General features: G+C 60.7%; 48 protein-coding genes and 1 rRNA gene (1 of these 49 running past the window's edge). 17 read left to right on the top strand and 32 right to left on the bottom strand.

Annotated elements, in window-relative coordinates; all coding sequences use genetic code 11:
* The first annotated feature begins 136 nt into the window (after positions 1 to 136).
* From rrf to KBY49_RS11565, 3 genes are all read left to right on the top strand, one after another.
* Positions 137 to 253: ribosomal RNA gene (gene rrf, locus KBY49_RS11575) — 5S ribosomal RNA — on the top strand.
* A 183-nt stretch (positions 254 to 436) separates the two neighbouring features.
* Entirely contained in the window at positions 437 to 1,324 is an 888-nt protein-coding gene (locus KBY49_RS11570; protein ID WP_254934987.1) for a YihY/virulence factor BrkB family protein, read from the top strand.
* Positions 1,308 to 1,688: a hypothetical protein gene (locus tag KBY49_RS11565; RefSeq protein WP_254934977.1), complete on the top strand. Its 381-nt coding sequence runs from the start codon at positions 1,308 to 1,310 to the stop codon at positions 1,686 to 1,688. The genes KBY49_RS11570 and KBY49_RS11565 overlap by 17 nt, the downstream gene beginning before the upstream one ends.
* On the opposite strand, the gene KBY49_RS11560 is transcribed toward KBY49_RS11565, so the two are convergent.
* The 12 genes from KBY49_RS11560 to KBY49_RS11500 form a co-directional block, all read right to left on the bottom strand.
* Positions 1,685 to 2,080 (bottom strand): DUF2834 domain-containing protein, encoded by a 396-nt coding sequence (locus tag KBY49_RS11560; protein ID WP_254934976.1) that lies wholly within the window; start codon positions 2,078 to 2,080, stop codon positions 1,685 to 1,687. The two genes, KBY49_RS11565 and KBY49_RS11560, sit on opposite strands and share 4 nt — an antisense overlap.
* Positions 2,081 to 2,164: 84 nt before the next feature.
* Positions 2,165 to 2,398: an exodeoxyribonuclease VII small subunit gene (gene xseB / locus KBY49_RS11555; protein WP_254934975.1), complete on the bottom strand. Its 234-nt coding sequence runs from the start codon at positions 2,396 to 2,398 to the stop codon at positions 2,165 to 2,167.
* A gap of 16 nt (positions 2,399 to 2,414) precedes the next feature.
* Positions 2,415 to 3,563: an exodeoxyribonuclease VII large subunit gene (gene xseA / locus KBY49_RS11550; protein WP_254934974.1), complete on the bottom strand. Its 1,149-nt coding sequence runs from the start codon at positions 3,561 to 3,563 to the stop codon at positions 2,415 to 2,417.
* A complete protein-coding gene (locus tag KBY49_RS11545) occupies positions 3,560 to 3,736 on the bottom strand; it encodes a hypothetical protein (RefSeq protein WP_254934973.1) in 177 nt (58 codons plus the stop codon). The genes xseA and KBY49_RS11545 overlap by 4 nt, the downstream gene beginning before the upstream one ends.
* Positions 3,737 to 3,786: 50 nt before the next feature.
* Positions 3,787 to 6,360, bottom strand: a complete 2,574-nt coding sequence (hrpB, locus tag KBY49_RS11540; protein WP_254934972.1) for an ATP-dependent helicase HrpB — start codon at positions 6,358 to 6,360, stop codon at positions 3,787 to 3,789.
* Positions 6,338 to 6,721 (bottom strand): hypothetical protein, encoded by a 384-nt coding sequence (locus tag KBY49_RS11535; RefSeq protein ID WP_254934971.1) that lies wholly within the window; start codon positions 6,719 to 6,721, stop codon positions 6,338 to 6,340. The genes hrpB and KBY49_RS11535 overlap by 23 nt, the downstream gene beginning before the upstream one ends.
* 87 nt (positions 6,722 to 6,808) lie before the next feature.
* Positions 6,809 to 7,087 carry a DUF2973 domain-containing protein gene (locus tag KBY49_RS11530; protein ID WP_254934970.1) on the bottom strand — a complete coding sequence of 93 codons (279 nt, stop codon included), beginning with the start codon at positions 7,085 to 7,087 and terminating at the stop codon, positions 6,809 to 6,811.
* Between the two features lie 205 nt (positions 7,088 to 7,292).
* Positions 7,293 to 7,499, bottom strand: a complete 207-nt coding sequence (locus KBY49_RS11525) for a hypothetical protein (RefSeq protein WP_254934969.1) — start codon at positions 7,497 to 7,499, stop codon at positions 7,293 to 7,295.
* An 81-nt stretch (positions 7,500 to 7,580) separates the two neighbouring features.
* Positions 7,581 to 7,775, bottom strand: a complete 195-nt coding sequence (locus KBY49_RS11520; RefSeq protein ID WP_254934988.1) for a hypothetical protein — start codon at positions 7,773 to 7,775, stop codon at positions 7,581 to 7,583.
* 133 nt (positions 7,776 to 7,908) lie between these two features.
* Positions 7,909 to 9,660, bottom strand: coding sequence for an ABC-F family ATP-binding cassette domain-containing protein (locus tag KBY49_RS11515; protein ID WP_254934968.1), 1,752 nt, complete (start codon positions 9,658 to 9,660; stop codon positions 7,909 to 7,911).
* Positions 9,661 to 9,907: 247 nt separating this feature from the next.
* Positions 9,908 to 10,165: a hypothetical protein gene (locus KBY49_RS11505; protein WP_254934967.1), complete on the bottom strand. Its 258-nt coding sequence runs from the start codon at positions 10,163 to 10,165 to the stop codon at positions 9,908 to 9,910.
* A gap of 40 nt (positions 10,166 to 10,205) precedes the next feature.
* A complete protein-coding gene (locus KBY49_RS11500; RefSeq protein WP_254934985.1) occupies positions 10,206 to 10,454 on the bottom strand; it encodes a hypothetical protein in 249 nt (82 codons plus the stop codon).
* A 152-nt stretch (positions 10,455 to 10,606) separates the two neighbouring features.
* On the opposite strand from KBY49_RS11500, the gene KBY49_RS11495 reads away from it, so the two are divergent.
* Positions 10,607 to 10,921 carry a ribbon-helix-helix domain-containing protein gene (locus KBY49_RS11495; RefSeq protein ID WP_254934984.1) on the top strand — a complete coding sequence of 105 codons (315 nt, stop codon included), beginning with the start codon at positions 10,607 to 10,609 and terminating at the stop codon, positions 10,919 to 10,921.
* Between the two features lie 30 nt (positions 10,922 to 10,951).
* Here KBY49_RS11495 and KBY49_RS11490 read toward each other — a convergent pair whose 3' ends face one another.
* From KBY49_RS11490 to KBY49_RS11470, 5 genes are read right to left on the bottom strand one after another with little or no spacing between them, the layout of a single operon-like run.
* Complete coding sequence (locus tag KBY49_RS11490) at positions 10,952 to 12,085, bottom strand: anhydro-N-acetylmuramic acid kinase (protein WP_254934966.1); 1,134 nt, start codon at positions 12,083 to 12,085, stop codon at positions 10,952 to 10,954.
* Between the two features lie 11 nt (positions 12,086 to 12,096).
* A complete protein-coding gene (locus tag KBY49_RS11485) occupies positions 12,097 to 12,732 on the bottom strand; it encodes a peroxiredoxin (RefSeq protein WP_254934965.1) in 636 nt (211 codons plus the stop codon).
* A 7-nt stretch (positions 12,733 to 12,739) separates the two neighbouring features.
* Complete coding sequence (hflX, locus tag KBY49_RS11480; protein WP_254934964.1) at positions 12,740 to 14,422, bottom strand: GTPase HflX; 1,683 nt, start codon at positions 14,420 to 14,422, stop codon at positions 12,740 to 12,742.
* A complete protein-coding gene (locus KBY49_RS11475) occupies positions 14,419 to 15,045 on the bottom strand; it encodes an HAD-IA family hydrolase (RefSeq protein WP_254934963.1) in 627 nt (208 codons plus the stop codon). Before KBY49_RS11475 ends, hflX begins: the two co-directional genes overlap by 4 nt.
* The gene (locus tag KBY49_RS11470) at positions 15,045 to 16,262 is read right to left on the bottom strand and encodes an NAD(P)/FAD-dependent oxidoreductase (RefSeq protein ID WP_254934962.1); all 1,218 of its coding nucleotides are present in this window, start codon (positions 16,260 to 16,262) and stop codon (positions 15,045 to 15,047) included. Before KBY49_RS11470 ends, KBY49_RS11475 begins: the two co-directional genes overlap by 1 nt.
* A 68-nt stretch (positions 16,263 to 16,330) precedes the next feature.
* Here KBY49_RS11470 and KBY49_RS11465 point away from each other — a divergent pair, with 68 nt between their 5' ends.
* Both KBY49_RS11465 and KBY49_RS11460 read left to right on the top strand, forming a co-directional pair.
* Positions 16,331 to 17,098, top strand: coding sequence for a phosphoadenylyl-sulfate reductase (locus KBY49_RS11465; RefSeq protein ID WP_254934961.1), 768 nt, complete (start codon positions 16,331 to 16,333; stop codon positions 17,096 to 17,098).
* A 2-nt stretch (positions 17,099 to 17,100) separates the two neighbouring features.
* The gene (locus KBY49_RS11460; RefSeq protein WP_254934960.1) at positions 17,101 to 17,868 is read left to right on the top strand and encodes a type III pantothenate kinase; all 768 of its coding nucleotides are present in this window, start codon (positions 17,101 to 17,103) and stop codon (positions 17,866 to 17,868) included.
* Here KBY49_RS11460 and bcp read toward each other — a convergent pair.
* Positions 17,843 to 18,310 carry a thioredoxin-dependent thiol peroxidase gene (bcp, locus tag KBY49_RS11455; RefSeq protein WP_254934959.1) on the bottom strand — a complete coding sequence of 156 codons (468 nt, stop codon included), beginning with the start codon at positions 18,308 to 18,310 and terminating at the stop codon, positions 17,843 to 17,845. The genes KBY49_RS11460 and bcp overlap by 26 nt on opposite strands.
* A gap of 40 nt (positions 18,311 to 18,350) precedes the next feature.
* Between bcp and KBY49_RS11450 the strand changes: the two genes are divergently transcribed.
* Together KBY49_RS11450 and KBY49_RS11445 are read left to right on the top strand one after the other, a co-directional pair.
* A complete protein-coding gene (locus tag KBY49_RS11450) occupies positions 18,351 to 18,998 on the top strand; it encodes a 4'-phosphopantetheinyl transferase superfamily protein (protein ID WP_254934958.1) in 648 nt (215 codons plus the stop codon).
* Between the two features lie 15 nt (positions 18,999 to 19,013).
* Positions 19,014 to 19,604 carry a hypothetical protein gene (locus tag KBY49_RS11445; protein ID WP_254934957.1) on the top strand — a complete coding sequence of 197 codons (591 nt, stop codon included), beginning with the start codon at positions 19,014 to 19,016 and terminating at the stop codon, positions 19,602 to 19,604.
* On the opposite strand, the gene KBY49_RS11440 is transcribed toward KBY49_RS11445, so the two are convergent.
* Positions 19,601 to 21,865, bottom strand: coding sequence for an AAA family ATPase (locus tag KBY49_RS11440; protein WP_396099929.1), 2,265 nt, complete (start codon positions 21,863 to 21,865; stop codon positions 19,601 to 19,603). The genes KBY49_RS11445 and KBY49_RS11440 overlap by 4 nt on opposite strands.
* A gap of 61 nt (positions 21,866 to 21,926) precedes the next feature.
* On the opposite strand from KBY49_RS11440, the gene KBY49_RS11435 reads away from it, so the two are divergent.
* The 3 genes from KBY49_RS11435 to KBY49_RS11425 are packed head-to-tail and all read left to right on the top strand — an operon-like array spanning position 21,927 to position 27,496.
* Positions 21,927 to 23,048 (top strand): efflux RND transporter periplasmic adaptor subunit, encoded by a 1,122-nt coding sequence (locus tag KBY49_RS11435; RefSeq protein WP_254934955.1) that lies wholly within the window; start codon positions 21,927 to 21,929, stop codon positions 23,046 to 23,048.
* A gap of 36 nt (positions 23,049 to 23,084) precedes the next feature.
* Positions 23,085 to 24,218 (top strand): efflux RND transporter periplasmic adaptor subunit, encoded by a 1,134-nt coding sequence (locus KBY49_RS11430; RefSeq protein WP_254934954.1) that lies wholly within the window; start codon positions 23,085 to 23,087, stop codon positions 24,216 to 24,218.
* Positions 24,219 to 24,226: 8 nt separating this feature from the next.
* Positions 24,227 to 27,496 (top strand): efflux RND transporter permease subunit, encoded by a 3,270-nt coding sequence (locus KBY49_RS11425; protein ID WP_254934953.1) that lies wholly within the window; start codon positions 24,227 to 24,229, stop codon positions 27,494 to 27,496.
* A 20-nt stretch (positions 27,497 to 27,516) separates the two neighbouring features.
* Here KBY49_RS11425 and KBY49_RS11420 read toward each other — a convergent pair whose 3' ends face one another.
* The 4 genes from KBY49_RS11420 to KBY49_RS11405 are packed head-to-tail and all read right to left on the bottom strand — an operon-like array spanning position 27,517 to position 31,172.
* Entirely contained in the window at positions 27,517 to 29,181 is a 1,665-nt protein-coding gene (locus tag KBY49_RS11420) for an alpha-D-glucose phosphate-specific phosphoglucomutase (RefSeq protein ID WP_254934952.1), read from the bottom strand.
* A gap of 42 nt (positions 29,182 to 29,223) precedes the next feature.
* Positions 29,224 to 29,670 (bottom strand): hypothetical protein, encoded by a 447-nt coding sequence (locus KBY49_RS11415; RefSeq protein ID WP_254934951.1) that lies wholly within the window; start codon positions 29,668 to 29,670, stop codon positions 29,224 to 29,226.
* Between the two features lie 14 nt (positions 29,671 to 29,684).
* Complete coding sequence (locus KBY49_RS11410) at positions 29,685 to 30,911, bottom strand: FAD-dependent monooxygenase (RefSeq protein ID WP_254934950.1); 1,227 nt, start codon at positions 30,909 to 30,911, stop codon at positions 29,685 to 29,687.
* 15 nt (positions 30,912 to 30,926) lie between these two features.
* Positions 30,927 to 31,172: a hypothetical protein gene (locus KBY49_RS11405; RefSeq protein WP_254934949.1), complete on the bottom strand. Its 246-nt coding sequence runs from the start codon at positions 31,170 to 31,172 to the stop codon at positions 30,927 to 30,929.
* 388 nt (positions 31,173 to 31,560) lie between these two features.
* Between KBY49_RS11405 and KBY49_RS11400 the strand changes: the two genes are divergently transcribed.
* Positions 31,561 to 31,845, top strand: a complete 285-nt coding sequence (locus KBY49_RS11400) for a hypothetical protein (RefSeq protein WP_254934948.1) — start codon at positions 31,561 to 31,563, stop codon at positions 31,843 to 31,845.
* A gap of 70 nt (positions 31,846 to 31,915) precedes the next feature.
* Here the strand turns inward: KBY49_RS11400 and KBY49_RS11395 are convergent, their stop codons facing one another.
* The 8 genes from KBY49_RS11395 to sufR form a co-directional block, all read right to left on the bottom strand.
* Entirely contained in the window at positions 31,916 to 32,638 is a 723-nt protein-coding gene (locus KBY49_RS11395) for a hypothetical protein (RefSeq protein WP_254934947.1), read from the bottom strand.
* Between the two features lie 139 nt (positions 32,639 to 32,777).
* Positions 32,778 to 33,008 carry a hypothetical protein gene (locus tag KBY49_RS11390; RefSeq protein ID WP_254934946.1) on the bottom strand — a complete coding sequence of 77 codons (231 nt, stop codon included), beginning with the start codon at positions 33,006 to 33,008 and terminating at the stop codon, positions 32,778 to 32,780.
* 166 nt (positions 33,009 to 33,174) lie between these two features.
* Positions 33,175 to 34,566, bottom strand: coding sequence for a phosphatidylserine/phosphatidylglycerophosphate/cardiolipin synthase family protein (locus tag KBY49_RS11385; RefSeq protein WP_396099913.1), 1,392 nt, complete (start codon positions 34,564 to 34,566; stop codon positions 33,175 to 33,177).
* A gap of 96 nt (positions 34,567 to 34,662) precedes the next feature.
* Positions 34,663 to 35,724 (bottom strand): DUF4912 domain-containing protein, encoded by a 1,062-nt coding sequence (locus KBY49_RS11380; protein WP_254934982.1) that lies wholly within the window; start codon positions 35,722 to 35,724, stop codon positions 34,663 to 34,665.
* 212 nt (positions 35,725 to 35,936) lie between these two features.
* Positions 35,937 to 36,698, bottom strand: coding sequence for a phycobilisome rod-core linker polypeptide (locus tag KBY49_RS11375; protein WP_254934945.1), 762 nt, complete (start codon positions 36,696 to 36,698; stop codon positions 35,937 to 35,939).
* A 121-nt stretch (positions 36,699 to 36,819) separates the two neighbouring features.
* On the bottom strand, positions 36,820 to 37,350 hold the full coding sequence (locus tag KBY49_RS11370) for a phycobiliprotein lyase (protein ID WP_254934944.1): 531 nt from the start codon (positions 37,348 to 37,350) through the stop codon (positions 36,820 to 36,822).
* A complete protein-coding gene (locus tag KBY49_RS11365) occupies positions 37,347 to 37,808 on the bottom strand; it encodes a hypothetical protein (protein ID WP_254934943.1) in 462 nt (153 codons plus the stop codon). Before KBY49_RS11365 ends, KBY49_RS11370 begins: the two co-directional genes overlap by 4 nt.
* Positions 37,805 to 38,422 (bottom strand): iron-sulfur cluster biosynthesis transcriptional regulator SufR, encoded by a 618-nt coding sequence (gene sufR / locus KBY49_RS11360; protein WP_254934942.1) that lies wholly within the window; start codon positions 38,420 to 38,422, stop codon positions 37,805 to 37,807. Before sufR ends, KBY49_RS11365 begins: the two co-directional genes overlap by 4 nt.
* A 184-nt stretch (positions 38,423 to 38,606) precedes the next feature.
* Here sufR and KBY49_RS11355 point away from each other — a divergent pair, with 184 nt between their 5' ends.
* The 5 genes from KBY49_RS11355 (at position 38,607) to KBY49_RS11335 (ending at position 43,703) form a co-directional block, all read left to right on the top strand.
* The gene (locus KBY49_RS11355) at positions 38,607 to 39,011 is read left to right on the top strand and encodes a ferredoxin-thioredoxin reductase catalytic domain-containing protein (RefSeq protein WP_254934941.1); all 405 of its coding nucleotides are present in this window, start codon (positions 38,607 to 38,609) and stop codon (positions 39,009 to 39,011) included.
* A 12-nt stretch (positions 39,012 to 39,023) separates the two neighbouring features.
* Complete coding sequence (gene sufB, locus KBY49_RS11350) at positions 39,024 to 40,466, top strand: Fe-S cluster assembly protein SufB (RefSeq protein ID WP_254934940.1); 1,443 nt, start codon at positions 39,024 to 39,026, stop codon at positions 40,464 to 40,466.
* 83 nt (positions 40,467 to 40,549) lie between these two features.
* Positions 40,550 to 41,353, top strand: coding sequence for a Fe-S cluster assembly ATPase SufC (sufC, locus tag KBY49_RS11345; RefSeq protein WP_254934939.1), 804 nt, complete (start codon positions 40,550 to 40,552; stop codon positions 41,351 to 41,353).
* Positions 41,353 to 42,438, top strand: coding sequence for a SufD family Fe-S cluster assembly protein (locus KBY49_RS11340; protein WP_254934938.1), 1,086 nt, complete (start codon positions 41,353 to 41,355; stop codon positions 42,436 to 42,438). Before sufC ends, KBY49_RS11340 begins: the two co-directional genes overlap by 1 nt.
* Complete coding sequence (locus KBY49_RS11335; RefSeq protein WP_254934937.1) at positions 42,435 to 43,703, top strand: SufS family cysteine desulfurase; 1,269 nt, start codon at positions 42,435 to 42,437, stop codon at positions 43,701 to 43,703. Before KBY49_RS11340 ends, KBY49_RS11335 begins: the two co-directional genes overlap by 4 nt.
* Positions 43,704 to 43,739: 36 nt before the next feature.
* Here KBY49_RS11335 and KBY49_RS11330 read toward each other — a convergent pair whose 3' ends face one another.
* Positions 43,740 to 43,954, bottom strand: the 3' portion of a protein-coding gene (locus KBY49_RS11330; protein ID WP_254934936.1) for a trans-aconitate 2-methyltransferase. 505 nt of this gene lie beyond the right edge of the window; only the last 215 of its 720 coding nucleotides appear in the window; its start codon lies beyond the right edge, outside the window; its stop codon occupies positions 43,740 to 43,742.

The following is a 43,954-nucleotide window of genomic DNA, read 5'->3' as shown; positions in this document are numbered from 1 at the left end:
TCAGGCTCTAAGGTGTCAGAGATGACATAGCTTGTTTCCAGATGAAGAGTGTAAGAGCTTTTCTAGTCTATGCAGTTCTCAGGGTTCAAACCTGAGGATGAAGACTAGGTATTATCTTTAAGGAGATAATATCTATCCTGGTGTCCATGGCGCAGTGGAACCACGCCGACCCATCTCGAACTCGGTTGTGAAACGCTGCAGCGGCAACGATATTTGGGGGGTAGCCCCCTGAGAAAATAGCTCGATGCCAGGTAAAACTTCATCCGTAAGGACATAAAAAGGCCGCCCGCTGGGCGGCTTTTTTTGTGCCTTTTTTTAGGTTGGGTTTGGGTCTGGGTCTGGGTCTGGATTGGGCCTGCGTTTAGGGCTTGGACCTAGGCTGGTTAAATCATTTTGAGGTCGGCCCCCATTGTTTGTACGAGCTGGGGCCCGCCTTGTGCCCTTTTGGCGTGCCTATCGTCTTTGGTTGCGTAACGATTGCGTTGATCTCAGTGCCGCATTCGCGTACCACGGGCTGCAATCATTTTTCCCGGTTCTGTTGATTGCCCTCGCTTTGGCTTCCCAGTTGTTGGGAACTAATGTCGGTTTAAATGAGCGCCTAATAGGTTGGGCAGCCGAGGTGCTTCCAGAATCGGCAATAGCTATTTTTTCGGCCACCTTAATTCGTTTCACTAGGCAGGGTTTCGGTGCTGGCCTCTTGGGTGTTTTGGCCCTACTACTCACCTCCAGCAATGCCTATCTCACCCTCCAGCGCGGTGCTGATCGGCTCTGGTGGAACCGTCCCCAGGGGCTGGAATCCCTGACCTGGCAGCAGATTGTGGTGCGATTTGTGCAATTTAGACTCAAGGCAATCGGCCTGATTTGTCTAATCTCTGGCCTTATTACCTTTGACCAATTGTTTGCCAGCAGAAGAATGCTGGGTTCCATTCCACTGCGGGATTGGTTTGTGCAGTTTTTTCAGTTCCCATTTGCATTCCATCGCCCCGTCTCGATGGGCCTTGATTTGTTGATTTCGCTTTCACTCTGTTTTTTCACCTCCTGGCTTTTGCTTTGGGCCTTGCCCTCGCGCCGCATCCCCTGGCGAATCCTGCTGCCTGGTGCGGTTTGGATGGCTCTTTCAGTCACCTTTATCAACGTCTTGCTTGGCCGAGTTTTGTTGGCCCTTGGTCTGCGCTTCCAGGCCTATGGGGTTGTGGGGGGCGTATTAGTACTTACTTTGTGGGTTTGGTTGATTGGCGTGGTTATTTACTACGCCCAATGTTTGTCGTTTGTGTTGCACCAGCGACCTCGGGGGATGAGGATGGTGAATGTCCAGCCATCCTGACGGCATGCAGCGACCCATCCCATGGCTTTGGATCCTCTTGGCTGGGCTGCTGTTGCTCGCCCCTGGCCCTGCGGGTCGCCTACTGCTTGATTTATTGGGCGGCATCACCCTGACAGTGCTGCTCCTGCCAGTACTGCTGGGGGTGGGGGGATTGGTGGCTTGGAAGGTGCTGCAGAGCCGGCTCAAGCCCTGTCCTGCCTGTGGATTTGTGAGTGCTGGATCGGCCCAATGTCCTTCCTGCGGCGCCGTCCTTGGACAGGAACAGGGTCCTGCTTCTTCAAATGAAGACGTTGATGCGAGTAGCGCGACCATTGACGTTTCCTCCGTTGAGGTGGAGGTTATGGACCAATCAGACGGCAATTAGTCGGCCTGGCTGTTTAGCCAGAGTTCACGTAGGCGCCTCTCCCTCAGATATAGAAATAGTGGCGCGCCACAGGCAAAGGCAAGGCTTATGCAGCACAGAAGTACCCAGGGTAGGCCCTTCATTTGTAGCCTACGGCTCTCTTGCACAATCCAAATCACTACGGCCGTAGCACCGATGGCTAAATCTCGCGAGAGTGATTGAGCTGCCGGGTTGGCATTGGCTAGCGCGATGAACTGGGTGATGTCAAAGGTGTTGCCATAGGCCCGAATGAAATCAAGATTTGCCAGCCAGGGAAGTACTGCACCTGCGATCGCCAGGCCCAGATAGAGCCATTGCAGCCAGGGCTGGGGCTTTTGGTTTAGGAGCTCTTTGGCGGTTTGGTTGGACTTCATGCTTTTGGTTTTAGCTTGGTGTTATCAGTTGAATCTTTTGCTATTGGGGCGCTATTGCCCGGGGCCTTATCGACCAGGTCTTGGTTACGCAGGGCTTTCTTGTTTGAAGGTTTCTGGCGGGGAATCGGGTTTGTCCATGTCCCAGAGCTTTACCTCTTGCTCTACTGACTCGAGCAGCGCTTCGCAGCGGTCCGCATAGGACATTGCCTGGCGATATAGACCGGCCATGGCTTCTACGTCTAGGTCGTTGGATTGCAGTTGCGAGAGGGTGAGCTCGAGGGCCGTACGTGATTCTGCATAGCTAAGGCTGGCTGTCACATCCTTTGCTGTGGCTTTACTGGATTTGGCGGACCTCGGCATCCACTCCCCCATCATCTAATTGGATTTGCAGCCTATCTCCCAGTTCCAGTTGGCTGACCGAGCGCACCAGCCTCCCCTGCTGGTCCCTCACTAGGCTGAATCCCCGGGCCAGTAGGTGTTGGGGCGAGAGGGCCCTAAGTAATTGGCGTTGGTGGCTGAGCTTGAGCCGGTGTTGTTTCAACAGGTCCAGCGGATGGAGGTTGCTGAGCCGCTGCTGGAGTTGCTTGAGGCTGCTTATGGCACCATTGAGCTGGAGCGCCAGGATCTGCAGCAGGTATTGGCGCAGCTGCTGGATTCCCGCCAGGGCTGTGGCCCGATCTGGCAGCACGGCCACCAGGGCTGCGGTGGGGGTGGCGGCGCGGTAGTCGGCTACGAGGTCGGCCACGGTGGTGTCGTCTTCGTGGCCCAGACCACACACCACGGGGATGGGGCATGCGAGTAGGCAGCGGGCCAATGCTTCCCCGTCGAATACCGCCAAATCCTCCCTGCTGCCGCCGCCCCGGGCCAGCACCAGGGCTTCGATGCCCAGGGCCCTAGCCCTGCCACCTACCTGCTCAATGGCCCGGCAAATGGTGGCCTCAACCTGACCCTGCACAGGGATTGGCACCACCAGCACGGATGTGGCCGGCCAGCGTTCCTTAGCTGTGCGCAGCATGTCGGCCAGGGCTGAGCTGGGCACACTGGTCAGCAGGGCAATGCGATTCGGAAGGGCAGGTAGGGGCCGTTTTTGGCCTGGATCCAGCATGCCCTCCCCATCCAGCAGCTCCTTCACCCGTTCAAATTGGCGCAACACCCCGCCCAGGCTGGCCCTGATCTCCAGCACCTGGACGCAGAGAGAGGCCCGATTAGCCCAAAAGTTGAGCTTGCCCACCACCACGATGCCGTCGCCGTCGTTGGGCATGAAGCTGAGCTTGCCCAGCTGGGAGGCCCAGACCACCGCGGAGATCGATGCCTGACCGTCGCTCAGGGTTAGCCAAAGGTGTCCCTTTTTGAGCTGGGGCTTGATGGCGGTGGCGTCTAGCAGAAATCGTGGGGCAAAGCCCCTCTCCAGCAGCGTGGCGACCGCGCCGTTTAGTTCGCTGACGCTGTAGTGGGGAATGGCCGAGCTGGCGCCACTCCTCATTGGCTCAGTTGCCGGTAGCCAAGCCACCAGTAAAGGCTCACCAAGCCAGCCACTATTGCCACGAATCTGCCCGCGGGATGGTCAAAGCGGACCAGTCCGATGCAGGTAATCACCAGGGCGCTGCTGAGAAGCCGGGAGCCATCACGGCGGTTGTTGACGTAAAAACGGGCCAAGCTGGGGGAGCTGTTTTCAGCAATTCTGGCCCCCTGCGGGATTGGGCTAGTTAACTGGCTTGCCGGGCCTTTGTGAGGGCGGTCGCAACCGCGGAGCTGGGGTCCTCTGGCCAGGGATGTTTGGGGTATCGCCCCCGCAACTCCTTGCGCACGGCTGGGTAGCTGGTGCTCCAAAAGCCCGCCAGATCCTGGGTGATCGCGGCCGGGCGCCCCGCCGGGGTAAGCAGGTGCACCGTCACAGGCAGTTGGCCCGCCAGCACTGTGGGGCTGCTTTTGGACCCAAATAGCTCCTGCAATTTCACGGCCAGTACGGGCTGTCCGCTGTCGTAGTTGAGCTCGACCCGGCGGCCGGAGGGCACGGTGAGGGCCGTTGGCAGCAGTTGATCCAGCTGGGGCCTCAGCGACCAATCCGAATCCCCCCAAAGGGCCTCGGCCAAATTGAGCTTGGCCAAATCAGTGAGGGCCCGGTAGCCGTCTAGGTGGGGAGCGAGCCAGTGCTCCAGGTTTGCCAGCAGGGCCTCGGGGTTGGCATCGGGCCAGGCATCACCCAGGTGTTGATGGGCCAGGGCCAGGCGCTGTTGGAGTTGGCGGCTGCTGGCACTCCAGGGGAGGCAGCTGAGCCCCTGGCCGCGGATTCCCTCAATCAGGGCTGCAAGCACCAGGGAGCCGGATGCCCCTTTCCAGGGCCGCCGCTCCAGGACCAGGGCCCCCAGCTGCAGGGTCTCCTCACAGCGAACCCGGCCCAGGTCCTCGTCCCAGCTGGCCTGGGCGCCCCAATCCAACCCCTCTGCCTGCACCAGATTGATTATTTCGCTGCGATCCATCGGCAGGGCCAGGTTGATGCGGGCATCGCGCCCTTGGCCATCGGCGCTGGCAATCGCCAGGGCTTCGCAGGAAACCAGCGGATCGTTGGGGTGCAGCAGGGCACCCTTGCCACTGCGCATCAAAAACCGCCCCGGGCTGCCGGGCCTGGCCAAGGCAATCCTCTCGGGATAGGCCCAGCTCACCAGCAGGGCGGCGGTTGCGGCTTCTGCTTCCGGTTCTGGTTGCCCTGATTCTCGACGCTCCCCCTGCCTGCCCAGCCCGTGCCTGCCCAGCCCCTGGCTGCCCAGCACCTGGCGTTGCCACTGCTCCTGCAGTTGCCGTTGGGGAGAGCGGGCAGGTTGCCTGCGCAACCAATCGAGGCGAAGTAGGAGGTCGCTGCCGGCATCGCCGCGGCTGAGGGGGTCTCGCTCACTGAGCAAAACCGCCAGCTCACAGGCCAGATTCAGCCAGCCCCTGGGGGCTGCCATCAGCAGCATGTGGGCCAGTCGGGGATGGAGCCCCAGTTGGGCCAGCCCTTTGCCGTGGGCCAGCAGCGTGCCCTGCTCGTCTAGGGCACCCAGCTGGCCCAGCAGCCCTCGGGCCTCTGCCAGGGCGCTAGGGGCTGGTGGGTCCAGCCAGTCGAGCTGGCTGCCAAGGGGATCCCCCCAGGCGGCCAGCTGCAACGCCAGGGGCAGGGGATCGGCCTCCAATAGCTCTGGGGGATCAAAGCTGGGCCGCCGCGCCTGCTCCGCCGGACTCCATAGCCGCAGGCAGCGGCCTGGCCCCAGCCGCCCCGCCCGGCCTGCCCTCTGCTCAGCGCTGGCCAGGCTGGCCGGCACCGTCACCAATCCATCCATGCCCGTGCCGGGATCAAAGCGGGAGCGACGGCTGAGTCCGCTGTCGATCACCAGGCGCACGCCCTCCAGGGTGAGGGAGCTTTCGGCGATCGAAGTGGCCAATACCACCTTGCCGGCAGCACTTTTGGCTGGAGCAATGGCCTGGCTCTGGGCGCCCAGGGGCAGGTTGCCGTGGAGGGCCACACAGTCGATCGCCGCCCCCCAATCCCTGGCTTCGATGGCCCGTTGACAGGCCTGGATTTCCCTTTGGCCAGGCAAAAAGATCAGCACGGTTTCGTGGCTTTGCCGATCCCCAAGCCACTCCTGCTCCAGGGCCCGAAGCACCTGTTGATCGAGCCGCTCGCCCTCCCTTGGCAGTTGGTGGGCGATGGCCACGGGATGGCTGCGGCCCTCGCTGCTGAAGCTCTGGGCATCACTCAGCTGGCGGGCTAAGGGCTCCAGATCCAGGGTGGCAGACATCACCACCAGCCGCAGCTCAGGGTTGAGCAGTTCCCTGGCCTGGCGCACCAGGGCTAGGGCGAGGTCGGTGTCGGCGCCGCGCTCGTGGAATTCATCGAAAATCAGGCAGGCCACCCCCTCGAGGCTGGGATCGGCCTGCAGGCGGCGTAGAAACAGGCCGCTGGTGAGAACCTCAATCCGGGTGGCGGCGGAGGTGCGGCTTTCCAGTCGCACGCTGTAGCCAACGCCCTGGCCCAGGGGTTCGCCCAGCTCTGCCGCGAGCCGCTGGGCGGCCGCTTTGGCGGCCAAACGCCGGGGCTCGAGCATCCAGATCTTGCCCCCAGCTAGCCCGAGTTCGTCGAGTTGTGCGCGTAGGGCAAGGGGCACTCGGGTGGTTTTACCTGCCCCAGGCGGTGCCTGAAGCAGCAGGGTCGAGCCAGGCGTTAGGGCCGCCTGCAGATCGCCCAGCAGCCGATCAATCGGTAGGGGCTGACCCCGGTGGCTAGCGCACGTGGCGGATGCCATCTACTGGGTGGTAGGCCTCGCCGGTCAGTTCTTCGTAGACGATGGCGGGCAGGCCCGTTTCAAACATGGTTTGCAGGGCTTCCTTCATGAAGGGGTTCCAGCCACCGGTGCTGACTTTGCCGTGGCGCACGGTCCAGTCCCAGGTGCCCTGCAGGTCCCTGGGGACGCGGCCTTCCCGATCCCTGCGGGCCACCAGGTCCTGGGACTCCACAATTCCCACGAGAATTGGCTCCTTGCCGTAGGCGGGCGTAATGCTGAGCTCGAGGCGGATCGGATCATCCTTGACGAGCTTGAGCCGAAAACGAGGCGGCAGCTTGAGGGTACTGAGCACAGCCGCCACGATTTTGGTCCGTTGATCCACCGTCAATCCTCGACAAACACAGTTGCTTATTAGAGAGCCTATCGAGTGCCATCCAGCTTGATCAGGATCCCTGCTTTTGGGAAAGGATTAATCGGGGCTTTCCTTGGGCAGGACCCACTTCTCGTTGTCGCCGCTGAAGCGCACGGTGAGCAGATCTTCCTGGGTGATCTGACCTTCCGCATCCAGCAGCTCGGGGTGGATGGTGACCATTCCAGTGCGATCCAGGCCAGTGGGGCCAGTGACTTTGTCGCCGGGTCTTGGCACTGCCTTGAAGCCCTGGGCCATCACCTTGAAGGCCTGCCAGAGCAGGATCAAAAAGCTGAGGCCGTAGAGCAGGGGCAGGATTTGGGAAAGGAAGGCGTTCATGGCCTCGGGGCGGCCGCCAGCTGGGGGGACATGGCCGCAACCATCATGACTCGACCTGGTTTGTTGAGGGGCTGCCGGCGTTGGCAAGCATCCAGGCCCAAAGGGTTGTGCAGGCTGCTCCGAATGCAAGAAATGCAAGAAGCAATCTCCCGGTGTCCATGGCCTGATAATAAACTTTACAAAGCTTAAGCCCCCCTCGATCTCGCTAGGTCAGGGGCGGCGAAACGGTGGCTTGGTAGCCCAGCTGTTGGCGCATAACCCATTCGGTGGCCGCCCTCTGGCTTTGCCAGGCCTGAAGCAACTGCTTGGCCAGGCCCTGGAGGGTTTTGAGGTCGGCGGTGGAGTCGATGGCCCGGCTCATGCGCTCAAGCTCAAATTTTTGGCCGAGGCTGAGGGCGAGTGGTTCGGTCATGGCGATCTTCGCGGTGGCGACGAACTGACCAAACAATACAAAGTGTTTCAGTTCATGTCGTAGCGGTTGCGACAGGGCGCCTTAGTTCTTCTCGCGGAAGGCGGTTACGCATTCTGTGATACAGATGCCGTCGTCCAGGGAGCAGGTGGTGATGCACTCGAAGTAATCCTCCATGGCATCCCCGTTGGACTCCGCCGCCGCCGGCTGGGCCATGCTCGCGGACCCGGAATTGTGGCCGGCGGCGGAGCTGCTGGCGAATCCTGAAAAGCGGGTCATGGCCTTCGGAGCGGGTTGTTGTTGTCAGGCTATGCACACCAAGCGCTTGACACCAGTCAAATAAGTGTTTGCTACTACCAATCCGTGAAGTTGTGTGTAGGCGCGGCGGGTTTAGCCCTTGCCCCAGCTGGCTTTAGGCGGCCTCAGCCTTTGGGACCGACTTCTGCCCCGTCTTCTGGCCCGACTTTTTTGACTGCTGCTTTTGGCGGTTCGCGGTCTGCTTGGCGGCCTTGGCCTTCTCGGCCTGCTCCGTCACGGCCAATTCAGCCTCTTCGGCCTTCTTCTCCTGGTAGTAGGCGTAGTCGCCGAGATAGGGCACCAGCTCGCCCTCGCGAATCTCGACGATTTTGTTGGCCACCCTTGAGATGAAATAGCGGTCGTGGGAGACCAGCAGCGCTCCGCCCTCGTAGTCGATCAGGGCGTCTTCGAGCATCTGTTTGGCCGGAATATCCAGGTGGTTAGTGGGCTCGTCGAGCACCAGCAGGTTGCAGGGGGTCAGCAGCATCAGGGCCAGGGCCAGCCTTGCTTTTTCGCCTCCGGAGAGCTTGCCGGCCTCCTTGAAGACCGATTCATTGCTGAAGCAGAAGCTGCCCAGTAGGGAGCGCACCTGGGTTTGGGTCCAATCCGGCACCACCTCAAAGATCGTGTCAATAACGGTTTTGGAGAGGTCGAGGGCTTCGGCTTGGTTTTGCTCGAAATAGCCAGCCACCACGTTGTGTTCCCCCAGGCCAGCCAGGCCGCCATCGGGCTGCTCTAACCCCATCACCAGGCGCAGGAGGGTGGATTTGCCTGCCCCATTGGGGCCCACAAAGGCAATCCGATCGCCCCTCTCCACCTGCAATTCGGCGCCAAGAAACAGAATTTGATCGCCATAGCTGTGGCTGAGGTCACTGATTTCAGCCACCAATCGCCCGGAGCGGGGTGCATCGGGGAAGCGAAAGCGTGGTCCGCCCACACCCTCCATGGGGGCCTCGAGCCGCTCGACTTTGTCGAGCAATTTTTCCCGGCTCTTTGCCTGGGTGGAGCGGGTGGCGCTGGCCCGGAAGCGGTCGATGTAGGCCTGTTGGCTACTCAGCTCCTTTTGCTGACGGTCGAAGGCCGCCTGGTTGGCTTCCCGCTCGAAGGCTTTTTGCTCCAGGTGGGCGCTGTAATTGCCGAGGTAGGAGCGGGAGATGCCGCGCTCGGTTTCCACGATTTGGTTGCAGATCCGATCCAGGAAGGTGCGGTCGTGGCTGATGACCACCAAAGCTGCGCTTTGCTCCACCAGGTAGCCCTCCAGCCACTGGATCGTCTCGACGTCTAGGTGGTTGGTTGGTTCATCGAGTAGCAGTAAGTCGGGCTCCTGCAGGAGGATTTTCCCCAGGGCAATGCGCATCTGCCAGCCGCCCGAATAGTCGCCTACTAGTTGTTCCGCCCCCTCGGCACTGAAGCCAATGGTGGGCAACAACTTATCGATTCGGGCTTCCAGTTCGTAGCCGTGTAGAGCCTCAAAGCGGCTGTGCAAGTGACCCAATTCATGGATCAGCTCGTCGAGATGGTCCGGGTCGCTGGCGGCCCTGTTGCTGCCCATGGCATCTTCTACGGCCTTTTGCCGGTCGAGCACCTCAGCGGCCTCACCGAAGGCTTGGAATAGTTCCTGGCGCACGCTGCGCTCGGGATCCACATCGAACTCCTGCTGGAGGTAGGCAATGCGGGGCTCACCCTGGCGCACCACCAGGCCGCTGCTGGGTTCCTCCAGGCCGGCAATGATTTTCATCTGGGTCGATTTGCCGGCCCCGTTGACCCCTACCAGGCCAATCCGGTCTCCGGCTTTAACTTCCCAGGTGACATCTCGCAGCACCTCACCGGTGGGATAAATCTTGCCGATGCGTTCGAGACGGAGCACGGAGCCTGACGGAGTGGCGAAGGGGGCTGTTATCAGCCGAACCCCATCATCCCTGTTGGCCTTTTCGGCTTTTTAGGGCTTCGGGCAGACTCAAACCACGCAAACCGGTGCGGCAGCCATGATCAAGCGCATTGAGCAGGTGGCGGCCCTGGTGGTGGCCGCCGGTCTGGCGATCGTGAGCTACTGGCTCTTCTTCAGTTGGGCCCAGGGCGGCGGGCTGGGCAGGCCTGCCCAGCGCCCCCGCACATCAGAGGCCCCCGCGGGCCTTCAGCAGCCAAAGCTTGCTGGCACTGTCATCGAGGGAGGCGATGTGGGCCTTCACCTCATCGCCCGTGACCGATAGTCCGACTTGCTCGCCGATGGCAACGATCCGCTCCAGGGCCCCATTGGGATCCTGGAGGGCCTGCCTAAAGAGCGCCTGGGTGAGCTCGCTATCGGAGCTGATGTGGCCGTAGAGGGCGGCGGCGTTGCCGGTTTGGGCAGCGTCGCTGATTAGCTCGGGCATGGAAGGGGGCCAGGACTGGCCAACCCTATTAAGCCTGCCCTCAGGCGGCAACAGCTGCTTCGCTTTCTGGCGTACCCCAGGCGGAGGCATCTTCCATGCTGCGGGCGTCGAGGCAAAGCACCTTGCGCAGCTCCGCATAGTTGGCGGCGAGGGCCTGGCGCCCCTCCTGGTCGGCCCCGTATTCGGCCCGTTGCAGCACGTGGTGCAGGTGGGTGAGCAGGTAGGTGCTGATCACCGCTGAAACCAGCACATCACTGCGCTCGGTGCTGGTGCGCTTGCGGCTGCGCATGGCGGGGGCAGAAGCTTTGACGGCTGGGGTGAGGGTGCGTGCCACGGAATGGCCTCCAGGGTTGGCGGGCGTTTATGGCTCAATCATAGTCGTGGATACTACCCTTGCGCATCTCTGTACACTTCGGGGTATCCCAAAGGCCCAACCAGTGCGTGGCGACTAGGCAGACCTCCTCCAGTGGCCGCCCCAAATCCCCCAGGGTCCAGGTGGTGCTGCCTGAAGAGCTTTGCCAGCGTTTGGCCGATTTGGCCGAGGGCGAATCCCGCACGGTCAGCAACATGGCCAAGGTGCTGATCCAGCAAGGGGTGGAGCGCCTCGAGCGGGCCCGCCCTGCGCCCATGGGCCAGGCCCCTGCCGTATTGGCCGATTCCCAGCAGTTTCGCCAAGCCCTCGAGCAACAGGAACGGCAGCAGCCCCAGCGGCTGCGGGGTGCCCCCAGGCGGCTGCGCCTGCTGCGCCCCAGCTAGCCAGCCTCTTGGCCTAGCCAGTCTCTTGGCCTAGCCGGGCCTTACGCAGACCCCGAGCACGCTTGGCCGTGTTGCCCCTGTAACCGAGGGCAAGTTGCCTGGATGGCCTTTCAGTTGCCACCAGGCCAGTAGGGCAAAGGCCAGGGCCTCCCGGTCGCCCTCCCCAATCCCCAGCCCCGCCATGGATTCGACCGCCAGGCCGCGGCACCTGCTGCGTAGCTGGGCCATCAGCACGGGGTTTCGGGCCCCACCCCCGGCCACCAGCAGCTCTAGGGCCGGAGGTGCCAGGGCCAGGTCCTGGGCCACCACCGCAGCAGTGAAGGCCGTGAGGGTGGCGATCGCATCGGCCGCATCGAGCTGGCTGGCCTTTTCCAGTCTGGCCAGGCGCTGTTCCAGGTCGGATTGGCCAAATTTTTCCCGGCCCGTGGATTTGGGTGGCACTTGTTGGAAATAGGGCTCCTGGAGCCATTCCTCGATTACTCCCCAATCCACCTGCCCCTTGGCGGCCCAGAGGCCACCTTCATCAAAACCTTGCTCACCAGCACTAAAGCGTTGTACGGCCATGTCCACCAGGCTGTTGGCCGGGCCGCAATCCCAGCCCAAAACTGACGCTCTGGCCTCAGGCCCCTGGGCCGGTGGCAGCAGGGTCAGGTTGGCAATGCCGCCCAGGTTGAGCAGGGCCCGCCAGCCGCCAATGGCAGGCAGTAGGGCAGCATCTGCCGCCGGTACCAGGGGTGCCCCCTGGCCGCCAAGGGCCAAATCGGCGCTGCGAAAATCGAACACCACCGGCCTGTTCAGCTGCTGGGCCAGCTGGGGTGCCCTAAGTAGTTGCCAGCTGGCGCCAAGGCGCTCGGGCCCTGGCGGCCTGTGCCAGAGGGTTTGGCCGTGGCAGCCAACCAGTTGGGCCTGGCCCGTGGGGTCACAGGAGCGGGCCGCGAGGGCGTGCTGGTTGGTGAGCTCTTCGGCCAATTCCAATAGGGCCGAGGCGCTGGTGGGTTCGCCCTGGCCCACGGCCACAATTTGTTGGCGGAGGGCGGCTGGATAGGTAATCGCCGCCCGCCCCAATATTTTCCAGCGGGGCCGCCCTAGGGGCCCCGCGAAGTTGGCCAGCACGGCATCAACGCCATCGGCGCTGGTGCCGCTCATCAAGCCCAGAACCCGCATGCAGCGGCTACCTACCGGTTGGGCTGGGGGGTCATGCGCAGGTAGGGCTTGATCTCAGTGACCCCCTTGGGGAACTTGCCGCGGGCTTCTTCCGTGGGGATCGAGGGCACCACAACGCAATCCTGGCCGTCCTGCCAGTTCACCGGGGTGGCGACCTGGTGGTTGTCGGTGAGTTGCAGGGAATCGATCACCCGCAGAATTTCATTGAAATTGCGGCCGGTGCTGGCGGGATAGGTGATCTGCAGGCGCAGCTTTTTATTTGGGTCGATGATGAACACCGAGCGCACGGTCAGGTTGTTGAGCGAATTGGGGTGGATCATTCCGTAGAGATCGCTCACCTTTTTGTCCGCATCCGCCAGGATCGGATAGTCGACGCTGGTCTGCTGGGTTTCGTTGATGTCACAGATCCAGCCGGTGTGGCTTTCGGCTGAATCAACGCTCAGGGCCATCGTTTTGACATTGCGCTTCTCCCACTCGGGACGAAGCCGCGACACCTCACCCAATTCGGTGGTGCACACCGGGGTGTAATCGGCGGGGTGGGAAAACAGCACAACCCAGCTGTCGCCAGCGAAGTCGTAGAGGTTGATCGGGCCGAGTTGGGAATCTTGGGTGAAATCAGGAACGGTGTCGCCGAGTTGGATGACCATGGCCGAGCTAGGAGATAAAAGGTTCGCCATCCCCGATGCTGCCACAGTTGGCCAGCCATTGCCGTAGTTGGCTTTTTAAGTGGGCAAGCCCTAGCCCTTCGGTGGCTGAGATGAACAGGGCATCGGGCTCCAGGGCCTTGACCCGATCCAGTTCCGTTCCCGGACAGCGATCGATTTGGTTGGCCACGAGGCGCCTTGGGGAATTCGCGCCCAGGGAATCGAGGATGGCGTTTACGGTGCGCCACTGTTCTGGCCAGGCTGGATCGGAGAGGTCCACCACGATCAACAGCCCATCGGCCTCCAGGGTTTCCTCCAAGGTGGAGCGAAAGGCCTCCACAAGCGGCGGGGGCAAATCGCGAATGAAGCCCACGGTGTCGGTGAGCAGGAGCGGGGTGGTAGCTCCCCCCTCCGGGTCGGGCAGCTCGAGTCGTCGGGTGGTGGGATCGAGGGTGGCGAAAAGTTTGTTTTCGGCCAAAACGGCGTCCTGGCCCGTGGCCTTGGTGAGGGCATTGAGCAGGGAGCTCTTGCCGGCGTTGGTGTAACCCACCAGGGCGAGGCGCCGCAGTTGGGAGCGGCCTTGCCTTAGCCGCGCCCGGTGGGCACTTAGCTGGCCCACCTCGCGCTGCAGCCTTTCGAGGCGGCCGGCGATCGTGCGGCGATCTTTTTCCAGCTGGGTTTCCCCGGGCCCGCGGGTGCCAATGCCCCCCCCCTGGCGCGAGAGGCTTTGGCCCCGGCCACTTAACCGGGGCAGGCGATAGCGCAGCTGGGCCAATTCCACCTGCAACCGGCCTGCAGCACTGGCGGCCCGTTGGGCAAAGATGTCTAGGATCAATTCACTGCGATCGCTTACGGGCAGATCCAGCAACCTCTCCAGATTGCGGGCCTGCACCGGGGTCAGTTCCCTGTCGGTGACCACCAGGCTGGCCCCAAGCCTGCGGGCCTCCAGGGCGGCTTCTGCCACCTTGCCCTCCCCCCAAATAGTTTTTGCTGACACCTGGCTGCGGCGCTGCTCGACCACTCCCACCGGTTCAGAGCCGGCGCTGCGCACCAGCCCCTCCAATTCGCCAATCAGCCGTTGGGCTGCCCCCCGATCGCCCGGGGTGAGGGCTAGCAGCAGTACCCGCTCTGGACCATTCTCAACGGCCTTGTGGGTTGGCCGCTCGGCGCTTTCCTCGGCCCCCAGGCTGGCCGGGTTGGTGGCACAAAGAACCGCCAGATCGTCTGCTCCCAGGGGCGGCCAGGGATCGCCCTCGCCCCTCTGGGGGCTGAGCAGTAGGGCTGGCCATTGGCCGCCCGAACCTGGTTTGTCGCCGTAGCGAAGCCAAAGCCTCGGGGCCATATCCAGCCCCACCACGCCTTCCTGGTCGCCGGGTTCGAGCTGCTTGCTGCGCCCGCAGCAGGTCACCAGCCGGAGTTCGGAACCTTGGCGGCGGTTGGATCCGCCCAGGTGGTCGAGCAGGCGCGAGGATTGCTCAAGGGGGCCCACCCAGATCAACCGGCCGATGCCCCGCCCATCGATCACCAGGCTGATCGGCAGTTCCAGCTCCCGGGCTTCAGCGGCTAGGCGCTGCAGGCAAAGCAGTTCGGCAATTCCGTCCTCCGGATGACGGCGATGGCATAGCCGCTCCAACCGCCGCCGCTGGGAGGGCCGAAGGCCTGCGGTGCGGCCAGCCAGCACACCTTGTTTCAAGGGCGTTTTACCAGCACACAGCGAATGCCAGCAGCAGCTGCCGCGGCTTGGTCGGCGGCACTATCGCCCACGTGCCACACCTGGTCGGCCGCCAGATCAAGAAGTTTGAGGGCTTGCTGGAGGGGCGCCGGATCGGGCTTGGCGGCGCCTGCCGCACTGGAGATCACCACCGCATCCAACCACTGGCTAAGGCCCAGGCCCTCGAGTAGGCGATGGAGACGCTGGTCGAAATTGCTGACAACGGCCAATTTCAAGCCCCGGCCCTTCCATTTCTCCAATTGGCTTGCCACCTCGGGATAGGTCCGCCATTGCTCGGGTTCGCCAAAATGCTCAAACAGCTCCCGTTTCAATTCGCCGCTGACCGGCTGGCCTAGGGCTTCTTCAATGCGATCGCCCCACCAGGCCAGTTCCGCCGCCGCCAGTTCTTCGCTGCCGAGGCCTGGAAAGGCCAAGGGAGGTGCGGCCCCATAAACCTGGGGGAAAACCCGGTCGATGGCGGCAGCATCCACCTGGATGCCATGGCGTTCAGCCAGCGCCGCATAGGTGCTGCCAACCGACTGGCGCAGCCCGATCAAGGTGCCCATGGCGTCGAGCAGAAGGCCGGCGACAGGGCGTGGGCCCATCAGCTTTTGGCCAACCAATTGAGACTGCTCAGCCAGCTGGTGTTGCTCAGCCAGCCTGTGGCCACCCTGAGTTGGTGGCCCTTGCTGGGTAGGCGGGAGAGGTAGGCCAGCCGGCGCAATTGGAAGGCCGCCGGCCCGGCCAGGGTGAGCCCTGCGCCGGTGAGGGCAGCATCGCCTTCGCCGAGGCTCATCATTTCGCCGAGATCGTTGTATTGAAAAGGCTCTAGGGCTTCGCCCGCCAACGACTTTGGCAGATTTGCGGCCAGGTTTTCTGCCTGTTGGAAAGCCACCTGGGCGGTGGCAGCCAAGGGCTCATCCCCCTCCACCTGGGCGATATCTCCCAGGGCAAAAAGATTCGGATGGCCCAGCAGTTGGAGGTCGGCCTGGCAAAGCAGGCGGCCCCTCCGATCTGTGGCGGCCGGAGGCTCGATGCTGGGCGCCTCAAATTTGAGGCCGGCGGTCCAGATCACCCCGTTTACGGCCAGTTTCTCAATGGAGAGCGGCCCTGCCGCGCCACCTGCCTGCCCCGCTGCACTGGTTTGCAGGCTGAGCTGGCCTGCGGCCACACCCACCACCTGGGTGCGTAGGCGCAGGCGCACGTCTTTGCGCACTAGGGCCAAGTTGGCCTGTTCTCGATTGAAGGATTTGGCCGCAGTTAGCAAGGTTTCACCTTGCTCAATTAGTTCCACTGCGGCACTGCCCGCCAGGCTGTCGGCCAATTTGCAGGCCAATTCCACGCCGCTGGCGCCGGCTCCCACCACCGCCAGCCGCTGGAGGGGCCTTTGAGTCCGCCGCAGCTGGGCCACTAGGGCCTGGAGCTGCTCCACATCCGCCAGGCTGCGGAAGCCCAAACAATGCTCTTCCACGCCGGGAATGCCAAAGCTGTTGACCCGGGCTCCGGTGGCAATCACCAAGCGGCTGTAGGGCAGTTTTTGCCCCGAGGCTGTCTCCACTGTGTGCAGATTGCCATCGATCCGACTGACCCGGTCCTTGAGCCAGGCCACCCCCTTGCCGGCCAGCAGGGTGTCGTAGCGGGGGGCTATTTCCCAGCTCTGGACCTCGCCGCTCAGCAGTTCGTAGAGCAGGGGTAAAAACAGAAAACGCTCGTTGGGTTCAATCAGCAGGATTGGGGGATGGCCGCGGCGGGCTGCCAGGGCCAAGGCCGTGTAAAGCCCCCCGAAGCCACCGCCCACAATCACCACCGGTGCGGCTGTCATCGCTGGCTTTTACGGTGCATCGGGTTGAACCCTAACCACGAGCCAGGGCGGCAAGGGATGATGGATTGATGGTGTCTGTTCCAGCCCCCAGATATCCCTCTGATTGCCAAGGTCGGCAGATCGATCTGGAGGAGGCACGCACCCGGCTGGAACCCCTGGGCGCCCAGGAGCGCCTGGTCTGGGCCCAGGCCACCTTTGGCGATGGCTTTGCCCTCACCACCAGCTTTGGCATCCAGGCGGCTGTGTTGCTGCATATGGTCAGCGGCCTGGCGCAGACATCCGGCAAGCAAGTACAGGTGATCTGGGTTGACACCGGCTATCTGCCACCCGAGACCTACCAATACGCCGAGCAGCTTTGCCAGCAGCTGGAGCTGAAGTTGTATGTGGCCCAGGCCGTGATGAGCCCAGCCCGGATGGAGGCCCTGCATGGTCGGCTCTGGCAAACCGAAACCGTGGAGGATCTCAACATCTATCACCGCATTCGCAAGGTTGACCCCCTAGATCAGGCCCTCGACGCCCTGGCAGTTACCTGTTGGGCGAGTGGCGTGCGTGGCCGCCAAACCGATCACCGCAATGCGATGCAGGTTCTGGATCCGGTGCGAGAGCGCTGGTCGCTGCGGCCCCTGCTGAGCTGGAGCAAGCGGGATGTTTTCTATTACATGCAGGAAAATGGCCTGCCCCAGCACCCCCTGTTTGAGCAGGGTTACTCCACCGTGGGTGATTGGCATTCCAGTGCGCCCGATGGCGCGGAGCTCAGTGGCAGGGCGACCCGTTTTGGTGGCCTTAAACAGGAATGCGGGATTCACTTGCCCGGTGTGATGGGCGAAGGAATCTGAAGGTGGCTACGGGCGCCGGGCGCTGGCTACTAATAGGTAACAGTCGCTGGCATTGGGCGCTAGGTAGGCCCGGCGACCTGCGCTGTGGCCATGGAGCTCCTGAAGCACCGCTGGATCCCTTGGTGGCCTGGGCCGCCGTGGGCCCTGTTCCAGATCAAATCCAGGGCCAAGCGCTCGATCTGGATCCGGCCCTGCGGCTCAGGCTTGAAGACGTGCCCCTGGGCCAGGCACCGCCCTGGCTTGGGGTGGATAGGGCCCTGGTGGGCTGGCAGGCCTGGCGCCAAAGCCCAGGCCGGCCGGTGTTAGTGGCTGATGCGGGCACGGCCCTGAGCCTCACGCGGGTTGGAGCCGACGGCAACTTTGCGGGCGGCAGGCTTCAGGCCGGTGCCCAGCTGCAGTGGCGCAGTTTGGCGGCGGCCACAGATCAGTTGCCCCTGGTCAATGCTGAACCGGCCCTGAACTTGCTGGATCCCGAGTCGAGCTGGCCCCGATCGACGGAGCCCGCACTCCGAGCTGGTGTGCTCTGGGGCATGGCCGCGGCGATTTCGGCGGCAGCCATAGAGGCGGCAGCCAGCCAGGCCAGGCTTGGCCAGCTCGAACTGCAGCTTTGGCTAACGGGGGGCGACGGGGCTGAGTTGGAGCCCCTGGTTCGATCTTTGCTGGGTGAAACCCTGGCACCTAATTTGCCCCTGGCAGCTGGCCTCAGGCTGGCCCCCAACCTGGCCCTAGAGGCCCTTGCTGCCCTTAGGCCAGGCCCAGATCGCCGATGATTTGGTCGGCCATTTCTTCGGCCTTCACCTTCAGGTAGATCAGCTCAAGCTTGCCCTCGGCATCCACCACAAAGGTGTGGCGCATCATGCCCATGTATTCGCGGCCCATGAATTTTTTGAGCCCATAGCTTTCGTAGGCCTCGGCCACCGGGCAGGGCTCGGCGTCAGTGAGCAGGGTGAAGGGGAGGTTGTATTTGACCACAAATTTGCCGTGGCTGGCGGCCCCGTCCTTGCTGATGCCCAGCACCTGGATGCCCTGCTGTTGGAAGATCGCCCACTGGTCCCGGAAATTGCAGGCTTCCTTGGTGCAGCCGGGGGTGTCGTCCTTGGGATAGAAATAAATCACCACCCTCTGGCCCCGGAGGTCCTTGAGGCTGACAGGGCTGCCTTCCTGGTTGGGCAGGCTGAAATCGGGTGCCGGATCACCGATTTTTAGGGTCATTTCTGCAGGGGGCAACAATGGCTGGAGCCTAGGGGTCCCCTTGGAAGCGTTGCGGCGACCGATCCTGGAGCCTGGGCCGAGGTTGTGGCTCCAACCCCTTGGGGAGGTGGATGCGGCGATTCTCTCCAGCCAGGAATTGGCCTGGGGTGGTCGATTGGCCCCGCCCGGCCAGCGGCGCTATTGGCAGAGCCGTGCGGCCGTCCGCCAGCAGCTAGCTCCTCTGTTGGGATGCGATCCCGCCCAGGTGCCCCTGCACAGCCCCCCCGGTGAGGCGCCCCAGCTCCTGGAGGGCTGCGGTTGGGTGAGCTTGAGCCACAGCGGCGATGGGCTTTTGATTGGCTATTGCCCCGAGCCGATTGGTGTGGACCTCGAGCGGGCCGACCGCCGCCTCGATGCGGTGGCCCTGTTGGAGAGGTTCTATCCAAAAGAGGAGGCTGCCCAGCTGCGGGGGCTGGGGGGGGATGCGCTGCGGTTGGCGGTATTGACCAGTTGGGTAGCCAAGGAGGCGGCGATTAAGTGGCGGCGCCGTTCCCTGGCAGAGGAGCTGGCCCATTGGTGTTTTGATCACCGGCAATGCCAGCTCCATCACCGAGTTGAGGGCCTGACCCTGAGTCCGCGCATGGGACTGCAAAACGGCTGGCTCTGGGCGGCGGTGACGCCAGCCCTGGCCCCTATCCTTGGCCCCTAAAGCAGGGCAAGCGCCATGGTGCGAAGGGGGCTGACGGCCAGCGGTTCCCGCGCTTGGCTAGGGGCATTTGGGGCGATATGGCTGGCCTGGGCAGGCCTGGCCCCTGCACCCTCTTTGGCGGTAACTGGTGCCACTGCAGGGGCCAGCGACGACCGGTCTGCGCTCACTGGTTTTCTGCGTCAAAAAACCGTCACCAATAGGCGCCTACTTGAGGATCTAGATCGCACGGAATACAGCCCCGCCGAGCTCCGATCAGCCCTTCTCAAGGTCTATTCGGTGCGGGTGGAAAAGGTATCGGCATTTCTGGATTCGCCCTCTGGCCGCAGCCTGATTGAAAGGCAGGTGCAGGGTTGGTCGCCTTGGTTGAACACCAACCTCAAAAGCCTTGGCCTGCGCGCGGCAATTTTGAAAGCATCTCGCCAGGACGCCCTTTCGGCGGCTGGGGTGGTGGCGGGCTTGCCGGTGCGCTTCCAGTTGCCTGAAAGGGCTGCCGGGGCCCGCAGGGAGACAGCGGACCCGGTCTGCCCAGATCAGTGCGGTGATTCGGTGTTGGCCCATTTGGCCTTTTTGATGGCCTCTTTGCAGGTGGGGGCCATGGGCCGCTAGTTAGCAATCAGCAGGGTGTGGTTTAGCTGTTGGGGGATCGTTTGCTGAAGCCTGGCGCCCAGGCCCGCTTCCAGTTGCTTGAGCTGCTGGCTGGGAATCTCTGACCCGAGGAAGGCCTCCATTTGGCTGCGATAGGAGCTGCCGGGGGCAAGCCAGCGCTGCAGGTGCCCTTGGCCGATCTCCAGCTTGAGGCTTTCCTGCCAGCCCTGCTCACTGACCTGCCAGCCCCTTTTGCGCAACCATTCGGCGGCGCGGAGATGGGGGGCCTGGGCTGCCTGCAACATGGCCCCCTCATGGCGGGCCAGCTCTTCTAGGGCCTGTCTTGATTTGGCCTGTCCTGATTTTGATTGGCCCGATTCCCTTTCCAGGGCCAGCAGGCCGGCAGCGGGTCCGATCTGGGGGTGGCTGAAAAGCAGGCGCCATTGGCCCTTGGGCACGATCTGGGCCTGCAGGCTTGCCAGCCAGGCAACTAGTTGGTCTTGTCCCAGGGGGTCTTGTCCCAGTTGGCGCCAGGGCTGGCGGGCCGCAATCCACTCAAAGCGAGGCTGCTTTGGGTCGGTGTTGTTCTGGTCAAGTTGGCGGGCCAGGCTGGCAGGGTCGTCGTAAGGGCAGACCAGCACCTCGGGCCTGCGCAGGCTGTCGAGCAGTTGTAGTTGGGCCCCTAGGCGCTCCTGGCAGGCGCTATCGCCAACAGTGATCACCACCTGCCCCTCCGGCGTGGCTTCCATCGGATCAAGGGCCCACAGCAACGACTGGGCTTCCAGGATCAACACCCGATCGTGGCGTTGCCATTGGGCTCCCTGCCAAAGCCGGCGGCGCAGTAGGTCCAGGCGCTGGCCCTCGGCGGCGGCCTGGCGTTGGAGCCAGCGCTCCAAATGGGGGTCGGCCGGGCCGCTACTCAGCACATCGCCCTGGTCGGCGGCAGTTTCGGCGGCCGCAGCCAACTGGGCGGCACGACGCTGTTGAAGGCGCTGGCGTTGCTGGCCTTCCCATCCCAGCTGGCCCGGCTGCCAGAAAACCTCCCCCTGCAGGCCCTTGGGAAGGTATTGCTGGGCCACCCAGTGCTCGGCGTAGGCATGGGGGTAGCGGTAGCCCACCCCATCGCCGAAGGCCTGGCCATCGCGATTGGCATCCCGCAGGTGGGCTGGCACCTGCTGTTTGGAGGTGGCCTTGACGCTCTTGAGGGCATCAAAAAAGCCCAGCAGGCTGTTGCTTTTTTCTGCGCCGGCAAGGTAAAGCGTTGCTTGGGCCAGGGGGTAGAGGCCCTCAGGCAGACCCACCCGCTCAAAGGCCGCGGCGCAGGCTTCCACCACCACAATCGCCTGGGGATCGGCCAGGCCGATGTCTTCGCCGGCGGAGATCAGCATGCGCCGAAAGATGAAGCGGGGATTTTCACCCGCCTCCACCATGCGAGCTAACCAGAAGAGGGCGGCATCGGGATCACTGCCGCGCAGGGATTTGATGAAGGCGCTGATCGTGTCGAAGTGGGCGTCGCCCTGTTTGTCGTAGAGAACGGCCCGCTGCTGGATCGATTCCTCAGCGATGGCCAAATCAATTGCAATCACCCCTTCGCTGTCTGGGGTGGTGGTCTCCACGGCCAATTCCAGGGCGTTTAACAGGCTGCGGGCATCGCCACCGGCCACATCCAGCAGGTGGGCTGCGGCCTCTTCGCTAATCACCACTGCCCTGTTGCCGTAACCCACTTCCGGGTCCCGGATGGCCCGCTGCAGCAACTGCAGCAGGTGGGGGCGCTCGAGGGGTTGGAGCCGAAATAGGCGTGAGCGACTCACTAACGCCTTGTTGACCTCGAAAAAAGGATTTTCAGTGGTGGCGCCGATCAGGGTGAGGGTGCCGTTCTCCACCCAGGGGAGGAGGGCGTCCTGTTGGACACTGTTGAACCTGTGCACCTCATCGATGAAAAGGGTGGTGCGCAGGCCATGGCGCTCCAACCGCTCCTTGGCCGCATCCACCTCCAGGCGTAGATCCTTCACTCCCGCAAGTACGGCGTTGAGGCTGCTGAAATGGGCCCGACTGGTGCCGGCGATGATCCTGGCCAGGGTGGTTTTGCCCACCCCCGGCGGGCCATGCAGGATCAGGTTGCCGACCCGATCGGCGCTTATTGCCCGGCGCAGCAGGCGCCCCTCCCCCAGGATCCCCTCCTGGCCAACGAAGTCGTCGAGGGTTTTGGGGCGCAAGCGATCGGCCAGGGGGGCGACCTTGGCCAAGGTGACTTCGCGTTGGTGCCCAAAGAGGTCGCTCAAGGTTGCGCCATGGCGCTTGCCAACACCGCCATCATCGGCCCCTTGGCGATACGCTCCGGCCATGGCTGCCCTCCTTACTCCCGTGGCCCCATTACGCCAGCTCGCTGCGCCATGTTTGCTTATGGCGGCCCTTACTTTGGGCGCCTGCCAATCGTCGGATCCCGCTGCCAAACGCTTGCCGACCGTGCAGGCCCAGCCGGTGGCCCTGACCCGATTCAGCGACCTGGTCGACACAATCAGCACCCTGGAGGCGGCCCAGGAGGTGCAATTGGCGGCCCAGGCCAGCGGCCGGATTTTGCAGTTGCTTGTTCGCCAGGGGGATGCGGTTCGCCAGGGCCAGTTGTTGCTGGTGCTCGACCAGACCCAGCTGCGGGCTGAGGTGGCCAGCCTGCGCGGCCAGATGCAAACCAGCAAGCTCAATTACGAGCGCTACGCCTATCTGGTTAAGCAGGGTGCGGCCAGTTCCCTGCAGAGAGACGAGGCCCGCCAGTCGTACATAGCCGCCCGTGAAGCGCTCACTGCTCGCCAGGCGGATCTCGCCTTCAGGCAGCTGCGTGCCCCCATCAGTGGCACGGTGGCTGACCTTGTGGTCAAGGCCGGCGACGTGATTCAGGCGGGTAGCCCCCTGACCAAGATGGTGGGCAGCGGCCGCCTCCTGGCCCGCATCGATGTGCCGGCGATCTACGCCGATCGGCTGAAGCCAGGACTAACGGTGCGACTGCTTGATCCGATCAACCAGCGCCCGATTGAGGTTGGGGTGGTTAATTCTGTGGATCCTGGGGTCAACGTGGGCAGCCAATCGCTGCTGGTCAAGGCCTCCTTTGCCAATGGCAACCCTTCCCTGCGCAACGGTCTGCGGCTGCGCACCCAGCTGGAACTGGGCAGCTACGGGGCCCTGGCCGTGCCATTTACGGCGGTAAGTCAAATGGCTGGTCAGAGCTTTGTTTATGTGCTGGGTAGCCGCGCCGATTTGGAGCGGCGCCCTGGCCGTGGCAGGCCTGAGGCGACGGCTTCCCTGCCACCCGGCAGCCAATTCGCACTTCAAACCCCCGTGCAGTTGGGCCCGTTGCAGGGCACTTCCTATCCGGTGATCCGGGGCCTGCAACCAGGTCAACGGGTGGTCAGCGCCGGCCTATTGAATTTGCGGCATGGCTCCGCTGTCAAAGTCGGCCGGGTCCGTTAGCTTTCGCCAAGCTGTTCTTCTTTTGTGCCCAGCCCCGTGACCCCCAAATTGCAGTTGCTGTTGCTGCCTTTTTTGGGTTCCCTGGCCTTGGCTGGCTGCTCGTCTGCGCCCCCACCTAGGCCGCCGCTGGTGGTGCAGGTGCAAACCATTGGGGATGCCAGCTTCAGCCCGAGTATTGAGGTGATTAGCCAGCTGGCTTCCACCACCGATGTGGCTTTGAGGCCCGAAGTTGATGGGCGAGTGGTAAAGATACTGGCGAAGCAGGGTCAAATGGTTAAGGCCGGTCAGCCGATAATTGTTTTAGATAATGTTCAACAAAAAGCAGAGCTAAATTCTAGTGTTGCTGCTGCCCGCAAAGACAGAGTTAATGCTGAGCGATATATCTTTCTAAATGAGCAGGGCGCAGTTTCCACCCGCGATCGGGATTACTACGTTACCCAGTCGATTCAAAGTAGCGACCAGGTGCGTGCCAGCGCAGCCACCTTGGGCTACAAGTACGTCACGGCCCCCATTAGTGGCGTAGTTGGTGATCTTGATTCGGTCAAGCTGGGGGACTATGTGCGCCAGGGCCAGGCAATTACGGGGATTGTTGATAACTCTTCTCTATGGACCTTGATGGACGTGCCGGCCACCCAGGCCTCTCGGGTTGAATTGGGCCAGCCGGTTGAGCTGGTTACGCAGGGAAATCCTCTCTTTAAGGGATTCGGTAAGGTGGTTTTCATATCTCCCTATTTTGGCGTTAGCGGTAGTACTTCTTCTCCAAACACGGTTTTGGTAAAAGCTGCTTTCCCTAACCTCTCCGGCAAGCTTAAAACTGGGCAATACGTACGTAATCGCATAATTACCGGGGTAAGTACCCAGCTCTCGGTGCCGGTGCAGGCTGTGATGATGCAGGCCCAGCAACCTTTTGTTTATCAAATTTTTAATCTTAGTCAGGTACTTCTCAAGATTCGAACCTCTAGCCAGATACCTTTGGCAAGTAAGGAAAAATTGGAAAAGCTTCCTCCTAAAACCCCGATCGTGGTGCAAATGCCTGTTCGCTTGGGAACCCTGGAAAAGAACCGCTATCCCTTGATTTCCGGGCTCAAGGCTGGTGATCGAGTGGTGGTTAGTAACACTGCCCTGCTGCGCTCCGGGATGCCTGTATCCATAGCCAATGGAAGTAACTGAGCTAGGACATGTCACTCTCCGATAATTTCATCAAGAGACCGGTTCTAACTACGGTCTGCAGCATCTTGATCATTTTGGTGGGCTTGATCGCCATTCCCACCTTGCCGATCGAAAACCTGCCAAATATTGCTCCACCCCAAATCCAGGTGGCTGCAAACTATGGAGGTGCCAACTCCCTGGTTACGGAACAGGCAGTCACCAATGTGCTGGAGCAGCAAATAAATGGAGTGCCTGGGGCCGCATATATCTCCTCCCTTACAACAAACACGGGCCAAAGCACGGTCAATGTATTTTTTGACGAGGGAACAGATATCAATATTGACCAGGTCAATGTTCAAAATCGGGTCTCATTGGCTAACCCCCAGCTCCCCGACCAGGTAAAAGCCACAGGTGTATCTGTTATTCAAACCACCCCTTCGATTCTGTTGGCGTATCAGGTCTCATCAACAAAGGGCCAGTACGACGCGCCATACATCAATGGTTTGATTTATGAGCAGCTTTTCTATCAATTGGAGCGCATACCTGGAGTCGCCCAGGCCACTCTTTTTGGTGGCAGTAACCCGGCTTTCTGGCTATTTGTCGATCCATCCAAGTTGACCGCGAACCAGCTCACCGCAGACCAGGTGGTGAGTGCCGTTAAAAGTCAGAACTCCGTAGCTGTGGGCGGTCTGGTTGGCGGGCCACCGGCTGGAGGTGATCAGTTGTTCACCTATCCAATTCTGGTGGAAGACAACGGCAACTTGGTGTCGGTTGAGCAACTCAACAAGCTGATTGTTGGAAAATCACCCAACGGGAATTTGCTTCACCTGGCCGATGTAGGCGAGGCCACCTATGGATTCAACACCTTCGCAACCCAGGGGGTAGACATAAATGGCAAACCTGCTGTCACGATTGGCATCTATCAAACCCCTGAAAGCAACGCCCTGCAGGTGTCAGAGGCGGTAGTTGAACTGATGGATGAATTCCAATCCCAGTTGCCCCCGGGGATTATCCTCACTGAGATTTACAATGTTGGCCAATTCATTGAGTCGGCCGTGGAGGGTGTTGTTGATGCTCTCGGCTTGGCGATTGTGTTGGTTCTAGTGATTCTGTTTCTGTTTCTGCAGAACTGGCGTGCCACTATTGTGCCAAGCCTGGCAATCCCGATTTCTTTGATCGGTACCTTTGCCTTTATCAAGATCTTCGGCTTCTCGATCAATCAGTTGACTCTGCTGGGCTTGGTGCTTGCCACCGGTCTCGTGGTCGACGACGCAATTGTGGTGATTGAAGCGGTCTCCAAAAATTTAGAACGGGGTATGAAACCCCGGCAGGCGGCCATGGCCTGTATGGGTGAATTGACCGGGGCCCTAGTCGCCACTTCCTTGGTATTGATGGCAGTGTTTGTGCCCTTAGCTTTTTATCCGGGTGGTATAGGAATTATCTATCGCCAGTTTGCCCTAACCATTGCTTTTTCGATTGCCATTTCCACCTTTAACGCCCTGACTTTCTCGCCGATGATGTCGGCCCTGATCCTTCGCTCTGAAGCCCCACCTAAGCCAAAGGGCTGGGGCTGGACCGTGGGGGGACTCTTGGTTGGTCTTGCCTTTGGTCGTTTTAGTGCTGCCTCTTTCGGCCCATTGGCCTATGTCTTTGGGCTGGTGGTGTTTGGCTTTGCAGGAAGCAGGCTGGCTGTGATTTTTGATGGCTTTAATTTGTGGTTCGGCCGGCTTGAAAAGACCTATGCGTCCCTGCTTATCCAACTAATTGCAAAACGTAAGCTGATCCTGGCTGGTTTGGCCGGGGGCATTGTGCTTACGGCGCTTGCCTTCTCAGCCCTGCCCACAGCATTTATTCCTGAAGAAGACCAGGGATACGGCTTAGGTATATACCAACTGCAAAACGGAGCCTCCCTCTCCCAGACCCAAAATATGGGTAAGGAGATTGCCAAGGTGCTTAAAACGGAACCGGATCTCACCTCCGCGGGAATTATTAGTGGTTCTGGATTTAATGGCTCTAGCCCCGACCAGGGTCTCTTCTTCTTTGGTCTACGGCCCCTGGCAGAACGCTCAGGAGCAGATCACAAGGCTCCAGCGATTGTGGCTCGCCTAAATTCCAAGCTGGAGAAGCTAGGTTCTGGTCTGGCTGTCGCTTCCCAGCCGCCGGCGATTCCAGGCTTCTCTGCCCAAGGAGGTTTCTATTTCCAATTTAACGACCTTAGTAATGGTGGCTATAGCTTTTCCCAGCTAGATGATCTGGCTAAAAAGCTGATTGTCCAGGGCACTGCCAGTGACCAATTCTCCACCCTCTATACCCAATTCATTCCCAGCGCCCCAGCCTTTGGCGTCAAAATTGATCGTTCCATTCTCGGAGCCCTTAACGTTGATTTTCAGCAGGCTATGCAAACAATTGCTGTGCTGGCAGGTGGAAATTACTCCGGCCTTACCTATGAGAGTGGCCAGGTCCGCAATATCTATGTCCAATCGGAGGCTCCCGGCCGCAGCAACCTCGAGGATGTGCTCAGTTACTACGTAAGAAGCAAGGATGACAAGCTGGTTCAGGTGTCGGAATTTGCGACTGCAGAACTATCTAGTGCCCCCCCTGTTATCAGCCATTACAATCTCTACCGCACCATTTTGGTGCAGGGTGCGGAGGCCATAGGTAAGAGTTCTGGCCAGGCCCTTACAGCGATCCAGCAAATTTTCAAATCTCTTGATTTCAATAATATTGGCTACGCCTTCACAGGTATTGCTGCCCTCCAGCTATCTGCCGGCAACGCCAGCGTGCTGGTTTTCGGCCTGGGTATTTTGGTGGTTTATTTGGTGCTTTCAGCCCAGTACGAGAGTTATGTAACGCCAGTGGTTATCTTGATGACAGTTCCCTTGGCCATGCTTGGGGCCCTGGCTTTCCTGGCGTTGCGCTCGATCGATCTCAACATCTACGCCCAGGTTGGTCTGGTCACCTTGATTGGTTTGGCTGCTAAAAACGGCATCCTGATTGTGGAGGTGGCCGAGGAGCACGTAGGCGCAGGCATGGGCTATGCCGAGGCGGCAATCGCAGCGGCCGAATCGCGGATGCGACCAATCCTGATGACCGCCATCGCATCTCTGGCGGGCTTCCTGCCCTTAGTGGTGGCGACCACCGCAGGTGCAAATAGTCAGCAGTCCCTTGGCAGTGTGATTTTTGGCGGCCTACTGGTGGCTACCGTTCTCTCGCTGGGGGTAGTTCCGCCCTTCTATGTGGCCGTTAAGCAGCTAGAAAGCCGCTGGTTCCCGGAGGAAACCCCAGCGGCCCAAGAATGATCAAGGTCTGATTATCAGAGTTAGGTGATCACTGTCGGGTGCTCCATGCCCGTGCGGGTTTTAATTTCAGCCAGTTGATCGATGGCAGTAATTAAATCGCCCAGGGCCAACTGGGGATCTTGGTGGAGGTTGCCAGTGGCGGGCACGTAGCTCTCTAGGTAGACCCTTAGGGTGGCGCCCTGGGTGCCCGTGCCTGAGAGGCGCAGCACCACCCGGCTGCCGTCATTGAGCAGGAGCCTCAGGCCTTGGCCAGTGCTGACTGCACCATCTACCGGATCGGTGTAGCTGAAGTCATCGGCGGTGCTGATGCTGCGGCCTGCAAAGTTTTGGCCCAGTAGGGCAGGTTGCATGGCCTTAATGCGGTCGTAGAGGCCGTGGGCGGCATCGCTGGCGATGGCTTCGTAGTCGTGGCGGGAGTAGTAGTGGCGGCCAAAACTTCCCCAGTGGTTTGCCATTACATCGGCAACGGAGCACTGCTTTTGGGCCAGGATCTGCAGCCAGAAAAGTACTGCCCAAAGGCCGTCTTTTTCGCGGATGTGGTCGCTGCCGGTGCCAAAACTCTCTTCACCACAGAGGGTGATCTGGCCCGCATCGAGCAGGTTGCCAAAGAACTTCCAGCCGGTGGGGGTCTCAAAGCAGGGCAGGCCCAACTCCTTGGCCACCACATCGGCCGCTGCGCTGGTGGGCATCGAGCGGGCCACCCCTGCCAGGCCAGCGGCATAGCCGGGAGCCAGTTTGGCGTTTGCCGTCAGTACCGCCAGGCTGTCGCTGGGGTTCACAAAGCAGTTGTGGCCAAGGATCATGTTGCGATCGCCATCGCCATCGCAGGCCGCCCCGAAGCGGTAGTTGTCGCCCTTGAGCAGTAGGTCGGCGAGGTCGTGGGCGTAGGTGAGGTTTGGATCGGGGTGGCCGCCCCCGAAATCCTCCAGCGGCTTGCCATTGCGCACTGTCCCCGCCGGCGCCCCCAGCAGCCCCTCAAAAATGCGGGCGGCGTAGGGCCCTGTCACGGCATGCATGGCGTCAAACGCCACGGGGAAATTGCCCTTCAGCAGCCCAGCTATTTGGTCAAAGTCGAATAGGCGTTGCATCAGGGCCACGTAGTCGTCGACCCCGTCGATCACCTCCAGCTGAAGGGTGCCCAGGTTGCAGCTGCCGGGGCTGGCCAGGTTCAGGCCGTGGGCTTCGGCCTCCCCCTCAAGAATCCTGTAGCCAGAAAGGGTTTTGGTGGCCCCATAGATCGCATCGGTGATCGATTCAGGGGCGGGGCCGCCATTGGCGCCGTTTACCTTCACGCCAAAATCGCCATCCGGCCCACCCGGGTTGTGGCTGGCCGAAAGAATGATCCCGCCGATGGCCTGGTGCTGGCGAATCAGGTGGGATGCGGCCGGGGTGGAGAGGATTCCGCCGGTGGTAGTGATCAACTTGGCCACCCCATGGGCCGCCGCCATGCGGGCAATTACGCCAATGGCCCCGGCGTTGCCATAGCGCCCATCTCCGCCAACTACCAGGGTGCCCCCCACCACCCCAGGCAGCACTTGGAAAACCGCCTCGATGAAGCTCTCGAGGTAGTGGGGGGTTTCAAATTGACGGCTGCTCTTACGCAGGCCGGAGGTGCCGGGTTTTTGGTCGTCGAAGGGGTGGTCGAGGGCGATCTGCCGCACGCCGGCGGCACTGCTATTGGTCATCGGCCTGGGCCACCTGGCTGGGGGCACCAAGTTAACCCTGGCCTAGGGGGTCTGGTTCTGGATTAGGCCAAAAGTAGTTTTCTTTTTGCCCTTGCCGTCGTCGGCACTGCTGCCCAATACGGAGCCGGTTTGCTGTTTGCAAAACACCAGCACATCTGAACCTGCTTTGTTGAGGATTTCTCGATGTTGGTAGGTGTTTGGGGATTGGGGTTTGGCCTGCTCGCGGATGATCCAGAGGGTGTCTTTGCAGGAGGCGGCAAGGCGTGGGTGATCCATCAGTGGATCGGCTAGGGCGCGGGCTTTTTGGCAGGGTTCAATGCTGTTTTCCCGGCCGCAATCGAGGCTGAAGAGTTGGATTTGGCGCAGCTCCTCGCTGCTGGGAAAGGGAATTTCCTTTGGGTTGGCTTGGAGCGGCAGGGCCAGTAGGGGAGCGGCCGCGCCTGTTATGAGGCCAACTAGGGCAGCGGTGCGGATCTGAAACCTGGCCATGTCAGCAGTTGGGGTTAACCCATCATGGCGCCGTTTGGCTCGGAAATGCCCTGGCGCAGCGGTTGCTGCTGCTGGCTCCAGTAGCGGCCAATGGCAGGGCCCACTAGGGGGGCACCAATGCTCAGGGCACAACGCAGGAGGCCCTGGCCCTGGAGCAGCTTGCCCCGCCTGGCCTCTTCTGCCTGCAGGGCCTGCAATTTGCTGATCTCAGGTCGCCGCCGCGCCTCGATGCAGGCCAGGGCCTGATCGAGGTGGTGCTCCGCTCCCAATAGTGCCGGGACCAGTTCTTGGCTGGCAATCCAGGCATCCTTGAGGGCCATGTTGATTCCCTGGGCCCGTACCGGACTCATCGGATGGGCCGCATCCCCCAGCAACAACAGTCCTGGCCGCCACCAGCGCTCGGCCTGGCCCACCTGCACACTCAGGCGCCTGGGCCTCTTGAGCCCACTGCTTTGTTGGCCAAGCCATTGGGCCAGCTCTGGCGGGCAAAGGCTGGCAAAAAGGTCCAGCCACTGCTGCTGGCTGCGTTGGGGACTGGCTTCTGTTGGGCTAATCACCCAGCCCAGTTGCAGTGAACCGGTGCAGCTCTCGAACAGGCTCATTAACCCGGCTTCCCCGACCAGGGTGGTGAATTGACCCTCCAAGGGGTTGCCCTCCGGGCAGGGCAGCTGAAACCAGAGCAGGTCGATCTGGCTATCCCCGCCCTCCAGGCTGATCTGGGCCAGTTGGCGCAGGCGGGACTGGCGCCCATCGCAGGCCACCACAAGTGCGGCAGCTAGATCGCTGCCATCGCTGAGGCGGATGCCGTTGATGCGCCTCTCGGGATCAAACTTGAGGGCGCTGGCGGAGCGGTTCGCAATCAGGCCGAGGTTTCCGGTGCTGGCTGCCTGCTCGAGCATCCCATCGATCAGTTGCTCCTGGCTCACCAGGGTGCAGGACTGGGCCGGCAAGGGGCCGAGGGGTTCGGATACACGGAACAGTTCGCGGCGATTCAGTACAAACCGCCAGCCCTTGAGCTCCCGGTGGGGGATTGGATCGATCAGGGATAAAAGGCCCATCTGATCAAGGGCCCCTAGGCCCGAGGGCATTAGGGCTTCACCGCGAAAGGGGCGACCCTGTTTTGGGTTGCTCTCCACCAGGGATACGGGGATTCCCTGCCTGCAGAGCATCAGGGCCAGACAGGCTCCGGTGGGCCCTGCCCCAACGATCACCACGCTCCTGTTCACCACGCTCCCAGTCACCACGCCCCCAGTCACCTAGACGAAGGAGTTGTAGTTGCGGGTTTCGCTGGTGTTTTCACAGCCCGACTGGCCCATCAGGACACTTTTTTTGTTGAGCAGGTAGTCGACAAGTTCCTGCTGCACGGCCAATAGCTCCTTGGTGCAGCCCCTAAAGGCTGCTCGGTGGCGGATTTCGTCGTGGCGGGTGTGCAGATCCCGCAGCATCAGCTGGATTGCATCGAGGGTGGGGGTATGGATCCTGGAGCAGTTTTGGGGGTCCATGGCGAAGCAGGCGGAGCTAGCTCAGGGCGATTTGCCGATGCTAGGGGCTGGGGGTCTGCCGGGGTCCAAATGAAAACCGATAGGGATTTTGAGAACAGTTGGGGCCCCAATTAGAAGTTTGCAATGCTGATTTGGATTGGCTTGGGCTATTCGTACGACGGAATTTTTTTACGGGATCGGTGCTTTAGTGCCTTGCTGCATTAATGGCATTTTGCTCGGCTATCTGGGTCTAGGATCGTTTCATTGCCTATGGTGTGATTTGTGCCACTTGTAACCATTTCACTTACGGAGGAGGAGCACACTGCTCTTAAGCTGTTGGTGATTGTTGAAAATAAAAAGCTTCTTGCCCTTTTGAGGGAGGCGGTTGTCGCGTACCTGAATGAAAAGGATGCCTTCAGCCTGGACATATCCAGAAAGGAAGACTAGTTTTCTGGCTCTGGCTCTGGCTCTGGCTCTGGCGCTATTTACGAGTAATTCACTGCTAATTGGTTTTATGGTTGGGGACAAATCTGCAGAATTTGATTTTTCTTTGGATCCCTCTAAATATCCAAAGCGCATTGATTTGGAGGTCTCAGATGAGACCATGGAATATCTGACTCGTCGATCCCAGTTGTCGGGCCGTTCAGTTGAGGAAATAATCCTTGAGATTATTGATGGCCAGATTAATTCCTGAGGGCTAATCGTTGGTTTCCGCTGCCATCCTGAGGCAATGGTTTATAGGTTTCTGGCCCTGCAGTTCTGGATCAAAAGTGGAGCCTTGATCTTATTCGCTTGAGAAGCGACTTATTGGAGATAGCAGAAGATGGGAGCCAGTCTGAACAGAATAATAGAGAGGGATTGTTCAAGTACAAAGAGTCTATGGCAATAATGGAAAGCAATTCTGATTTCACAAATATCATGTTTCCGGTATGGCATACAAGCTCATAGCCCTTGCGATGCGCTACGTCCTGGGTAGATGTGAAGCTATTGCCCTGTACATTATCGTCGCAACGATGGTAAACGCCTGGAGGTATTGATGAGTTTATCTCTATGACCACTATTTTGGGCTCATAGCCCCTCAACCCTTCCCAGGTCTCAAGGTCATAGGAATCAATGTCAACTGAAAGCAAATCAAAATTCTTTGGAAGTGAGGTCTTCGCCAGCAGCGAACTTAGCGAGTTTGGATCGCTGGCTCCACGGGCAACGAAAGCCTCTATGGGTACGATGCCAGGATATTCCTCAACTGTCTTTAAAAGGTCTTTGTATTTAATTGAGTCGCCCTCTATGTAGACTGCATTCCAGCCTTTCTCTACTAAAGAAAAAGTGTTGCTGAGGTGTTTGCCGTCCCATGCTCCATACTCTACACACCAATTTGATAAATCAATTGATGCCCGATCGAGCCTTTGTAGGAGCTCGGCGATTACCCCATCCTCTCCGTTTTGGGAATGAATGTTGCCCATGAAGGCGTCAAATGGTTTGGGCTGCATTTGTGGGGGATTGCCTATAGACACTTATACGCGCGTCGACCTCCATCCGTCAAGAGTCATTCTTGATTTGTAGCAAAAGCGAATTCTTTTGCTTAATGATTTAATTGGGGGTTTTCTTTGTTGCTTGAGTTCGCATGTTTTAGAGCCTGCGTTTAGAGTTCTCTCTGCGCTTTGGCGGCCAAGTGGCGATTGATTTCATCGGAATGCCTTCAATAAAGTCAGCCTCTAAAGCTTCTTGGTGATTGCTTGTCTTTGGAATGCTGATATATTTAGATAATGGTTTCTTTTGGGTTTTGGCAGTATTAGGTGAAGCCTGTGGGCTTTTCGGTGACTCAAAACTCTTCCATAAATCCCCAATTTCACCAATCACTAGCACTGGCAGAAAGGCGGAGCTAGTGATTGGTGAGATACTGCATTCTTGTCAGTTGTTACCAGGCGGGTAATGGCCGTTGACGCGAAGGTTGGTGCCTAGTGTTGTACCTTTTGGCTGGATTTCGCTATTACGCTGCTCCATTGTAAGCCTCTTGGCGAGCCACTCAATCGTTCTGCGATACCCGCACCAGCTCACCGCCGAAGACCTTTTTGGGGTCTCTCTGATTTCTTTGTGCCCTTTGCACCCCACTGCCACAGCGGTTGCGCTGCCGTTGCTGTTTGCGCTCTAAGCGGGAGGTGATGCCAAGTTCGGCGCCCCGCCAGAGGCGATCGATTTCATCGCTGAAGTGGGCAGCCAGCAATGGTGATTCGATCACTAAAAGGGTTTCATCATTTTGATGTGCTGCAGAGGGGCTCCAGTTGAAGCTGCCTGTGATCACGGTGCGGTGGTCGATCACTGCAAGTTTGTGGTGCAATTTGTCGCCGGGGGCTAATCGAGGAGTTCCAACCCCCTCGAGGGGCGCTTTCCAGGGCTTATTGCCCACTTCTAATTTGCAATCTCGATCGGGAAGTTGGGTACCGAGGAGATCCAGCACTTCGCTAAAGGAGCGATTTGCAAAGCCTGGATCCGCCAGTAGCCGGATCGCCACTCCCTTGGTTTGAAGTTGGGCGAGGACATCGGCAACCCCCTGCTCCGAGAATACAAATAGGGCTAGATCAATGTTCTTGCGGGCCTGGGCCAAAAGGTCTGCAATTAGTAGCAGGCCCTGGTTTGGGTCTTGGCGCCGGTGGGGAGCAAATAACACCCCCACCTTGGTGGCGCCCACCATCACCTCCTGCAGGGGGCCTTCTTCTTTTCCAATTCCAAATTGGCTATCAGCTTCTCCCCCAGGACCATCGCCCCACATGCGCTCAAATTCAGCCGCAAATACCGCCGCAAGTTCGGGGCTGTGAAATCTCAGCAGGTGGTTTACGTTGCCGCGGGTTTGGGGATCGTCGGGATCGCCATGAATGCACGAAGGGGTGAAATTGGTTGAGCCAGTCACCACCACTTTTCGGTCGATGACCATGAATTTGTGGTGCATCAGCCCGCTGCCGGCGCTGCCATCGGCGGTGTCGTCGATGAGGGGCACCCCACCGCGCTGCAGGATCAGCACCGCATCTCCCCAGCCCAGGGCCACCATCTGCTGATGGCGTTTGCGCTGGTGGGGCACCAGGTCTGCCATGTGTTCCTGGCTCCAGGGCGTGCTGTAGGTGTTCTCAAGCACCACCTTCACCACCACCCCCTGCTGTCTTTTGGCGGCCAGGGCTTCGGCCACCTTGGGCAGAGATAGCTCCTGGACGGCCACCAAAATTTCCTGCCGGGCAGCCGCAATGCTTTCAAGCACGAAGGCTTCGAGGTCGTCACCTTCCCGCAGCTGGCCACTGATCGGGCTTCGGTAGTGGTGATTCTGGTGGTGGTTAAAAGCCAGCTCAATGCCCGCCGGCAGGGGGCGATCCGGGGGGGCAGAGCCGGATATGCGCCCATTGGCACTGCAGCTGGTCAGTGCGGCCAAGCCGCAGGCAGCAAGTAGCAACCAGAAAAGGTTTCGGGCTCTCAATGGACCTGGGGCGCCAGAGCCCAGGTTTCCCACTGGCCCTATTTCAGGCCCCTAGAACCATTCGGCGATGGCCTTATCGGCTGGGTTGCTGTTGTCTTCGGGGGTGATGCGATTGAACTGGAGGGTGATGTTGCGCTTCTGGACCCCATCGGCTGCCACAGCCTCGATCGGATAGAGCTGCTCACCGTCGCGGAAGGGCACCTGCACCCGGAAGGTGCCATCGGCTGAGAGGGGCACCACCTCACCGCCGATGGTCAGCCGGGCCGAGGGATCGGTGGCGCCGTAAACGATCAATTCCGCATCGGCCACCAACCAGAAAGAACGCTGACGGCTGGCCACACCGCCAACTCCGGATTCATTGCGGCCGCTGGCCCAGAGGCCCGCTCCCGAAGCATTTAGCTCGCTTGTATCGAGGCCAGCTGCTTCCAATTCGTGGAAGGCTTCAGAGCCCCGGCCGAGGCGGCGGAATTGGGAAGTGGCCGTTTGATAAAGGCGCTCGTGCAAGCCGGTGTCCGTGGGGGTGGAAGCCGGGGCTTGCGTTGCTCCCGGCATGGCTGCGGGGGGAGTGTCGAGCGAAAAGGGAACAAATTGGTCAAGGATCTGCTCGCTGGGGTGCAGGGCAGGCACCCGGGCCACGGAGGAGAAGGCCAGAGAGATCCAGCCACCACCACTGGCATTCATGGCGGTGCGGTAGCCGAGCTCCACCCGGTAATCCCGGTCGCTCATGGGGACAGGCAAGTACCACTCAGTGGCATGGCTGTTGACCACAACTTCCTGGAGGGTGTGGGGATGGGAGGAGCCGCCGTTAAGACCGGTCACGTCAGCGACCCGCAGGCAAAGCTGGGTGGCGCCAGCTGCAATTGCCTGGGCCCGATCCACATCTGAGATTTCCCAGAACACGTAGGCCCACTGGGGATCACGGGGCAGAAACACCACATTGGTGAAGGCCGCAGGCCGCTTTGCGGGGCCCATCTCAGCTTCGATCGCCTTGAGGTTGCGCTTCGATGTCTCCTTGCGGGAGGAGATGGCCTCGAGCAGTTCTTCCTTGGACTTGCGGCTGTAAAGACTGACGCCCGCCTCGCTGGCGACCTCGCGGAGCTGTCGCAGGGTCATGAGAGCTAGGGAGGCGAGGGTCTGGGTCACGGCTTCAGGATTTTTTCGGGATCAGTGACGCGACTTTGCCATCCTTGGCCTGGTTTCAGGCAGCCCGTCAGGATTTTCTGACTCGTCTGGGTGCAATTCGACACGCCTTTTTTCCATTAAAAAGGCGGCCTAGGGGCCGCCTTTTGCAAGCTGATGCCAACTTCGTGGCTGCCTTGCTACCCCTATTTGCCGATGCTGCGGTATGGGACTTTGGCCATGTAATCCATGCCGATGTTGCCGGATCCGCCACCACGGGTTCGCATGGCGGGCATGGAGCGCACCCAGGGCAGATAGTCCTCCGGAGAGCCGCCACGGCGCTGGCGGGCCCGTTCGGGGAGTGCCTTGGCGACCCCTGTGTAGACCATTTGGGGGAAGCCCTTGATGCTGCGGTAGTAGGCCTCGTAGCGGGGGCTGGTGATGTTGAAGGGGGTTTCGCCCAGGTCGCGGGAGCCCACCACGCGGTTGCGTTGGAAAGGAACCTTGTCGTAGCCGAAGTTGTCGAGGTATTCCTGGCTGTTGAGGATGTCATCGACAGCCCCCTTGATGCCGCGGGACATGATCACGGCCGCCCAGGCAATTTCTTCGCTCTTGCCGTAAACCGGTCGCCCGAGCAGCTTCTCGACCAGGTGGCGGGCCACCCGGTAGTTGCTGTTCAGGTTGTAGAAGCTGCGGGTAAAGGTGTCTGAGAGGCACAGGGCGCGAATGAAGTCGCGCACAGAAATCTGGCCATTTCTCAGCTGACTCTGCAGGTAGGGATCCCTGTCGACCTTGAAGGCATGGAAAAAGATTTGGCGGTAGGCCGTTTCGATCACGAAGTTCTGGTCTTCGTAACCCATGGCCTGGTCTAGGGAGCCAGTCTTTGGATCCTCATCCGAACCCACCCGAAGGGGGTTCACCCGGGCGTTTTGGGTGGTGGGTGCGTACTTAAGGAGAGGCAGGGCCACGCGTCATCGGCATCCGAATCCGGTGATCGTAGAAGTGTGCCCTAGGCAGGATTCGCCAGCCTGGGGCAGGACTCACAGTCCGTAACGTTTTAGAGCCTTGCTTTTGCCGCCGCCAGCGAGCTCAGGCCAGGCGAGTTTCCACGCAAAATGAGGCCGTGTTGGAGAGGCCTTCGACCGTGCTGGTGCGCAGGCGCACATTGGGCCCGGCGAAGCTGAAGCGCTCCAGGCTGTTCATCATTTCGTAGCCAGTGGTGAGCAGCAGTTCATCGCGGCCATCCATGGCGAAATGGCCTGCCACCGGCGCGGTTTCGGCGTAGCCACGATCCCGTAAAAGCAGGCCCTTGCGCCCCTGGCTATCGGTGGGGATCAGGCCAAAAACGCTTTCGCCCTGATGGTCTTCCCCAGCCCTGTCCCAGGCCATTGATGCGTTCCATGTAACCCGGCAGCCGCCCACTAGCTCCTTGGGATTTTTGCCGTGCAGTTCGGCGATGGCGATCAAGCGGGGGTCGCTGCCATCGAGCTCCACCACCTCAATAAAGGAGCCCCCGGCTTCGGCGCGGCGATGCAGCAGGTGGTGGCTACTGCGCTGGGAGCGCCAGCGGCCACAGCTCAAGCGAAAGAAGCTGAGCGCATCGGCAATGCTTTGGCTCATGGCGGCGCTGAAGTGGCGGTAACTGCTGCAGGGATGATCGCAAGCCGCTGATTGGCTTGGTGCTGGGCCCAGCTGCAGAGCTCGGCCAGTTCCAGCTCGAGGGGCCCCTCCCTGCCTAGGGCGCCCTCACCGCCTACGGCGCCGGTGGGTTTTTTATGGAATTCGCGGATTCGTTGCAGTTGGTCGGCCGTCAGTAGCAATTGCTCTGCCAGGGCGCCGGCAAAGCTGGCATCCCCGGCGCAGGCGGGCTGCTTAAGGGCCCAGGCTTCGATTGCATCGCGGTTGGGCACTGCGCCATCACGCCGACCGGAGATGGTCTGCAGGGTGCGTAGGCCATGGGCCAGTAGCCGCAGCTGGTGGCGCTCCAGGGCCGGCAGCAGGGTGGCCTCGAGCTCTGCCAATTCGGCCAGGCTCAGGGGGCTGCCATCCGGCGCATTTGGGATTATTTCGGCAGTCACCGCGGTGCCAGGCGGAAGCCGCAGCTGTGGCCCGACTCCAGCCGCCACTGCACCCGCTGCACATCGCAATCGGGAAAGGTGTGGCGGATCAGTTGCAGTTCCTGGTCGCAGATACAGGGAAATTGTTCGGCGATGCGCACTACGGAGCAGTGAAACTCGCTCATCAGCCAGCCATCCCCATCGGCGGCAAATTCGGCCACATAGCCCTCGTCGCGCCGTAGCTCCACCATGCGCTGTAGGCGATGTTGGAGGTCTCCCTGGCCGACTCGGTCGCGGTAGTCACCGGCTTTTTGCAGGGCCTGGTGAGCAAGTAGGCCCTGCAGCTGTTCCGGGGGCAGGCTGCCGGCCATCGAGCTCAGGAGCCCGAGGGCAAAGTTTTCGCTGCCATCGGGGAAATGGTTCTGACCGTGGGCGGTCAGCTGCCAGCGGTTGCTGGGCCTGCCTGGGCCCTCTGTAGCGGGGCTTGCCTGCACCAGGCCGTCTTCTTCGAGGCTGCGCAGGTGGCGCCGCGTCACCTGCACCGACACCTCCAATTGCTGGGCCAAGGCAGCGGCGGTCGCTTCACCCTGGCGCAGCAGCAGTGTGAGGCAGGCTTCCCGGGTGGTGGCGCTCATCGGAATCAGCGTTCACATACACCTTGCCACGGCCCTGCAGGGCTTGGGGAGGGTGGTTGCCTGACCCACCAGGGTCCGGGCCTTTGCCCTAGGCTGGTTTGGTAACGAAACGGCCATGTTTCGTAACTGGGTTTGATGGCCCTGGGCCATCTCGATAGCGCCCTTCCCGAGATCCCCTGACGCCATGTCCGACGCTGCGGCCACCCCTGCTGACTCCCAACCTGCTTCAGGTGCTAACCCCTCTGGTGGCAAGTCTGGCGCCGGAGACAGCTTGGAGGTAATCCGCAAGTTTGCCGAGACCTACGCCCAGCGCACAGGCACCTATTTCTGTAGTGATCCCGGAGTGACCTCCGTGGTGTTGCTCGGCTTGGCCCGCCACAAGGATGAGTTGGGTGGAGCGCTCTGCCCCTGCCGCCACTACGAAGACAAGGAAGCGGAGGTTGCCCAGGCTTTTTGGAATTGCCCCTGCGTGCCGATGCGCGAGCGCAAGGATTGCCACTGCATGCTGTTCCTTACCGAAGACAACCCCTTCCGTGGCGAACAGCAGACCATCAGCCTCGAAGAAGTGAAATCGCTTGCCGCCGAATAGGCAACACCACCCATGAGCAGCACTGCCACCGTTGGGGATCTAGTTTCACAGCCGTATAAGCATGGCTTTGTCACTGATATTGAAACCGAAAAGATTGCCAAGGGTCTCAGTGAAGAGGTGGTGCGATTAATTTCGGCAAAAAAGGAGGAGCCTGCCTTCCTCCTTGATTTCCGCTTGCGGGCCTACAGCCAATGGCTGCAGATGGAGGAGCCCGATTGGGCTGCCTTGGGTCACCCTGAGATTGATTATCAAAATATTATTTATTACGCAGCTCCTAAGCAGCAAGAAAAGAAGGCCAGCCTCGACGAGGTGGATCCCAAGCTGCTGGAGACCTTTGAGAAGCTAGGAATTCCCTTAACTGAGCAAAAGCGGCTCTCGAATGTGGCCGTAGATGCGGTTTTTGACAGTGTTTCGATTGCTACCACCTATAGGGAAAAGCTTGCTAAGCATGGGGTAATTTTCTGCTCCTTCAATGAAGCAGTTAAGGAGCGTCCTGATCTGATTGAGCGTTATTTGGGTACGGTTGTGCCAAGTAATGACAACTATTTCTCGGCACTAAATTCTGCTGTTTTCAGTGACGGCTCTTTCGTATTTATTCCCAAGGGCGTCGATTGCCCGATGGAGCTTTCCACCTACTTCAGGATTAATTCCGCCGACACTGGCCAATTCGAGCGCACCTTGATAGTGGCGGAAGAGGGGGCGACGGTCAGTTATTTGGAGGGCTGCACTGCCCCGATGTTTGATACCAACCAGCTACACGCAGCGGTGGTGGAGCTGGTGACCTTGGAAGACGCTTCGATCAAGTACTCGACCGTTCAGAACTGGTATGCGGGCGATGAAAATGGGGTGGGCGGTATTTACAACTTCGTGACTAAGCGGGGCCAGTGCCGGGGCGATCGCAGCAAAATCAGCTGGACCCAGGTGGAAACCGGCTCGGCAATTACTTGGAAGTACCCAAGTTGTGTGCTGCAGGGTGCCGATTCGGTGGGAGAATTTTATTCCGTGGCCCTCACTAATAACTGTCAACAGGCAGACACCGGCACCAAGATGATCCATGTGGGGCCCCGCACCCGCTCCACGATTGTGAGCAAGGGGATCAGTGCTGGCCGCTCATCAAATAGCTATCGCGGGTTGGTGCAGATTGGTCCAAAGGCCGTAGGGGCAAAGAACTACAGCCAGTGCGATTCGATGTTGATTGGTGATCAGGCCTCAGCCAACACCTACCCCTATATCCGCTCTCAGCAGCCAGATGCGGCCGTAGAGCATGAGGCCAGCACCAGTCGCATTTCCGCCGACCAACTCTTCTATCTGCAGAGCCGAGGCATCGGTTTTGAAGAGGCGGTTTCGATGATGGTTAGTGGTTTTTGCAGAGATGTGTTTAACCAGTTGCCGATGGAATTTGCGGCTGAAGCCGACAAACTGCTCGCCTTGAAGTTGGAGGGTTCGGTGGGTTAGGGCCCGCCAGTTGCCCAGGTTTCGGTGGGCAGCTTCCCTTTTGCAAAATCTCTATTTAATTAGCTTTTCTCTTTTGCTTCCCTGTGATTCGCTCTGACGCCCCAGTTCTGCTTGAGATCTCTGATCTCCATGCCCGAGTGGAGGATCAGCCGATCCTTAAGGGGGTAAACCTCACGGTGCGTGCTGGTGAAATCCATGCCGTGATGGGTCGTAATGGCAGTGGCAAAAGCACCCTCTCCAAGGTGCTAGCTGGCCACCCTGCCTACACGGTTACTGCCGGCTCGGTTCGTTATCGGGGGGAAGATCTACTTGCCCTGGCCCCAGAGCAGCGCTCAAGGCTGGGCCTGTTTCTTGGTTTCCAGTATCCGGTGGAGATTCCGGGGGTCAGCAACTTGGAATTTCTGCGGGTTTCCAGCAATGCCCGCAGGGTTGAGCTGGGCAAGGAAGAACTCGACACCTTTGCCTTCGAAGATCTGGTGCACGGGCGCCTTGGCGTTGTTCAGATGGATGCGGCCTTCCTGGAGCGGGGAGTGAACGAGGGGTTTTCCGGTGGCGAGAAAAAGCGCAACGAGATCCTGCAGATGGCCTTGTTGGAGCCTGCGGTGGCGATCCTTGATGAAACCGATTCCGGCCTGGACATCGACGCCCTGCGGATCGTGGCCGCTGGGGTCAACCAATTGGCGACGGCCGATAACGCCACCCTGTTGGTGACCCACTACCAGCGCCTTCTCGACTTGATCACCCCCGATTACGTGCATGTAATGGCGGCGGGCCGAATTTTGCGCACCGGCTCCAAGGAATTGGCCCTAGAGCTAGAGCGCGATGGCTACGACTGGGTGGATCAGGAGTTGGCCCGGCTCGAGCGGGAACCGGCGGAGGTGGTTTGATGCCCTTGATTTCGGCTGAGCCCCAAACCAGCTGGCTGGCCCAGGTGGCCGGTGCCCCCCTGCCGGGGCGTCGCCATGAGGCTTGGCGCTTCACGGATCTCGCCCTCTTGCAGGCCGTGGAACCGGTGGTGCTCGCCGCCAGTGATCCTTTGGCGGGGCTCGAGTTGCCCCCAGGGATTAGTCGGATCGCACCCCCTACTGAGCTGCGGGGGCCTGGCGGTTGGCTCCAGCAGCTAAACCAGGCGGCCAAACCCCAGGTGCTGGCGCTGCAGGTGAGCGGCGAGGTGGGCCCCCTGGAATTGGCCTGGGATGCGGGTTCGGCCCCCGGCCTGTTGCCCCTGCAGGTGCGGCTGGTGCTGGAGCCTGGCGCCAGTCTGGAGTTGCTACAGGTGCATCGCTCCAGTGGAGCCAATGTGACCAGCATGCTGAGTGAGGTGGAGCTGGCGGAAGGTTCTGAGCTGAAGTTGGGAGTGTTGGGTTTGGGCAACGCCCAGGCCAGCCTGCTGGCCCAGCTGGTGATTCGCCAGGCGCCGGCGAGTCGCCTGGAGCTGACCACGGCCACAGGGGGCTGGGGGTTGGTGAGGCTCGAGCCGGAAGTGGAGCAAACCCGGGGCGAGGCCCATACCCAGCTGCGCAGCCTGCAGCTGGTGGATGGCAAGCAGATGGCCGATACCCATAGCCGGGTGGTCTTTGGAGGCCCTGGCGGGGAACTGGACCAGCTGCACAAGGTGGTGGCAGATGGTGCAGGCCGCAGCGTTTTTAATGGGGCGGTGCAGGTGCCGCAGGCAGCCCAACAGACCAACGCCTCCCAGCTCAGCCGCAGCCTGTTGCTCTCCGATCGCGCCCGGGTGGATACCAAGCCCGAGCTGGAGATCGTCGCCGACGATGTGAAGTGCGCCCATGGGGCGACGGTGAGCCGGCTCCAGCAAAACGAGCTGTTTTATCTGCAAAGCCGGGGCATTGGTGCCGATCAAGCTGCCCGCCTGTTGTTGCGGGGCTATTGCGATGAGGTGCTGCGCGCCATGCCGGCGGCAGCTGGGGCCTGGAAACCCTTGGCCACGCTCCTGGGGGAGTCGAACCGATGACCATGGCGGCTGCACCAAAGCTGGCGAATCTTGCGGCCCTAACCCGCCCCGATTTCCCCCTGCTGGCCCAAACCGCCTGCCTGGGCCAGCCGCTGATCTATCTCGACTACGCCGCCACGAGCCAAAAACCCAGGCAGGTGCTCGAGGCGTTGCAGCGCTACTACGACCACGACAACGCCAATGTGCACCGTGGCGCCCACCAGCTCAGTGCCAGGGCCACCGAAGGTTTTGAGGCTGCCCGCGCCAAGACGGCCGCCTTTGTGGGGGCCGCCAGCCCCAATGAGATCGTCTTCACCCGCAATGCCAGTGAGGCGATCAACCTGGTGGCCCGCACCTGGGGAGAGGCGCACCTGGGCCCCGGCGATGAGGTGTTGCTCACGCTGATGGAGCACCACAGCAACCTGGTGCCCTGGCAACTGCTCGCCCAGCGCACGGGCTGCAAGCTGCTGCACGTGGGCCTTACTGGCACCGGGGAGCTAGATCTCGAGGATTTGCGCTCCAAGCTCAGCGAGCGCACCAAGTTGGTGAGCCTGGTGCAGGTGAGCAACACCCTGGGCTGCCTTAATCCGATTGCCGAAATCACTTCCCTGGCCCACCAGGTTGGGGCCCTGGTGCTGGTGGATGCCTGCCAGAGCCTGCCGCACCTGCCTGTGGACGTGGTTGAGCTGGGGGCTGATTTTTTGGTGGGCAGCTCCCACAAGCTCTGCGGCCCCACGGGCATGGGCTTTTTGTGGGGAAGGGAGGCGCTACTTGAGGCGATGCCCCCGTTTTTGGGTGGTGGCGAAATGATCCAGGACGTCTATCTCGACCACAGCACCTGGGCTGGCTTGCCCCACAAATTTGAGGCTGGGACCCCCGCCATCGGGGAAGCGATTGGCATGGGGGCTGGCCTCGATTACCTGCAGGCCATTGGCCTGGATCGGATCCACGCCTACGAGCAGCAGCTCACCCGCCAACTCTTTGATCGCCTTAGGGCCATCGAGGGCGTCGAAGTGTTGGGTCCAAGCCCGGATCAGCAGCCCGATCGTGCGGCCCTGGCGGCCTTCACGGTGGCGGATTTGCACACCAACGACATCGCCGCCCTGCTCGATTCAGCGGGAATCTGCATCCGCAGTGGCCACCACTGCACCCAGCCCCTGCATCGCCACTATGGCCTCAGCGGCTCGGCGCGGGCCAGCTTGAGCTTCACCACCACCCCTGAGGAAATCGACCGCTTTGGCGAGGAATTACAGGGGGCGATCAGCTTCCTGCGCGAACACAGCTAGGCCGGTTTAAAAATAACCAAGCCGGTTTAAAAATGACTAAGCCGGAGTAAGTAGGGCCATGGCCTCGGCCCGGTGTTTGCCCTGCCAGGCCCAGTGCCAATGCCAGCCCGCCGCCTCGGCGCTGGCCTGGATGGCCTCCCGGTCTGCCGGCATGTCGAACTGGCTGAGGTGGTTGATCACGTGATCTTTTTGCTCGCTGCTGAGGGCTTGCCAGCCGCCAGTGATGCGTTGGACATAGCGATCGATGTAGG

Origin of the sequence: Cyanobium sp. WAJ14-Wanaka, assembly GCF_024345375.1 — a bacterium.
Lineage (GTDB): Bacteria > Cyanobacteriota > Cyanobacteriia > PCC-6307 > Cyanobiaceae > Cyanobium_A.
Note: the sequence above shows the minus strand (reverse complement) of the source record. Positions and strands in the feature narration are given on the sequence as shown.

Coding starts and splice junctions, on each gene's coding strand:
- KBY49_RS11565 (WP_254934977.1), top strand. CDS start 1,308: ATGTCCAGCCATCCTGACGGCATGCAGCGACCCATCCCATGGCTTTGG.
- KBY49_RS11560 (WP_254934976.1), bottom strand. CDS start 2,080: ATGAAGTCCAACCAAACCGCCAAAGAGCTCCTAAACCAAAAGCCCCAG.
- xseA (WP_254934974.1), bottom strand. CDS start 3,563: ATGAGGAGTGGCGCCAGCTCGGCCATTCCCCACTACAGCGTCAGCGAA.
- hrpB (WP_254934972.1), bottom strand. CDS start 6,360: ATGGCATCCGCCACGTGCGCTAGCCACCGGGGTCAGCCCCTACCGATT.
- KBY49_RS11530 (WP_254934970.1), bottom strand. CDS start 7,087: ATGAACGCCTTCCTTTCCCAAATCCTGCCCCTGCTCTACGGCCTCAGC.
- KBY49_RS11525 (WP_254934969.1), bottom strand. CDS start 7,499: ATGACCGAACCACTCGCCCTCAGCCTCGGCCAAAAATTTGAGCTTGAG.
- KBY49_RS11520 (WP_254934988.1), bottom strand. CDS start 7,775: ATGACCCGCTTTTCAGGATTCGCCAGCAGCTCCGCCGCCGGCCACAAT.
- KBY49_RS11505 (WP_254934967.1), bottom strand. CDS start 10,165: ATGCCCGAGCTAATCAGCGACGCTGCCCAAACCGGCAACGCCGCCGCC.
- KBY49_RS11500 (WP_254934985.1), bottom strand. CDS start 10,454: ATGCGCAGCCGCAAGCGCACCAGCACCGAGCGCAGTGATGTGCTGGTT.
- KBY49_RS11490 (WP_254934966.1), bottom strand. CDS start 12,085: ATGCGGGTTCTGGGCTTGATGAGCGGCACCAGCGCCGATGGCGTTGAT.
- KBY49_RS11485 (WP_254934965.1), bottom strand. CDS start 12,732: ATGGTCATCCAACTCGGCGACACCGTTCCTGATTTCACCCAAGATTCC.
- KBY49_RS11475 (WP_254934963.1), bottom strand. CDS start 15,045: ATGGGCCCACGCCCTGTCGCCGGCCTTCTGCTCGACGCCATGGGCACC.
- KBY49_RS11470 (WP_254934962.1), bottom strand. CDS start 16,262: ATGACAGCCGCACCGGTGGTGATTGTGGGCGGTGGCTTCGGGGGGCTT.
- KBY49_RS11465 (WP_254934961.1), top strand. CDS start 16,331: ATGGTGTCTGTTCCAGCCCCCAGATATCCCTCTGATTGCCAAGGTCGG.
- bcp (WP_254934959.1), bottom strand. CDS start 18,310: ATGACCCTAAAAATCGGTGATCCGGCACCCGATTTCAGCCTGCCCAAC.
- KBY49_RS11445 (WP_254934957.1), top strand. CDS start 19,014: ATGGTGCGAAGGGGGCTGACGGCCAGCGGTTCCCGCGCTTGGCTAGGG.
- KBY49_RS11435 (WP_254934955.1), top strand. CDS start 21,927: ATGGCTGCCCTCCTTACTCCCGTGGCCCCATTACGCCAGCTCGCTGCG.
- KBY49_RS11425 (WP_254934953.1), top strand. CDS start 24,227: ATGTCACTCTCCGATAATTTCATCAAGAGACCGGTTCTAACTACGGTC.
- KBY49_RS11420 (WP_254934952.1), bottom strand. CDS start 29,181: ATGACCAATAGCAGTGCCGCCGGCGTGCGGCAGATCGCCCTCGACCAC.
- KBY49_RS11415 (WP_254934951.1), bottom strand. CDS start 29,670: ATGGCCAGGTTTCAGATCCGCACCGCTGCCCTAGTTGGCCTCATAACA.
- KBY49_RS11405 (WP_254934949.1), bottom strand. CDS start 31,172: ATGGACCCCCAAAACTGCTCCAGGATCCATACCCCCACCCTCGATGCA.
- KBY49_RS11400 (WP_254934948.1), top strand. CDS start 31,561: ATGCCTTCAGCCTGGACATATCCAGAAAGGAAGACTAGTTTTCTGGCT.
- KBY49_RS11395 (WP_254934947.1), bottom strand. CDS start 32,638: ATGCAGCCCAAACCATTTGACGCCTTCATGGGCAACATTCATTCCCAA.
- KBY49_RS11380 (WP_254934982.1), bottom strand. CDS start 35,724: ATGACCCTGCGACAGCTCCGCGAGGTCGCCAGCGAGGCGGGCGTCAGT.
- KBY49_RS11370 (WP_254934944.1), bottom strand. CDS start 37,350: ATGAGCCAAAGCATTGCCGATGCGCTCAGCTTCTTTCGCTTGAGCTGT.
- sufR (WP_254934942.1), bottom strand. CDS start 38,422: ATGAGCGCCACCACCCGGGAAGCCTGCCTCACACTGCTGCTGCGCCAG.
- KBY49_RS11355 (WP_254934941.1), top strand. CDS start 38,607: ATGTCCGACGCTGCGGCCACCCCTGCTGACTCCCAACCTGCTTCAGGT.
- sufB (WP_254934940.1), top strand. CDS start 39,024: ATGAGCAGCACTGCCACCGTTGGGGATCTAGTTTCACAGCCGTATAAG.
- KBY49_RS11340 (WP_254934938.1), top strand. CDS start 41,353: ATGCCCTTGATTTCGGCTGAGCCCCAAACCAGCTGGCTGGCCCAGGTG.
- KBY49_RS11335 (WP_254934937.1), top strand. CDS start 42,435: ATGACCATGGCGGCTGCACCAAAGCTGGCGAATCTTGCGGCCCTAACC.